The organism is Streptomyces sp. NBC_00016 (assembly GCF_045040885.1).
GTDB lineage: Bacteria > Actinomycetota > Actinomycetes > Streptomycetales > Streptomycetaceae > Streptomyces > Streptomyces coriariae.
On the sequence record NZ_CP108304.1, the window covers coordinates 7,838,125 to 7,894,995 of the forward strand.

Genomic DNA, 56,871 nt, shown 5'->3' on the forward strand with positions numbered 1-56,871 from the left:
CCGACAACCCCGAGGTCGGCAAGTGGCTGAAGAACTTCCGCATGACCGAGTCCCAGCTCACCGGTCTGGAGGCGCGGATCCAGAAGGCCGGCAAGGGCAAGGAGCAGGACGCGGTCCGGACCTGGCTGAAGGAGAATCCAGGTCTGGTCGAGAAGTGGGTACCGGTCGCCGATTCGGGGCAGGAAAGCCGGGCGGCCCGGTGACCTGACAGCACCGCGACCGCCTGACGAGGGGCGGGCACCGACGTACGGCCTCCGGGCCCGCGTCGGGGCCCGCCCCTCGTGTCGTTCCCGCACGTTCCCCGCCGCTCCCGCTCCCGCTCCCGCTCCCATCCGCCCCGCCGCGCCCCGCCGTGCCCCGCCGCGGCGCTGGTCCGGCCCCGTCCGCCCGTCGCCCCGCCACAGCAAGAATCCGGCCAAGTACGGAGAGCTACGCCCATGCCCGAGCCGAGGCTCCGCGACGCCGGGGACGAGCGGGAACATGCGCGGCCGTTCGCGCATTGAACCGGACAACCGGTGAGCGGGTCCGTGCCTGGCGTGTCCGGGGTCCGATCGGCTGGCGCGAACTGTGAGGTCCGGTGTCACGCCAGGTGTCCTCGATGTGACGGGCGCATGAAACGGTTTGCCGAACATGCGTAGGGTGCAGACAACTCCTCGGAGGGCGTAGAGGACGTCATGGCAGCGACGAGCTAAGGAGGGAGCCGGAGCGATGGGCGACCACAAAGAACAGCCACTGCGAGTGGGCGCGGCCGTGCGGCGCCGACGCCGGTCCCTGGAGCTCACCCTCGCCGTCGTGGCCGAGCGCAGCGGCCTGTCGGTCCCGTTCCTCAGCCAGATCGAGAACGAGCGCGCGCGGCCCAGCACCAGCTCCCTGGAGAAGGTCGCCGACGCCCTGCGCACCACGGCCGTCGAGCTCCTCGCCGCCGCCGACCCCGCGTGCAGCGTGGACGTCGTGCGCGCCGAGGTGACCGAGCCGGGTCCGGGGCCCGAGCCGGAGCCGCGCTCCCGTTCCCTGGTGCGCGGTCACCATCAGATGCACGCCTCGGAGTTCACCGGCGACCATGACGCGGGCCGCGAGTTCCAGTACCGCAACGACCAGTTGATGTACGTGGCCGACGGCGCCGTGGAGATCGAGGCGGAGGGCCGCGCCTACCGCCTCGGCCGGGGCGACACCCTGTACCTCACCGGTGGCGTCCGTCACCGCTGGCGGGCGACCGTGCCGGACACCCGGGTGGTCGTCGTCGCCGTGGCGGAGCACATCGAGGCGGTACGGGACCGGGACCGGGGCCGGAAGCGGTAGTGCGGATCGTCTCGCTGGTGCCGTCGCTCACGGAGGCGGTGGCTTCCTCCGTGCCCGGCGCCCTGGTCGGCGCCACCGACTGGTGCACTCACCCGGCGGACCTGGACGTCGTCCGGATCGGCGGAACCAAGAACCCCCGGGTCGACCGGATCGTCGCTCTCGCCCCCGACCTGGTGATCGCCAACGAGGAGGAGAACCGGGAACCGGACCTGGCCGACCTGCGCGCGGCCGGCCTCGACGTCCTGGTGACCGCGATCCGCGACCTCCCGCAGGCCTTCGGTGAGCTGGCGCGGGTGCTCCGGGCGTGCGGGGCGCCCTCGCGGCCCAGGTGGCTCGACGAGGCGGAGGAGGCGTGGGCGGCGCCGCTGCCGTCCAGCCACCGCCGGACGGCCGTCGTACCGATCTGGCGCCGCCCGTGGATGGTCCTGGGCCGCGACACCTTCGCCGGGGACGTGCTGGCCCGCCTGGGCGTCGACCAGCTCTACGCCGGGCACGCCGAACGCTATCCGCGGATCCCGGTCGAGGAGCTGCTCGCCGCCGCACCGGACCTGGTCGTGCTGCCCGACGAGCCCTACCGCTTCACCGCGGACGACGGCCCGGAGGCCTTCCCCGGTCTGCCCTGCGCGCTGCTCAGCGGACGGCACCTGACGTGGTACGGCCCGTCACTCGCCGAGGCGCCGAAGGTGCTGGGCGAGGCGCTGCGAGCAGCACATCCACGGATGTAGCTTCTGGGCATGGCCGAGGACCTGGTACAGCGAGCGCACTGGGGCAACTTGGAAGGGCAGAACTGGGCCGGACTGGCCCGGCTGTCCACGGAAGAGATCGAGGGCGAGGCCCTCGACGACGGCGCACGGGAATCGACGCGCTTCGTGCCGATGACCAGCAGGGACATCAAGAGCACGGAGGAGCAGGAGAAAGACGGCCGTCAGTTCATCGAGAGCCGAGGCGGCCGGTACATCCACACCTACCTGGAGCCGGACACCTCGGCTTGGAAGCGCCGGCGCGTGCGCCTGCCCGATGGGACCACGGGTTACCGCGTAGTGAGGCCGGTATTCGAAGGCGCGCTGGAGGATCTCAAGCAGGGCACCGCGCCGAACGGGGAACGCATCGACGGACTGATCGTCTATGACATCGATCGCCTCACGCGCGACCCCCGGCACCTCGAAGACGCGATCGAGACCGTCGAGCACTACCGCCGACCGATCATCGACATCACGGGCACCCTGGATCTGCTCACCGACAACGGCCGAGCCATGGCCCGAGTAGTCGTCGCCATGGCCAACAAGCAGTCGGCTGACACGGCCCGGCGACTGAAACGCAACCACAAGGCGCGGCGAGACCTGGGCATACCAGTGGGCGGTACGCGCCCATTCGGGTGGCAGGAGGACAAGCGCACGCTCAATCCGACCGAGGCAGACCTGATCCGAAAGGCAGCTCGGCGGCTCATCGAGGGTGCGACGTGGTACGCGATCATCGCCGACTGGAATCGCAAGGGCATCACCACGTCCCGAGGCAATGCCTGGACACAGAGCGTACTCAGGGAATCCATGCGGAATCCGCGCCTGTGTGGCTACCGGCCTTACACGGTGGTCGAGTTCGATCCCGACACAGGTCGCGAGCTCAAGAACATGACCATCTCGCGTGACAGCAGAGGCGATCCTGTTATCGGTCAGTGGCAACCGATCTTGACGGTTGCCGAGTGGGAGGCGCTGGTCGCGATCATCGGTGAAGGGCCCGTGCGCGGTTCAGGATTCAATACCCGCAAGTACCTGGGGACCGGGACGCTGCGCTGCGGCAAGGAGGGCTGCGGAGCGCTTCTCCGCCCGTGCAAGGCCTCACCGAGCCTGGGCAAGCCGGAGGGGTACTTCTACTACGGCTGTCATGCGAAGAGCACGGGGCGAGGCTGTGGGGGCGTGAAGATTCCCGGCCCGGAGACGGACGCGTTGATCGCGAAATTGGTGATCGCGAAGTACGAGGAGGAAGCCGCTGCGCGGAATGCGGTTGCGGTCCCTAAGGCATGGCCGGGCGAGGACGAGCTGAGGAACGTTCGGGAAGACATCGACGACCTGAAGCAGGCTCGCAGGGCACGCAAGATCAGCGCTGAACGGTACTACGCGGATCTTGCAGAGTACGAGTCGGACGAGCGTCGGTTGGCGAAGGACCGAAACGCGTGGAATCGCAGGATCCTGGCAGCCCAGGGAGAGCCCGTGGACGTGGCGAAGGAGTGGTACCGCGACGGTGTCACCCTGGCTGAGCGCCGCTCCTATGTGGAACAGACGCTGACTGCGCTTGTCGTTCTCCAGGTGGGCAGAGGGCGCAGGGTCCCTGTACGGGATCGCCTGGTCCCTGTGTGGGCCGAGAAGTAGCAGCGAGACCGGGCTGAGCCCGTCACTTCGTACGGCGCGGGTGACGGGCCTTGCCGCATGTGGACACATCGAGCCCCAAGGAAGCGTTCATCCTCCGCCACTTGGCATCCGACCACTGGGGAGCCCTTCTTGCGTGCGTCCGAGCCCAGACCATGTCGTGATCTTCTGCTTCGTCACTCGGATGCGGCACTCACCCGCCCCCTCTCGGAGGCCCGCACTTCCGATGTGACTTCGCGGTTTACGGCAAGGTCTTCAGCGACCGCGGCGGCCAGGAGTGCCGCGCCCGGCGTATGGCCGGAGCCGACGTAGCGCCACTGAGCATCTGTGACCGTGCCAGCCACGGTGTCGTGGCCGCGGTGTTCGGCACGGTCGGCGCGCAGGGCGGCGTATGTCGTCGAGTAGGCGCGCGACTTGGTGAGGACATGGCCCCGGTAGCCGAGTGTGTGAGCCCAGGCCCGCAGATGCAGGGGTGCGAACTCGGGGAGACCGCCGAGGCGCCAGCACATCCGCATGAGTGCCCGAACGTGGTCGGAGACGCGGGCAGCGTCGATGTCCTCCCATCTCGTGAGCCGGTAGTCGGTGCCGGCCCCTGTCTCGCCCGCTCCTTTGGTGACGTACTTGGCGACGTACGCAGCTACGGCATCGTCGTCCGGTCCGTCGCCATCGGTGCGAAGCGGTCGGGCATCGAGCTGGACGCCCCAGCGGAGGGCGAGTTCGCCGACGGCGGGACTGTGAGGAGTACGGATCACGACCCGGCTTGCGGAGGCACGTACTGAGTCGGCGAGTCCGTTGCTTGTGCCCCAGGCCGGGACTTCGTCGTCGGGTCCGGCCGGGCCGTCGAGGCGGACGACCGCGTGGACGTGGACGGCGGCGCGTTTCTGGTATTCGGCAACGCGGGCGAAGGACAGCCGGGCGTGCTGGGGGAAGCGCGACTGTGTGATGCCGGCCGAGGAGGCGAGGTGACGTCGGACGCCGATGACGAAGCGGTCCCACAGCTTGGAGGCGTGTGCGTGCCAGAGGACGTGGCCGGTGTAGTCGTAGCAGTCGGGGCAGAGCGGTTCGCCGACAGCCGGGTCATCCTGGGCATGGATCAGGCCGCAGCCGAGGGGCCGCCCGTGTTCGCATGCGCCGCCGTCTCGGCGGGGGCGGCACCGTTCGCCAGCACGGTGGACCGAACCGAAGGACGGGGCGGTCAGGGTGATGAAGAGCCGGGGGCTGTGGCGCACGGTGGCAGGGATGTTCTGGCCGCCGAGGAGACCCGCGCGGATGAGGTGGTAGGTGTCGCCGGCATGGAGGCGGGAGCAGGGCGGGCAGATGGTGGCGCGTCGGTTGCGGCAGCGGATGAGGAGGCGTTCGCCGGGTTCGTTGCGGGTGTCGTAGTGGTGGAGGATCTCACCGGTTTCCCCGTCCAGGGTGGTGGTGGAGCCGGAGAGGTGGACGGGGTGGGAGCAGCCACCGGTTGCGGCGATCTGCTCCAGCCAGCGGGGGAATCGGGGGTCTTGGGCGATGCGTAGGGCGTCTCGGTCGGTTTCGGGGAGCTGACGCAGGCGCGCCGCGCGGTCGAGTGCGGCGCGCCTGTGAGCCGGGGTGTAGTGCGGGGTGATGGTGGTGACCTTCCGGGGTGGGCCGCCGAAGCAGCCGGGACGGTTGTGGGTGGTGCGCCCTGGGGCATGGGGATCACTCCCTTGGGTGGGTCGTGGGTGGGGGCGAGATTCAGCGGATGGTGCCGGTTCCTCGGCAGACGCGGCAGCGTCGGATGCGTCCGGTCCAGGTTTTTCGGGCTCCGTCGCCCTTGCAGTGCGGGCACCTCACGCGAGGCATAGGCATGACTGGGGTGTCCTTTCTGCTCAGGTGTGGGAGAAGCCGCTGATGAACCAGGTGACGAGTCCGTGGATGGTGAAGACCACGGGGGTCTGGCCGAGGTAGACGCCGAAGAGGCCGACGCAGACCGCTTCCCAGGCGCGGACGTCGCGGGAGCGGACGAGGAGGACGGTGATGATCCCGAAGATCACCGCGAACGTGAACGCCGTGCCTTCGCTGATCACTTGGACTCTCCTTCCAGTGCGACAAGCGCGCGGGTGACGGGGGGCAGTTCCGGGGTTATCGCGCTGTACCTTCGGGCCGTGGCCACGGCCTCATCCGTCGGAGTGAGGTGGGATCGGGCACGGCTCCACCCGCCGTCCGGCCCGGTGCAGACGGCCACCCCGCGCTCTTCCGGCGTAATCCCCTGTGCGACAGCGACCGCATCCTTGTTGAGGTCGCCGAGGGTCATTTCGGCGGTGCCGGGGTCGTTGACCCGGTGGCAGATGCGGCCGCCGAGCTGGGCGCGCAGTGCGGTGACGCCGGGGCCGAGGTCGGATCCGACGCGTTGGCCGGCCACCACCAGGTGAATGCCGAGGGCGGCTCCGAGCTGGGCCAGCCGCAGCAGGAGAGTGGAGCACTGTTCGGCCTCCGCCCTGCTCTCGCGGGTGCCGTCGGACAGATACAGCTCTGCGATCTCGTCGACCAGGACCACGACCGGGACCGGGCGGAGCTTGTCCGGGAGCTCCCAAATGGAACGGACCCCGGCCGACCGGCACGCGCTCATCCGGTCCTGCATGTCGACCACCAAGGCCGAGAGGACCGCGACCGCTTCCCGTCGGCAGGTGGCCAGCGCGCTGAGCCGTCCGGCGAACAGGCCGAGTTCCATGCCGCCCTTGCAGTCGACGCCGACCAGGGCGACGCGCTGTGTGGCGAGTTGGGTGATGAGTCGGGCCAGCAGCGTGGACTTGCCCGAGCGAGTGGCCCCGGTGATCAGCCAGTGCGGCACCAGGCGCAGGTTCATCACCCATGCCCCGCCGGTCTCCAGTGCGCCGATGAGAGCGGAAAGGAGTTCGGCCGGGGCGGTGGCTAAGCCGGGCCGCTGAAGCGGGTCGGTGGCCATGGCGCTCAGGAGCACGATGCCGCGTTCGGGCGAGGTGACCCGCACCGCGTGGACCTTCCACGCGTGGACGAAGGCGTCCGTCGCCTTCAGATAGGTCGCCGGGGTCTGCCCCGCGTGCAGCCGCACCACCATCGTCAGCCCCATGGGGGTGACGCGGGGGAAGGAGCAGCGCGGAGCCACCGGCCGCACCGGGTCGCCCTTGACCATCAGGTGACCGACGAGGGTGCGGGCCGGGAGCCGCGACACCGCGAGGTCGTTCAGGACGGCGATCCGCCGCCAGGTGAACACCGCCCGCCACGCGGTGACGGGGTAGCCGACGAGGTACCAGTGCCAGGCCGGGCGGTGCCGGCGCACCAGGTCGCCGACGACGAGCATCCAGGCCACGACGGCGAGGGCGAAGGCGAGCACGATCGGTCCCATCACGCGTCACCGCCCTTGCCGTGCGGGGCAGTCGTGCGGACGGGGGTGACGGCATCAGCGCGGAAGCTGACACCGTGGCGGTCACCCATCGCCCACATGAACGCCACCAGGCCGGTGACCTTCACGATCTGGCCTTCCTCGATCCCTGTCGGCTCGCCACTGACGGCGATCTCGATGACGGAGATCCGCCGCCGGTCCTGCCGCACGGTCACGGCCACGGTGTAGACGGGGTTGCCGTCCCGGTCCTTCTTCACCTCCTGGGTCTCGGTGTTGCTGATCTTCGCTTCCGGAGCGATGGCGCACCGCAGTACGCCCAGTCGCATCGTGTCCACGGGAATGGACTGCATGTCTTCGGCCTCCCTGGCCAATCGGACGCCCGCCATATGCGGACGTCACTTGTCCTTACGAGTGATGAGTTTGGAGTGCTGTACGGCGAGTGCGCAATTACTTATGCTGACGAGTGACGCCGCGCGTGCGACGTGCCTATGACCCCGACCCGTCGGAGATGCCCAGATGTCGGAGATCCAGCGCCCCGGAGCCCTCTACCAACAGGTTGCCGCCGCCATCCGCGAAGCGATCCTGTCCGGCGAGTACGAACCCGGCGCCCCACTTCCCTCGGAAGCCCAGCTCATGGAGCGCTACCAGGTCTCCCGCCCGACCGTCCGCAACGCGGTCGCCGCCCTGCGCTCGGAAGGGCTGATCGACGTCCGCCACGGCAAAGGCAGCTTCGTACGCGCCGACCGCGGACCCACCGCCGAGATCTCCCGCTCCGTCGGCAGGACGTCGGCCGGACACTTCACGCTGCACGGCGTAGCCGCCTGGCAGCAGACCGAAGAGCCCACCACCTACCGCACCCACGCCACCGAAACCACCGCCCACCAGCTGGAACTCAAGGCGGAAGACGCACTGTTCGGCTGTGACCGACTGCTCGCCGACCCCGCAACCGGGACGCGCGCGATGCACCGCACACTGATCCCCTTCACCACCGCCGACGCCGTACCCGCGCTCGCCGAGGCACCGGATACCGAGCCCGCGAGCGTGTACACGCTGCTGACGAAGGCCGGACACAAGCTGTGGTGGTCCGAGACCGTACGCGCCCGCATGCCGCTGCCCGACGAACGCACCGCCCTGCGACTGCCCGACGCGACCCCGGTCCTGCACGTCTCCCGCGTGACCTGCGGCACCGACGACCAGGCCCTGATCCTCGAGGAACTCCGCATCCCAGCCGACCGCGCCGAACTCACCTACCGGATCACCGCTGACAAAGAACCCACCCGACGCACCAAGGCGTGACCGCGAACGGTAATCGGTCGAAACAGTCTTCACTTCCTCAAGGGCGCGCCTGCGGCGCGCCGGGCCGCCCGGCCGCCCCGGCCGGGCGTGCGGCGTGACCGCCGGTCCCGGCCGAGCGCCGGACGCCCCACACCGCAGCCAGCCCGAGCAGTCGATGCGCCGACCGGCCGTCGAGGGCCGGGGTGTGGGTGGCTGGGGGTCGCCGGCCTCCGAGACTTTAGGCAGCCACCATGGGGCGAGCCTCGAAGAACAGGGGGCCCATCGGGCACAACACCGGGCAGGTCCAGTACCTGCCCGATTCGCCGGGCGAGCGTAAGGCCCCCTGTTCACTCGCCCCATGGCAGCTCCCGCCCAAAGTCTCTCCACCCGCCGACGTGCCCACGCACACCGCCCACCAGCGGAAACACCCCTCACCGCGCATCACCGGCACCATCGGCGAGCGCCTCCAGGAGCTGGGCGAGCCGCACGGCGGCACCAGGCAAGCCCACCAGGCGCACAACCCCGTGCCCGTCGTCGTTCGTCGCAGCTACGGCCCGTAACTCGCACGGCTCGAACTCGGCCGCGAGAAGTGCCAAGTTCAGTTGATCGGCGGCCTCACGCGCGACACTCCAGCCCGCCATGTAGTCGACACCCCGCACCCACAGACCGGATCCCGCGCCCGCTGCGTTGTCGATCCCGTCACTCAGCCAGCCCTCACCCGAGGCACTCACGTGTCCCACCTCTGCCCTAAATCAGATAACGGATCGTCAACTCTCTTTGGCCCAGGGCAGATGCACAGCACGAAGGCCCCGGTACCATCGGCACCGGGGATCTTCGTGTTCCCCAACCGGGCCACCCTTCGCTTTCCAGGGCTGATGGGGTGGCCCGGTCTTGGTATGAGGTTGTGAAGCGTGACCCCCAGGCGCTGAGTGGGGACTCAGCGAACCGACCCAGGAGCCACGCCCCGTTCGCCGGATGAGTTACCTTCCGGCACCGGCCGCCGCGCACTCGTGCGAGAGCGAACAGCGCAACGACAGCCGGAGATCATCAAGACGGCCGGGCACGGGTGCCTGCGTCGAGGTCGAGGCGGCACCACACGGTCTTGCCGCCCCGGTCTTCCGGTGTCCACCACACCGCCGCTGCCAAGCGCTGGACGATGAGCAGCCCACGGCCGCTGTCCGGCAGGACCGCTTCCGACAGCTCTTCCATCAGCCCCGGCCAGAACGTGTCACCAAGCGGCAGCAGCGGCGGTGACGAGTCCTCATCCGCAACCCCGATGAACAGCCACTTCGGCCACACCTTGAAGTGCACGTCGACACGACGGGAACCGCCGGGACGTGTCAGGGAGCGTTCCGGCACGACATGGTTCACGACGTTCCCAACCAGCTCTGAAACGATCAGCCGGGCATCGTCCACCACCTCGCTGGCGCCCACGCCCCGGAGGAATTCGGCCGTATGGTCACGCGCAACGCGTGCCGCGTTGCCGCAGTCCGCGAAGAGAGTCAGCGACAGGTAGTGGCCGCCGGACGAGGGATCCGGCGCGGTGAACCAGTGGGCGTGCGCATCCAGTTCACCGGCTAAGTGCGCATGTGATTGCGCTCTTCTGGCGTCCATGAACGGGTCCCGTCTCAGGTCACGTCAACCGAGGATCTCTCGGCAGGGTGATGAGGGTGCACCCATCAACCCACCTGCCGCTCCCCCCTCTTGGGGACCCCCCTCACCGGTACACTCGGAATCCGGACGTGAGTGCAGATCGAGAGAGCCGATCTGACGAAGGGCGTCAGGTCAATCACGATGGGGAAGTGAGATGACCGAGGCAGCACCAACACCGGCAGCTCTGCCGCCGCACGTGCTTGAGCGCGCGGACGTGCGGTCAGCGATCGCCAACCACGACTTCGGCGAGGTCTTCAGACTCGCCAGGCTCCACGGCCACATCAGCTACGCCAAGATCTCCGAAGCCGTCGGCTACAAGCGCGAACACATCGGCAAGATGGCCCGCCCGGAGACCGACGGCACGGGCGTCCGCCCACGGATCACGCAGCACTACAAGATCCTCGAAGTCGTCGACGGCCTGCGCATCCCTGGCCACCTCGCAGGACTCGCGCCGCGCCCATGGGAGTTGGAGCGACCGGCGACGACAACCAAGTCCGACGACCCCAGCGCCCTGATTGCACAGGGCGGAGCCGGCCTGTGGGACATCGCCGAGATGCTGAGGCGCACGGAGATGTCCAGCATCAACAGCGCCGCCCTGGAGTCGATCGAACAAGGCATCGACCAATTGGCCCGCGCGTATCCGTACGCCGATGCCGACGACCTCCACGAGCGCACCCGCAACGGACTCCAGTACGTCACCAAGCAACTCGAAGGCCGGACGACCCTCCGCCAGCACCGGGAACTACTCGTCGACACCGGATGGCTGTTCCTGCTGAACGCGTGCGTCCAGTACGACCGAGGCCAGCGCGAGGCCGCGAACCTCAGCAAAGCCGCCGCACTCCGCATTGGCCAAGAGGCCGGCCACGGCGAGATCATGGCGTGGGCATGGGAGATCGAGGCGTGGTTCGCCCTCACACAGAGCCGTTGGCAAGACATGCTCGAAGCCGTCGAGGCCGGCCACGTCGCCGACCAGACCCACTCCGTCGGCGTGCAGCTCTACGCCCACAAGGCCCGCGCCGCCGCCCGCATGGGAGACAGCCGCCTGGTCCGAGACTCTCTCGACGCCGGCCGCGCCCGCCTGGACCGCCTACCGCGCCCGGACCACCCCGAACATCACTTCATCATCGACCCCGGCAAGTGGGACTTCTACGAGATGGACGCCTACCGTCTCCTCGGAGACGACGAACGCGCCGCAGCCCACGCCCGCTCAGTAATCCGCATCAGCACCGGCCCCAATGGCACGGAGATCTCACCCATGCGTGCAGCAGAAGCCCGACTGACCCTCGGAGTTGCCGCCGCACGTACTGGTGACGTAGAGGAAGCCATCGGCATGGGTATCACAGCTCTCGAAGCAGACAGGAAGTCTCTCCCGTCGCTGCTTTTAGTCGCTGACGAGCTGGACAAGGAACTTCGCTCCCGGTACCCGCGGGAAGCGTCCACGCGTGATTTCCATGAGCGGGTTATGTCCGTCGAGCGGGGTGCAGCCAAGACCGAGCTTCCGTTCTGATTGCCACTTTCCGCACCCCTTTCGCCTTGAACTCTATTGGTCCGTCTTAAAGGTGGCTCAGCTGCGTCAGTGTCGTCAGCCCCGCAGCTCGGTAAAGCATTCGACGAATTGAGCTGTAAATCGCGAAGCCAGCTAGCTCGGCCCGGCTGAAGACCGACTCCATTCAGCGGATCCAGCAACTTGCTCCTCCACTGGTTGGTCCAGTTGCTGTTGCCGACGTCGCTGCTCATTCCGGAATACTTCGACTCTCTCAACGAGACGCGCGAGGGCCTCCTGACGGCTCAGTCCCGAGTATTCTGCAATACCCAAGGTCATCGCATTAACCTCTTGCTCAATCAGATCAGCGGTCTGCTGAAGATAGAAACTTCGCTCACGAAACTTAAAATACCCCATAAATCCCGCAGCAAGTCCCACTGCGAGACTGAAACCAACCGTAAACCATTGATAAACCGTCATGGGACCCGCCTGCAGCGCAGCAACGGTTGTTGTGCAAAGGGATCCCACAATAATCACCGACTGAAGCCTGTTGTGGGTTTTTCGATACTTATCACTCTCCTCTTGATATTGTGAGATATGAGCAGATATATCCGCCTTATAGAGACTCTGACTAACGTGACTGGCAACAGCGTTGCCCGCCTCCGTCCAACGCAGATCATCCCGAATTCGCTCAAGGCTGGCTTCAGCCTCCTCAAGCGAGGGGAGCCCCCGGCGCCGAACCCACTTCTTGATGCTTAGAGCAGTTCCACCGAAGGCCGCCACAAGGACGCCGAAGACCAGGTCAAACTTCGCCACTATTGAATTGCCCCATGCAGCCGCCGAAGCTAGGCCAGCAGCGAGGACAGCGAACGCCACCACTCCCGAACAAAACCGGAACCACCGGTTTACCCGACGACGTGTACGCAGTATCGCCTCCGCTTCGGCGGCCTGGCGCTTGAGAGATCTGGCTAGTCGTCTCCCGACACCACTCTCTTCCTCCGTCATGCCCCTCCTCCACTCCTACACAGCCGATCTCGAGTGCCCCACTAATCCGGAAGCCGAAGTTCCGCTTCTGGATCGTGCGCACCCGACCGTACGTTACCTACGAGCAGCCGCACAGACCTTGACTCACTGCGAGCTGATAGCAAATTGCTGGCCTCCCCCCCCAGACGCTTGAGCGCCGCGCCTCGCTCAGCTCTCAGTCTTGAGTTCGCCCGAAGCTCTGTCGTGCGCAACAAAGGCCACTAGACTAACGGTTTCTGACAGGGGGTGAGTCGCCACGGTGCAACCTGGGCTCAACCCGACTCACGCAGTCCAGGAGGCCGAGATGGTCTATACCGCAGAGATCAGCCGTACCAATCCCGCTTGCATCATCTTCTTGGTGGACCGCTCTAGATCCATGGCGAGCGCGATCGGCGGCGACATCCCGCAACCGAAATCAGAAGTCGTCGCGGACGCCATCAATCGCCTTCTTTACGAGTTGACAATTAAGTGTGCCAAAGAATCGGGAGTTCGCGACTACTTTGAGGTTGCGGTCATCGGATACGGCCAGTCTGTAGGATCCGCGTTCAGCGGTAAACTCGCAGATCGCGATCTCGTCCCCCTTTCTCAGATCGCAGACAATCCGGCAAGGGTGGACCAACGCATCAAGAGAGTGCCCGACGGCGCAGGTGGTCTCGTAGACAGCGCTGCCAGCTTTCCGGTTTGGCTGGAGCCAGTGGCGGACGGGGGTACACCAATGAACCGAGCACTTCAGTATGCGAATAGTCTGGTTGCTAGCTGGGTTGAAGGACATCCGGGAGGCTTCCCTCCAATTGTACTTAACCTCACGGACGGTGAGTCAACAGACGGCGATCCAGCCGACTCCGGTACGGCAATTTGCACTCACACGACCGCAGACGGTGCGGCCCTTCTTTTTAACCTCCATGTATCTGCTGCCGGCGGTCAACCCGTAACATTTCCTCAATCTGACGCCGCGCTGCCCGACTCGCACTCCCGCCTGTTGTTCGCGATGTCGAGTCAACTTCCCGGCCACATGCGTTCTTATGCGACATCGTTGGGCCACCGAGTGAGCGATGAAACTCGCGGATTTGTCTACAATGCAGACATTAGTGCCGTGGTTCAGTTCCTCGATATCGGCACACGCTCCACGGACCTGCGGTGACCTATTCCATTACAGTTAAAGCCGTAGTGATACCTAAACAGGGAAACAGCGAGAGCGAGTGTGAGGACTCCTGCCGCGTAATTCCGAAGAGTTCTCTCAGTAAGAAGTGCTTCGGGCCAGTAGTGGCGGTTATTTCCGACGGCGCATCGGAAAGTATGTTTGCGCAGGCATGGTCGACCATGATCACCCGACGGGTTGCCCACCGAGCCTATTTCGTTCCTGAAATTCTAACGGGCCCCGGCCCCAGTTTTCGTCACTTCATGAACCAACTCGCGGGCCACTGGGAACGGTGGCTTGCCCGTTACATTGATCAGCGTGTTACTGATGGCCGCCCGCTGAAATGGTATGAGGAGGCGAAACTAGCGTCTGGGGCATTCGCCACACTTCTAGCCGTACGCCTTGAGTACGGCCATTCTCAGCCGGTATACGAGGGAAAGGAAGATGGCTCCTGGCATGCGGCCGCTCTGGGAGACTCCTGCATATTCCAAATACGAGGGAACGAGATTATATCCCTTTTCCCCGTCGAGTCGTCAGCCGACTTCGGTAATACGCCAAGTCTCTTGGGAAGCAATGCCAATCGGGAACTTGTTTGCCGACGCACAGCTTTCCTGGATGGCTCTTTCAAGCACGGCGATGAATTCTTTCTCATGACAGATTCCATTGCAGCCTGGTTCCTATCCACTGTTGAGAAAACTCATCCGAGCGAGCTGAAAGGGATTCTGGATCAATTAAGAGGATTCAGCCGTACCGAAAATAGGTCGGCATTCGAGTCGTGGTTGTCTTCTTTGATAGCAAGCGGTACCTTGCGAAACGACGACGTAACCTTTATGCATATCCGCACTTCGGGGTGAACGGGTGACAGACTTTCGTGACGAAGCGGTGGAGGAACAAGGAATTCGTAGACTTCCGACCGGAGCTCAGTACTCCACCGCCCTTCAGGACACACGACTTTGCTTCCATCATGATGATCTCAGGAACTCCAAACCCACACTGAATGTAATTGGCATGCCGAAGCCTGTGTCTGGGAGCTCGGCCACCGTCTTTTCACTAATTGGCGCTGATGGCCAACGACGTACAGCGATCAAGTGCTTCACAAGGCATGTGACTGATCAAGAACGCAGGTACCAAACGATCAGTGAACACCTTGCCCAGGTCGACACCGGGTCCCTTTCGCAGCCGTGGAAAATGAATTTTGAGTATATACCTGATGGGATTCTAGTCGAAGGTGTCCGCTATCCGATTCTGAAGATGGATTGGGTCGATGGAGTTCACCTATCACAATGGATGAGCACTCACCATCAAGACCAGACGGCGGTGGCAGAGATAGCTCGCAAGTTTGCAGAACTTGTAAGTGATCTCAACCGTAACGGTATAGCTCACGGTGATCTTCAGCACGGGAATCTGCTAGTTGCTGAAGATCGCACGTTGCGGTTGGTCGACTATGACGGCTTGTTTGTGCCAGCACTGGCTGGCCAACCAGGCAACGAAATCGGGCATCGAAACTACCAGTCTCCACATCGGACTCTCGGTAATTTCGGTCCCGCTATGGACAATTTCTCGGCATGGGTAATCTACGCTTCGCTTATCGCTGTGGCTGCGGATCCTGCGCTGTGGCCGCAGTTGCACGACGCCGACGGCGAGTATTTGATCCTGTCCGAAGATGACTTCTCAGATCCGGCTAGCTCGGCGCACTTTCCTGGACTCTTGCGTCATTCCAGCCCTACAATCAGCACTGCTATGAACCAGCTGAGGTTGCTCTGCGAAAAGCCTTTTGAAGAAATATCAAAGCTTGATTTGAATCTATTTTGCACTGACGCAGCAGTGGCGCGAAACGACCTGTCCAATGACACTGTGGAGCTTGCTAGTAAAACGCAGTCGGGTCGGCCATCGTGGCTCGACGGTCACCTTTCAACTAACACCATCAGGCAGGATTTTTCTGTCGAATCGTTTCGAGGCCGGCATCGACACGAGTTCCTTCTTGCTTCACTCGGAGTGCTCACCGTCACTGCTCCACTGATCGCAGGAACTACTAAGTTCGTTGATTCTGGTGCCGTCATTCTTGGCGTATCTTTCATGTTGTGCCTCTTCTTTGCCCTAGCTGCTATTTCCCGAGTAAAGCGTGGCGAACTAGATGCTCTCCGTAATAAGCAACAAAGTTTGGATCAGCTCCTTGTGCTGACCAAAGAGGCTTCAGCCAATTACGCGACGGCTCACAAGGAACGCACTCTAATCATAGAAGATGAAGAAGGAAGGATCGAAAATAATAAGGACCAGAATCAAGATCTGACGCGCCAGCTTCATCGGAAGTACGCGCGCATCGAATCAGCTAGAATTTTGGCAGCAGAAGCGCTAGAACAGGAGTTGCGCAGCCTGCGGGCGGAGAAGGATGGCGTTCTCTCCGAAAAGTTGCTCCCCCTTCAAGAACCCTGGATTGGGAAGAGGTTGCCTTCTTTCCTTCTTTCTGACGCCAATCTGTCTGGATTCACCTCGAAGAACATTTCTTCACTTGCGGCGCTTAACCTTCTTACTGCGGCAGACATTTCTGGAGTAAAACGAATCAAAGGAGGATCAGATGCCTTGCTGATAACAGGTGATGGAAGGACCCTGAAAGTAGCTGGAATCGGGCCAGCGAAGGCAGGCGCTCTGTACGTGTGGCGCCAGCAATGCGAAGAGACGGCTCGAGCATCGTGCCCGATACGCTTGTCCGCGGAGGAAGAAGCAGAAATTGATAGAACTTTCGAGTCCCGATTCGAGTCAATCGCGACTCGAAAGTCGGCAGTCGACCAGGAGGCAGCGCAGAAGCGAAGCGCGGCTAGGCAGGATCTCGCGACCATTCGTACACGCCTAGCAGATATGCACCAGGATGAATTAGAAGATCTTAGGGGGCGAAAAAGAGAGCTGGATGGTCGGATTGCCAGTATTCGCGCAAGCTCGACGGACCTGCATTATTTGAGTCAATCAAGAGACTTGCTGGCGATGGGAGCACGAAGGCTCTCATATTGGCGTTACCTTCGCTTTCTATATATCAGAGATTAGTGAGAGGTATCAATGATCGATGTACCACAGACGCACAAGGATGCCGTTGCCAAGGCGATCGCGGCTCTGGGTGGTATTTGGGATACGCAGCGAACCGTGACTACCTTGCGCGACTCCGGACATGAGCCAACCGACCAGCGGGCCGCAGAAAAGGAAGCGCGGCGCGTTCTCCGCCAACTTGCGTTGAAAGGCTCGTTGGTGAAGATCGATCCGGTCCGGGCCATCTACAGATCAGCCGTCTAGTGCGGGGTGGAGGCGCTGGGCGAACTACTGTCGCTCCACGAGGGCAGAAGCCTGACCCGAACCAGACCACGACAAGGTCTGTGAACGCGGCTTGACATGGATCACCAAACCGCGTTCACAAGCCTCAGGAACGCGCGCCTGCCCTCTGGCCTCCACCGAACCTCGAATGCTTTGAGGAACAAGCCGTGGCCCTCCAGCAAAGATGGGTGAAGTCTGGAGGTGCGAGCGAGAAGTTACTTTCGCTGAGGCGCTGCGAGCAGCTCACCGCTGAGCAGCCCGCGGACGGTGTGCGTGGCGGCGACGGCCCACGCGGTGACGAGGACGACGTACAGCGCGCAGGCGAGCACGTCGTAGGCGACCAGCCCGGTGTGCCGGGCCAGCGCCGCCGCTCCGGTCACGCAGGTGCCGACCGGGAAGGTGAACGCCCACCAGGTCATCGCGAAACCCATCCCGTGCCGGCGGGCCCGCACCACATGCGCGGTGGCCAGACACAGCCAGAGCAGCGCGAACCCCATGACGGGCACCCCGTACAGCACGGCGAGCACGGCGAAACCACGGCTGTCCGGGCCGGGCAGCACCCCCGGAGCGGCCTCCGCGAACTTTCCGACGGCGGTGGTGGACTGCCCGAGCGGGCCCAGGACGAGGAACAGGGTCGGGGTGAGGACGAGAGGCAGCGGCCCGCCGGTCACCAGCCGCGCGAACACGACCGGCAGCATGACGAGCGTGGCGAGCAGACTCAGGCCGAACAGCGCGAAGCACGCCAGGAGCAGTGTCTGCCGCGGCTGCCCGGCCGGCAGATACGGCACCAGCAGCGGCCCGAGCGCGGCGGACACCATGGGCGCGACGAGCGGCAGCAGCCACACGGGCGTGGCCTGGCACGCCCGTACCCGATGACGTACGGCCATCAGGTACGGGACGGCGACGGCGGCTGTGAGCGCGACGGCCGTCCCGACGGTGAACAGCACGGCGTCCAGGGCGACCGCGGCCCGGACGCCGATCCAGTCCCGGCCGACGGTGAGGGCGCCGCCCCCGACGGCCAGCAGCGCCATCGCCAGGCAGCCGTAGAACGGCGCCGTCGCCGGATCCAGCAGATGGGCGCGGGCCTGGTCGCGGTGATGGCGCCAGTGCAGGGCGCGGGCGCCGAGCAGGGCTGCCAGCAGGACGAGGGCGAGGGCCCAGCAGGCGGTGAGGAGCGGCCGCAGCCCCGGCGGCCGGACGGGGAGCGCGGCTCCCGCCGTGGCGAGGATCGCGGTCCCCATGACCGTGGCGTACCAGTTCGGTCCGAGGTGACGGACGGCGCCGGCGGGCACACGGGGGAGGGCGTACAGGGGCTGGGCGGCGGTGACCATGCCTCCACGGTCGCCCGGCCGTCCTCCCACGACCAGGGAGTACGGCTCTATGGGGACATACGCTGGGCTTATGGGGAGTGTCGAGGAACAGCCCGCGGACGGCGGAACGGGTTCGATCGCGCACCGCGTCCCGGACCTGGGCGCGCTGGAGCTGCTGCTGGCGGTGGCACGGCTGGGCAGCCTGGGCGCGGCCGCGCGGGAGCTCGGCATCACTCAGCCGGCCGCGAGCAGCCGGATCCGTTCCATGGAACGCCAGTTGGGCGTGGCCCTGGTGGACCGCTCGCCGCGCGGCTCCCGGCTCACGGACACCGGCGCGCTGGTGACGGACTGGGCGGGGCGGGTCGTCGAGGCGGCCCGGGCGTTCGACGCCGGGGCGCAGGCGCTGCGGGTCCGCCGGGACTCGCGGCTGCGGGTGGCGGCGAGCATGACGATCGCCGAGTACCTGTTGCCCGGCTGGCTGCTCGCGCTGCGCGCCGGGCGGCCGGACACGGCGGTGTCGCTGCTCGCGGGCAACTCGGCGGCCGTCGCCGAGCGGCTGCTCTCCGGGGAGGCGGACCTCGGCTTCGTGGAGGGCCTCACGGTGCCGCCCGGCCTGGACTCGGCCGTGATAGCCCACGACCATCTGATCGTCGTGGTCGCGCCCGCCCACCCGTGGGCCCGCAGGCGGCGGCCGCTGCCCGCGGCCGAGCTGGCCTCGACGCCGCTGATCCTGCGCGAGAAGGGCTCGGGGACCCGGCAGGTGCTCGACACGGCGCTGGGCGGTCTGGCCCGGCCGCTGATCGAGCTCTCCTCGACGACCGCGGTCAAGGCGGCGGCGGTCAGTGGGGCGGGGCCGGCGGTGCTGAGCGAGCTGGCGGTCGGGGAGGAGCTGGGGCTGCGGCGGCTGGTGAAGGTGCCGGTGGAGGGGGTTGCGCTGGCGCGTGATCTGCGGGCGGTGTGGCCCACGGGGCATCGGCCCGCGGGGCCGGCCCGGGAGCTGTTGTCGTTGACACGGGGGTAGGTTCTCCCGCCCCCCGCCTCCGCCCCTTCCCTTCCCGACCCTGGGGGCGGTGCCCCCAGACCCCCCTTCGGCCCCGAAAGGGCCTCGTCCTCAAACGCCGGACGGGCTGGGGTGCGCCGCTGTCGGTTGCGCCGCTGTCACCAAGGCGTGCATGACCCGTACGTCCTCGGCCATCTCCGGGTGCCACTGGACGCCCAGCACCCAGGTCGCGGACGGTAGTTCGATGGCCTCCACGGTGCCGTCCGTCGCGTACGCCGACGGAATCAGGTCCGTGCCGAGACGGTCCACGGCCTGGTGGTGGTAGGCCGGTACGGAGGTCTCCTCCTCGACGGCCGCGGCGTACCGCGTGCCGGGGACCGGCTTGACCGGGTGGCGGCCGAAGGCGCCGACGACCTCGGCGTGTCCTTCGATGTGCTGGGTGAGGGTGCCGCCGAGCGCGACGTTCAGCAGCTGCATGCCCCGGCAGATGCCGAGCAGCGGGAGGTCCGCCGCCAGCGCCGCCTCGATCAGGGCCAGCTCCCAGGCGTCCCGCTCCCGCGCCGGCGGCCCGGTGCGGGGGTCCGGCTCGGCGCCGTAGCGGACCGGTTCGACATCGGGGCCGCCCGCGATCACCAGGCCGTCGAGGCGGGCCACGGTCGCCGCCGCGTGCTCGGGAGCGTCCGGCGGCAGCATCGCGGCCAGTCCGCCGGCCCGCTGCACCAGCCGCGGGTAGCCGACGGGCAGCAGCGCGGCGTCCAGCGCCCACACGCCCCAGCGCGCCGCGGACTCCAGATACGTGCTGACGCCGATCAGGGGCCGTGAACCGTCCGTCATGTGCCCTCCCGCTCCCGCAATGGATCGCCGCAATGGATCGTATGCATACCTTTTCACGTCAGGAAGCCCCTGAGCAGGGCGGCCGTCCCCGCGCAGTGCTCCCGCATCATCTCCCGCGCCCCGTCCGCGTCCCCGTCCAGCACCGCCTCCACCAGCGCGAGGTGCTGCCGCTGCGAGTGCTCCAGATTGCGCACCAGGAGCGGGATGCAGTCGAGCAGGTCGTTCACCGTGGCCCGGACCGCCGCGTACCGCGCGGTCAGCGAGGGCGAGCCGCACAGCTCGGCCAGGGTGAGGTGGAGCATCGTGTCCAGGCGGCGGTAGTCGGCCAGCGGTGCGTCCGCCGTGCGGGCCAGCGCCTCGCGCAGGCGCTCCGCCTGCTCGTCCGTCAGTCCGTGCGTCGCGCACAGGCCCGCCGCGCCCACCTCGAGCACCTCACGGAAGCGCAGCACGTCCTCGATGTCGACCTCCGCGATCCGCCGCCGCAGCTCGTCCTCGCCGCCGGCGTCCGTACGCGGCAGCACGAACGTTCCGCCGTAGCGGCCCCGGCGGGACTCGACCAGGCCCTGGTCCTGGAGGACCTTCAGCACCTCGCGCAGCGTCACCCGGCTGATCCCGAGCCGCTCTGCCAGGTCCCGCTCGGCCGGCAGCCGTTCGCCGCCCGGCACCAGGCCCAGCCGTACCACCTGGAGAATCTGCTCCAGCGCCTCCTCGAAGCCGTTCCCGGCCCGCACCGGCCGCAGTACCGGCGTCAACCGGTCGTCCGGTCCGCCGTCAGCGTCCACCGACATCTGGCCGTGCCCCCTTCCCAAGCAATGGTTCTCCGCAATACCTTATGGCTCCCGGCCCGCCCGAAGAAGACGGGGGAGCCGGGGAAGCCGAAGGAGGCCCTTCCCGTGGCAGACCGCACACCCCCGCTCGGCGTCGAGGAGCTGCACGCCCACGTCGCGAGCGGTGAGATCGACACTGTCGTCCTGGCCTTCCCCGACATGCAAGGGCGTCTCCAGGGCAAGCGGTTCGCCGCCCAGTTCTTCCTCGACGAGGTCCTCCAGCACGGCACCGAGGGCTGCAACTACCTCCTCGCCGTCGACACGGACATGAACACCGTCGACGGGTACGCCATGTCCTCCTGGGAGAGCGGCTACGGCGACTTCGCCATGCGCCCCGACCTGTCGACGCTGCGCCGCGTGCCGTGGAACGCCGGTACCGCGCTGCTCATCGCCGACCTGGCCTGGAACGACGGCTCGCCCGTGGTCGCCGCGCCGCGCCAGATCCTGCGCCGCCAGCTGGAGCGCCTCGCCGGGCACGGTTTCACCGCCCAGGTCGGCACCGAGCTGGAGTTCATCGTCTTCAAGGACAGCTACGAGGCCGCCTGGGACGCGAACTACCGCGGACTCACCCCGGTCAACCAGTACAACGTCGACTACTCGGTGCTCGGCACCGGCCGGGTCGAGCCACTGCTGCGCCGCATCCGCAACGAGATGGCCGGCGCCGGACTCACCGTCGAGTCCGCCAAGGGCGAGTGCAACCCCGGCCAGCACGAGATCGCCTTCCGCTACGACGAGGCCCTGGTCACCTGCGACCAGCACGCGATCTACAAGACCGGCGCCAAGGAGATCGCCGCCCAGGAGGGCGTCTCGCTGACCTTCATGGCCAAGTTCAACGAGCGCGAGGGCAACTCCTGCCACATCCACCTCTCGCTCACCGACGCCGACGGCACCAACGTCATGGCCGGCGACGGGGAAGGAGGGATGTCCGACGTCATGCGGCACTTCCTCGCCGGACAGCTCGCCGCCCTGCGCGACTTCTCCCTCCTCTACGCCCCGAACATCAACTCCTACAAGCGGTTCCAGCCGGGCTCCTTCGCCCCGACCGCCGTCGCCTGGGGATACGACAACCGCACCTGCTCCCTCCGCGTCGTCGGCCACGGCCGCTCGATGCGCTTCGAGAACCGGCTGCCCGGCGGCGACGTCAACCCGCATCTCGCGGTCGCGGGCCTTGTCGCGGCGGGCCTGTACGGCATCGAACAGAAGCTGGAGCTGCCCGAGGCCTGTCCCGGCAACGCCTACACCGCCGAGTACGCCCACGTCCCGACCACCCTGCGCGAAGCCGCCGAGATCTGGGCGGACAGCCCGATCGCGCTGGCCGCGTTCGGCGAGGAGGTCGTCGCGCACTACCGCAACATGGCACGCGTCGAGCTGGAGGCCTTCGACGCGGCGGTCACCGACTGGGAGCTGCGCCGCTCCTTCGAACGTCTCTGACGCACCCACCCGCGCACCCGCCCGCGAAAGGCCCTTCCTTGTCCGATGCGCAGTCGCTTCCGCACGAGCTGATCGTTCTCAACCCGGCCACCGAGGAGATCGTCGCCACTGTCCCGGCCGCGGACGCGGCCGACGTGGACCGCGCCGTCGCCCGCGCCGGCGCCGCCCAGAAGGCCTGGGCCGCGGCCGCCCCGGCCGACCGGGCCCGGCTGCTGCGCCGCTTCGCCGACGTCGTCGACGCACACGTCGAGGAACTGGCGCTCCTCGAGGTCCGCGAGGCCGGCCACCTCCTCGGGAACGCCCGCTGGGAGGCCGGCAACGCCCGCGACCTGCTCCTGTACGCGGCCGGCGGCGTCGAGCGGCTCCTGGGCCGCCAGATCCCCGTACCCGGCGGCTGGAACATCACCTTCCAGGAGCCGCTCGGCGTGGTCGGGGTAATCGCCCCCTGGAACTTCCCGATGCCCATCGCCGCCTGGGGCTCCTTCCCGGCCCTCGCGGCAGGCAACGCCGTCGTCCTCAAGCCCGCCGAGACCACCCCGCTCACCGCCCTGCGCCTGGCCGAACTGGCCCTGGAGGCGGGCCTGCCGGAGCACCTCTTCCAGGTACTGCCCGGCCACGGAGCCGTCGCCGGCCGCGCGCTCGTCGACCACCCGGGCGTGGCGAAGATCGTGTTCACGGGCTCCACCCGCACCGGCCGCGAGGTCATGGAACGCTGCGCCCGGCAGGTCAAGCCGGTCACCCTGGAACTCGGCGGCAAGAGCCCCAACATCGTCTTCGCGGACGCCGACCTGAAGGCCGCGGTCGATCCCTTCTCCTTCCTCGACAACTCCGGCCAGGACTGCTGCGCCCGCACCCGTGTCCTCGTCCAGGAATCGGTCTACGACGAGGTGGCCAACCACCTGGCGCGGGAACTGGCCGCCGTGACGGTCGGCGACCCGGCCGACGAGAAGACCCGGATGGGCCCGCTGATCTCCCGGCAACAGGTGGACCGCGTACGGTCGTTCGTCCCGGACGACGCCGAGGCACTGCGCGGCACCGCCCCCGACGGCCCCGGCTTCTGGTTCCCGCCGACCGTCCTCACCGGCGCCGCACCCGACTCGCCCGCCGCCCGCGAGGAGATCTTCGGCCCCGTCGCCGTACTGCTCCCCTTCACCGACGAGGCGGACGCGATCCGGCTCGCCGACGACACCCCCTACGGCCTCTCCGGCTCCATCTGGACCCGGGACGTCGGCCGGGCGCTGCGCGTCTCCCAGGCGGTCCGGGCCGGCAACCTGTCCGTCAACTCCCACTCCAGCGTCCGCTACTGGACCCCGTTCGGCGGCTACAAGCAGTCCGGCGTCGGCCGTGAACTGGGTCCGGACGCCCTGACCGCCTTCACCGAAACCAAGAACGTCTTCATCAGCACGGAGGGCCCCGCACAGTGACCGCATCGCCTGACGAGATCATCTGCCGCCGTCTGGTCGGCCGCACCGCAGTCATCACCGGAGCCGGCAGCGGCATCGGCCTCGCCACCGCGCGCCGGCTCGCCTCGGAGGGCGCGCACGTCGTCTGCGGCGATGTCGACGAGACCCGCGGCAAGGCGGCCGCCGAGGAGGTCGGCGGGACCTTCGTGAAGGTCGACGTCACCGACCCCGAGCAGGTCGAGGCACTGTTCAAGGCCGCCTACGACACCTACGGCAGCGTCGACATCGCCTTCAACAACGCCGGCATCTCCCCGCCCGACGACGACTCCATCCTGGAGACCGGCCTCGAGGCCTGGAAGCGCGTCCAGGAGGTCAACCTGACCTCCGTCTACCTGTGCTGCAAGGCCGCGCTCCCCTACATGCGGCGCCAGGGCAGGGGCTCCATCATCAACACGGCGTCCTTCGTGGCCCGGATGGGCGCCGCCACCTCGCAGATCTCGTACACGGCGTCCAAGGGCGGCGTCCTCGCCATGTCCCGTGAGCTGGGCGTGCAGTTCGCCCGGGAGGGCATCCGCGTGAACGCCCTGTGCCCGGGGCCGGTCAACACCCCGCTGCTCCAGGAGCTGTTCGCCACGGACCCGGAGCGGGCCGCCCGCCGGCTGGTCCACATCCCCGTCGGCCGGTTCGCCGAGGCCGAGGAGATCGCCGCCGCCGTCGCCTTCCTGGCCAGCGACGACTCCTCCTTCGTCAACGCCTCCGACTTCCTGGTGGACGGCGGGATCTCCGGGGCCTACGTGACCCCGCTCTAGGACGCCCCACGGCCGGCCGCCTACAGGAAGGTCTGCCCCTCACCCCGGTAGGTCGGCACGGTCGCCGTCACCGCGTCCCCCTCGACGAGGTGCAGCACGTCGAACCGCTCGCACAGCTCACCGGCCTTCGCGTGCCGGAACCACACCTTGTCGCCGATCAGCAGATCGTCGGCGGGCGAGCCGAGCAGCGGCGTCTGCACCTCGCCCGGGCCCTCCTGGGGGTCGTACCGCAGCCCTTCCGGCAGGTACGGCACGGGCAGCCGGTCGGGCCCCGCGGCACCGGACGCGGGATACCCGCCGCCGAGCACGGTGACGATCCCCACCCCCGGCCGCCGGACGACGGGCTGGGCGAACAGGGCCGCCGGACGGCCGCTGAAGGACGTGTAGTTGTCGAACAGACGCGGCACGTACAGCCCCGACCCGGCCGCGATCTCGGTGACCGCGTCCTCGGCGGCGGTGTGCTGCACACTGCCGGTGCCGCCGCCGTTGACGTACTCCAGATCCGGTACGACGGCCCGCACCGCGCGCACGACCGCGGCGCGGCGCTCGGCGAGCTCGCGCCGGGCGGTGGCCTGCATCAGCCGGATGGCCCGGGACCGGAAGGGCCGCCCGGCGACGGCGTCGCCGACCCCGGCGATGTGCCCCTCGTAGGCCATGATCCCCACGACCTTGAAACCGGGCCGCCGGGCGACCGCCCGCGCCACGTCGGCGACCTGGGCGGGGGAGTGCAGCGGCGAGCGCAGCGCGCCGACCCGGACCCGGCCGCCGAGGAACTTCAGCGCGGTGTCCAACTCCAGGCAGACCCGGATGACTTCGCGCCCTTCGCCGCGCGCGCCGTCGATGAGGTCGAGCTGGGAGACGTCGTCGACCATGACGGTGACGGCGGCGGCGAGCTTGGGGTCGGCGGCCAGTTCGGCGAAGGCGGTGCGGTCGGCCGACGGGTAGGCGAGGAGGATGTCGTCGAACCCGGACCGGGCCAGCCACAGGGACTCGGCGAGGGTGAACGACATGATGCCGGCGAAGCCGTCCTTCGCCAGGACGCGTTCCAGCAGCGTCCGGCAGCGTACGGACTTGCTGGCGACACGGATCGGCTTGCCGCCGGCCCGGCGGACCAGATCCTCGGCGTTGGCGTCGAAGGCGTCCAGGTCCACGAGGGCGAGAGGTGCGTCGAGATGGGCGGTGGCCCGGTCGTAACGGGCCCGGTCGGCGGCGCGCGCAGTCATGAACGAAGCCTGCCAGACAGGATTACCGCAGGGTAGGGGGACGTTCCGGGCAGAAGCCCCGGGCGTCGCGGACTGGTTCCCGTTCGCCCGGCGACAAGCCGTAGAGTGACGCGCACGCACGGAGGACGGCTCCGGCCGGGCAACCGTGTCGGGATGCCGGTCCGCCCGTGCGGGTATGCGTGCCCAGGGCGGACTGTCGCGTCCGCGCCGGGCCGCCCGGGCACGAGACCGACCGCCCGCGTACCAGAACGACGGCCCGGGGACGAGGAAACGGGGGGTGCATGAGTACGGAAGCACGCCGCGCCTCGGTCCCCCCGCGTCCGGACGTGCCGCCCCACCCCGGTGTCCCGCCCCGGCCCGCCACCCCGCCCCGCCCGGCCGAGCCCCCGACGGCCCCGACGGACCGGGAGAGCGGCGGCCAGGCAGCCGCCGAGCCGCCGCGACGCGACCCCGCGCGCCGGGCCCCCGCCGCCGAGCCGCAGGAGCCCGCCGCGCCGCCCCGGACGCCGACCGGCCGACCGCGGCAGCAGGCTGAGCGGGAGTCCACGCACGGTGCGCATCCCGGCCCGGCCGGAGCGAAGGCGACCGCCCAGGGCGAGCCCACCTCCGGGGACGGCTTCCCCGCCCCGGGGGACGGCTTCCCCGCCCCGGGGGACGGCTTCCCCGCCTCGGGGGACGGCTTCCCTTCCTCCGGGGACGGTTTCCCGTCTGCCGGGGGCCGCTTTCCTTCGGCGGGCACGGATTCCTCCCCTTCCCGCACCGCCCCCCGCTTCACCGACCTGCGGGCCCAGCACACGGACGCCATGACCCCGCCCCCGCCGCCCGCGTCGGCCCGTTTCCCGGACATCCCGCCGCAGCCGGCCCGCCCCGCCCCGGCCCCACGACGCGACGACGCCGGGACGCCCCCGCGAGCCGAAGAACGCCCGGCCGCCCCCCACGCCCCCCGCCCGGCCCCGCCCCACGACTTCCGCCGCGCCCCCCGGCCCACCAGGCCGGCCACCCGCCCCGCCTCCTCGGAGGACTCGCGTCCCGCAGGCCCGGGCGGCGCCGCCCCGCGCGCCGGTACGGCTGCTCCCCGTTCCGCCGACGGGGAGACCACCCGCCCGCCCGGCCCCGACGGCTCACCTCTCTCCGGCACCTCCGGCGCCCGTCCCGCCGGTGACGGTCTCCCGCGTCCCGCCGGCTCCGAGGGCTCCCTTCCCGGCGGTACCGCCACTCCCGCGGGCACGCGTCGCGCCGACTCGGACAGCTCCCGTCCCGCAGGCCAGAACGGCTCCCGTCCCGCCGATCCGGGCAGCTCACGCCCCGCAGGCCAGAACGGCTCCCGTCCCGCCGACTCGAACGGCTCCCGTCCCGCCGACTCGGGTGACCTCTTCTCCGCGGGCTCGGGTGCGTACCCCAGTGGCTCGGGCAGCTCCCGGCCTGCCGCCGCGGGCGACTTCTTCTCCGCCGGCGCGGGCACCCGCCCCGTCGTTCCGCCGCCGCCCTCCCGGCCCGCCGGCCCGCCGCCCTCCCGGCCCGCGGGCTCGACGGGTGACCCCTCGTCCGCGGCCGGTTCCGCGGCCGCGTCCGACAGCGCCTGGTCGCCGTTGCCCCGGAGTTGGGTGCCCGCGCCCGGGCGGAGTCGGCGGGAGACGGAGGCGGAGGGCGCCGGGGGCGGTCTGCGCGGTGACTCCCAGGCGGGCCAGGCGGGCCCGGCGGTGACGGACGACGGGCCGGCCTGGAGCCCCGGGGCGGCCGTGCGGCAGCCCGGGTTCGCCGTGCCGCCCGTTCCTGTCGCGCCTCCCGCGCCTCCCGCGCCCAAGGCTCCGCAGCGGACCGATGGCGGCCCGGGGGCGGCGAGCGGCCCCGATCCGTCCCTGTCCTGGAGCGCTCCCATGGCCCCGGGCGGCACCCTCGGTGCCACGCGGCCCGTGGTGACCTTCGCGCGCCCCGAGGGGTACAGGGACATGTCCGGGATCTTCGGCCGGCGGGGACGCCTTGTCGCGGCCGCCGTCTGTGTCGTCCTCGGCATGGGGCTCATCGGCGGTGCGGTCACCGGCAGTTGGCTGGTCGGGGACTCGGCGGACGCCGCCGAGCGCAGTACCTACACCACCGCCGGCGGTCTGTGGCACAACGTGCCGGTCGATCAGCTGTTCCCGCCCACGGTCGACGGCCAGGGCGCCGGTCCCGGCGGCGCCGACCGCACCTGGACGCGCATCGCCGTCGCCCCGGACGGCGACTGCGCCGACGCCTTCGACCCGCTGCTGCTCAAGACCCTCGCCCCGGTCGGCTGCCAGCGGCTCCTGCGGGCCACCTACACCGATGCCACCCAGAGCTATGTGACCACCGTCGGTCTGCTGTTCACCACGGCAGACGCGGCCGCCATGCGTGCGCTCGACACCCGCTTCACCAAGGAGAAGCTGGCGGATCGGGCCGATCTGATGCCCCGGCCGTACGCCGTGAAGGGCACTGTCGCCGCCGCCTTCGGCGACAAGCAGCGCGCGGCGTGGACGGTCTCCGTCCTCACCGACGCGCCGGTCGTCGTCTACGCCGTCTCCGGCTGGGCCGACGGCCGCGTGGTCGACACCCCGCAGTCCGCCCCGGCGGCCACCGCGGCGGGCGCCACCACGGCCCCCGCCCAGGCGGGCCTCGGCAACGAGGCCCAGGGCCTCGCCGACCGCATCGAGCGCGGCCTGCGCAAGACCGCCGTCACGCCCTCGGAGCAGCCCTCATGAGCACCCGTCCGAGCCGTACGACCCGCAGGGCCGGGCTCCTGTGCTGTCTCCTCGCCGCCACCGTCGCCCTCGTGCCGCCCTCCACCGCCTACGCCGACGGCATCCGTGCCAAGCAGTGGGCCCTGGAGGCCCTGCACACCCAGGAGGCCTGGCAGACCACCAAGGGCGCGGGCATCACCGTCGCCGTCCTGGACACCGGCGTGGAGGCCGACCACCCCGACCTCACCGGCAACGTGCTCACCGGCAAGGACATGGTCGGCTTCGGAGCCGGTCCCGGTGACCGCGCGTGGGCCCGCCACGGCACCGCGATGGCCGGCATCATCGCCGGTCACGGCCATGGCAGCGGCAACGCCGACGGCGTGCTGGGCGTCGCCCCGGAGGCGAAGATCCTGCCCGTCCGCGTAATCCTGGAGGACGGCGACCCGCAGCGCACCAAGGCCCGCAACACCCGGGGCAACGCCCTCGCCGAGGGCATCCGCTGGGCCGCCGACCAGGGTGCCGACGTCATCAACCTCTCCCTCGGCGACGACTCCGCCTCCGCCCACCCCGAGCCCGCCGAGGACGAGGCCGTCCAGTACGCGCTGAAGAAGGGCTCGGTCGTCGTCGCCTCGGCCGGCAACGGCGGCGAGAAGGGCGACCACATCTCCTACCCGGCCGCCTATCCGGGCGTCATCGCCGCGACGGCCGTCGACCGCTACGGCACCCGCGCCTCCTTCTCCACCCGCCGCTGGTACGCCACGGTCAGCGCGCCCGGCGTCGACGTCGTCATCGCCGACCCGGACCACAAGTACTACGAGGGCTGGGGGACCAGCGCCGCATCCGCCTTCGTCTCGGGTGCCGTGGCGCTCATCAAGGGCGCCCGGCCCGGGCTCACGCCGGCCCAGATCAAGAAGCTCCTGGAGGACACCGCCCGCAACGCCCCCACCGGCGGGCGCGACGACTCCCGCGGCTTCGGGTTCATCGACCCGGCCGCCGCGATCACGGCCGCCGCCGACCTCAAGCCGGAGGGCCTGCAATCGGCGGCCTACGGCGAGCAGTACTTCGGCTCCGGCCCGGACAAGCCGAAGGCGGACGACGACACGGCGGACTGGGCGGGCCTGCTCGCGGGCGGTGCCGGGGGAGTGCTGCTGGTGGCGGCGGTCGTCCTGTGGCGCGGCCGCCGCGAGCGCGACCGGCCCGGGGCCTACGAGACGCTCCAGCCGTGACGAGGCTCGCCGGCTAGTCGTCGGCGGACGGCGAGGCCGACGCGGAGCCCGACGCGGAGCCCGACGCCGAAGCGCCACCGTCCCGCAGCGCCGACACCGCCGTCCGCGCCACCTGCTCGACCAGCGAGATCCCGGCCGTCTGCGTCGCGTTGCCGTTCGACAGCACGGCCACCAGACAGTCGTGGCCGTCGACGGTCACCCGGCCGATGCTGTTGATGTCCCACAGTCCGGTCGTGCTGCGCGCCAGCCAGCCGTTCTTCAGCGCCCACGAGGACCCGTCGGCCGCTGCCGAGACTCCCCAGCGCTGGTCGACGGCTATCTGCCCCATCAGGCCCCGGAGATACGTCCGCGACGCCTCGCTCAGCTCCGAGTCGTCCCCGAAGACCTGCTGGAGCAGGGTGAGCTGATCGGCGGCCGTGGTCTGCGTCAGCCCCCACAGCATGTCGTCGCCGCCCGCGGTGTCCGTCAGTCCGAACCGCTCGTTCGCGGCGTCGAGCCCCTGCGCCTTCCCGATGATCCGCCACAGCGCCGACGCCGAGTCGTTGTCACTGTTCTCGATCATCGCGGTGGCGTACGTCTTCTCGGCCGAGGTGAGACGGCGGTCCGCGTCCTGTGCCTGGAGCAGCAGCGTCGCCAGGATGTCCACCTTGACGATGCTCGCCGTGTCGAAGGCGCTCTCGCCGTACGTGGCGTCGTCACCGGAGTCGAGGTCGAGCACGGCCACGGACACGGCCGCGTCGCCCGGCACGGTCACCGACTTCATCGCGGACGCCAGCAGCGCGTCGTGATCCACCTCGGGCGCCGCCACCGTCTCCACCGACACCTTTCCGCTCCTCGGAACGGACGCCGACGGCGTCGCGGAGGACGACGATACGGCCGAGGTACCCGAGTGCGCCTGTGCCTTCACATAAACGGTCCCGCCCGCCGTCGCCCCGAGGACGGCGACCGTGGCGAGCGCGGTGCACAGGAGCGGACGGCGCCGGGAGGATCGAGCGCGGCGGTTGCGACGTGCTCTGGAGGACTCCATGACCGTCGATGCTCGGGGCGGCGACTGTGCGCACCGTTAGACGGAGGTTAGAGGCACGTCAGGGATCTCTGAGAATCCGGTGAAAGGCGTCACCGCCGTGTTTCGGGCCCCGCACAAGCGCAGCATCATCCCCCCGATAGGGTCGACGACCGTGGCGAACAAGAACATTCCCGACTCCGGCTTCTCCGACGACGACGGCTCCGCCGACCCCCGGCTGAGCGCGGCGCTCGCCGCCTGGGCCGAGGACCGCACCGCCGTGGGCCCGGTCCTGGCGGCCCTCAAGGGCGCCCGGCTCCTGGTGCCCGTGGTGGCCGTGCTGGGCGAGGTGGAGGAGGACGAGAACGGACTGCGCCGCGAGAAGACCAGCGACATGGCCGTGCCCACGCTGAAGGCGGGCGGTCGCACCGCGCTGCCCGCGTTCACGTCCACGGACTCGCTCGCCCGCTGGGACCCCGAGGCCCGCCCGGTCGCCGTACCGCTGCACCAGGCGCTCCAGGCGGCCGCCCACGAGAAGGCGGACACGGTCGTCCTCGACCTGGCAGGACCGGTGGCCTTCGAACTGACCGGGCCGGCGCTGCTGGCGCTCGCCGAGGGCCGTACGTCGACCGACCCGCTCGCCGATCCGGCGGTGCGGGCGGCGGTACGGGCCGCGGTCGCCGCCGAACCGGAGGTCCTCAGCGCCCACCTCGGGCCGGGGCAGGCGGACGGCACCCTCGCCCTCGTCCTCGACCCGGCCGCCGTCCCCGCCGAGGCGGCCCGGGCGGTGGCCGGGCGGCTCGCCGCCGACGAAACACTGAGGGCCCGCCTGGTGCGCGGCCTCGACCTGGCACTGCTGCCGGCCGGGACGACGCCTCCGGGCGAGCCCCTGTACGTGAAGAGCTGAACCGGCGGTTGCGCCGGCCCGGCAAAAGAAGCGGAGAAGCGGAAGAAGCGGAGAAGCGGGCTCAGCCGTAGATCGGGCCCGTGTACTTCTCGCCCGGGCCCTGGCCCGGCTCGTCCGGGACGATCGACGCCTCGCGGAACGCCAGCTGGAGCGACTTCAGACCGTCGCGCAGCGGCGCCGCGTGGAAGGAGCTGATCTCGGTCGCGCTTCCGTCCAGCAGGCCGGCGAGGGCGTGGATCAGCTTGCGGGCCTCGTCGAGGTCCTTGTACTTGTCGCCCTCCTCGGTGAGCCCCAGCTTCACGGCGGCGGCGCTCATCAGGTTGACGGCGACCGTCACGATCACCTCGACGGCGGGGACCTCGGCGATGTCGCGGGTCATCTCGTCGAAGTCGGGGGCGCCGGGGGTCTCGGCGGAGCCGGCGGGGGAGGAGTCACTCATGCCCCACACGATAGGCGCAGGCCGACCCGGTCCCCGTACCGAGGCTCGATTGGCCGTTCCTGGCGCAGACTGCTAATCTCGTGTAACGACCGGTCGGACACGCGTGCCCCTCAGCAGGCGGGCCCGGCCCACAAGTGGAGGCTCCGAACTCCCACCCGACTGTCCTCACGGACGGCGGGTCACCCCGGTCAGGCGGCCACCATCGTTCCGTACGGACGATGGAGTCGCCCGGTAGCGCGCCCCGCGTTCACGCGGCGGTGCTCCGGTAGTGCTTGGAGCCCCGCATGTGATCGTTCGGGGCATTTTTTGTGCTTCGGCGTGGTTACAGGACTAACAACCAAGACGTTACGCGGCCGTTCGCCAGACTGCCGTGTGGTGCTATCTAGGAGGATCCATCAGCGCCGAGCCCCGCATCAACGACCGGATTCGCGTTCCAGAGGTGCGACTTGTCGGTCCCAGTGGCGAGCAGGTGGGCATCGTCCCGCTGGCCAAGGCACTGGAGCTTGCCCAGGAGTACGACCTGGACCTGGTCGAGGTCGCGGCGACAGCCCGCCCCCCGGTCTGCAAGCTCATGGACTACGGGAAGTTCAAGTACGAGTCGGCCATGAAGGCCCGTGAGGCGCGCAAGAACCAGGCGCACACGGTCATCAAGGAGATGAAGCTCCGGCCGAAGATCGACCCGCACGACTATGACACCAAGAAGGGTCACGTCGTTCGGTTCCTCAAGCAGGGCGACAAGGTCAAGATCACGATCATGTTCCGCGGTCGTGAGCAGTCCCGGCCCGAGCTGGGCTACCGACTGCTCCAGCGTCTCGCGGAGGACGTCCAGGACCTCGGGTTCATCGAGTCGAACCCGAAGCAGGACGGCCGAAACATGATCATGGTTCTCGGTCCGCACAAGAAGAAGACCGAGGCGATGGCCGAGGCCCGTCAGGCGCAGGAGGCCCGCAAGGCCGAGGCGAAGGCCAACCCGGGTCGTTCGCAGAACGCCGCGGATGCCGACGCCGTCAACGCCGAGGGCGACGTCGAGTCCGACGTCGTGAACGCCGAGGCCGACGCCGAGGCCCCTGCCGAGGCTTCCGCCGAGGCGTGATCCGCGGGACGCGAGTCCCAAGGACGTAACCGATACAAGCGACGTTCCACCGTGCCCGGTTTCACGACCGGGCACCGGAACGCCACCGACGAGGAGATAACGGCGCTATGCCGAAGAACAAGACGCACAGCGGTGCCAGCAAGCGCTTCAAGATCACCGGCTCCGGCAAGGTGCTCCGTGAGCGCGCCGGCAAGCGCCACCTGCTCGAGCACAAGTCGTCCCGCGTGACGCGTCGCCTCACCGGCAACGCCGAGATGGCCCCGGGCGACGCCGCGAAGATCAAGAAGCTTCTCGGCAAGTGACGTCGGGCGCGTGACGCGCGCCTGATCTCAGACCGGGACCCAATCGATTCCGGGTCGTGTGAGTCCAACCACGACCCCGCTACAAGGAGTTAAACAAGTGGCACGCGTCAAGCGGGCAGTCAACGCCCACAAGAAGCGCCGGGCGATCCTCGAGGCGGCCTCCGGCTACCGCGGTCAGCGTTCGCGCCTGTACCGCAAGGCCAAGGAGCAGGTCACCCACTCGCTGGTCTACAACTACAACGACCGCAAGAAGCGCAAGGGCGACTTCCGTCGGCTGTGGATCCAGCGCATCAACGCGGCTGCCCGCGCCAACGGCATCACGTACAACCGCTTCATCCAGGGTCTGAACGCCGCGAACATCGAGGTCGACCGCAAGATCCTCGCCGAGCTGGCCGTGAACGACGCCACCGCGTTCGCCGCGCTGGTCGAGGTCGCGCAGAAGGCCCTCCCCGCGGACGTGAACGCGCCCAAGGCCGCGTGACGCCGCGCCGGCGTTGAGCCGACGTGACTTGAGGACCCGCAGGCTTCAGCAGCCTGCGGGTCCTGTTGTGTCCGTACCCGAGTGACTGGTGAAAGCGAACCGCCCATGCTCCCCGCCACCCCCGAGCCGATCTCCCCCCGCTCCCCCCGGGTCTCCGCCGCCCGGCGGCTCGCCAAGCGGAACTTCCGGGGCAAGGAACGGCTGTTTCTCGCGGAGGGGCCGCAGGCCGTGCGGGAGGCGGCCGCGCACCGGGCCGGCGGCGACGCGACCCTCGTGGAGCTGTTCGCCACCGTCGAGGCCGCGGAGCGGTACGCCGACATCATCGGCGAGGCCCGCGCCGTCGGCGCCCGGGTGCACCTCGCCGACGAACAGGTCATCGAGGACATCTCCACCACCGTCACCCCGCAGGGGCTGGTCGGGATCTGCCGGTTCCTGGACACGCCCTTCGAGGAGATCCTCGCCGCCCGGCCGAAGCTGGTCGCCGTACTGGCCCATGTGCGCGACCCCGGCAACGCCGGCACCGTCCTGCGGTGCGCGGACGCCGCGGGCGCCGACGCCGTCGTACTGACCGACGCCTCCGTGGACCTCTACAACCCCAAGGCCGTCCGCGCCTCCGTGGGCTCCCTCTTCCACCTCCCCGTGGCGGTCGGGGTCCCCGTCGAACAGGCCGTGGCCGGGCTGAAGGACGCCGGGGTGCGGATCCTCGCCGCCGACGGCGCAGGGGACGACGACCTCGACGACGAGCTGGACAAGCGGACGATGGGCGGGCCCACGGCGTGGGTGTTCGGGAACGAGGCCTGGGGGCTCCCCGAGGAGACCCGGGACCTCGCGGACGCCGTCGTGCGGGTTCCGATCCACGGGAAGGCCGAGAGCCTGAACCTCGCGACCGCCGCCGCCGTATGTCTCTATGCATCGGCCCGTGCACAGCGCGCCTCCGGAGGGTGCCGCTCCGTCACCGAGAGCTAGTAGGGTGACCAGCTCGGGGGCCCCTCAGTCGTCTGAGAGGTGGGGTACGGGGAATGAGCGTCGGCATGAGCGGTACACGGGATGCGCAGGCCGTTCCCGACGCCCGCGAACCCCGGCCGGCCGGTGACCTCGCCGGTCTCGGCATCGACCCCGACGACCTGCCCGACGGGCTCGTGGTCGCCGACGAACACGGGCACGTCGTCTGTTTCAACGCCGCCGCCCAGCGGATCACCGCCGTCCCCGCCGAGGACGCCCTCGGCCGGCGGCTCGAGACGGCGCTGCCGCTGGAGGACCTCGAGGGCCGCCGCTGGTGGCAGCTGACCGACCCCTACGGCGGCCTCGCCATCCGGGTCGGACAGCCCGAGCGCAACCTGCTGCTGCCGGGGGGCCGCGAGGTGCTCGTCACCGTGCGGTACGTCCGCGGCGAACCCACCGGACCGGTCCGCCGGGTCGTCGTCTCGATCCGCGACACCGAGGCCCGCCGCCGCACCGAGCGCAGTCACGCCGAGCTGATCGCCACCGTCGCCCACGAGCTGCGCTCGCCCCTGACCTCGGTCAAGGGCTTCACCGCCACCCTGCTCGCCAAGTGGTCGAGGTTCACCGACGACCAGAAACGGCTGATGCTGGAGACCGTCGACGCCGACGCGGACCGGGTCACCCGCCTCATCGCCGAGCTGCTCGACATCTCGCGCATCGACTCGGGACGGCTGGAGGTGCGCCGTCAGCCCGTCGACATGGGCGCGGCCGTGGGCCGGCACATCCAGGCCTACGTCGCCGCCGGACAGCCCGCCGACCGGTTCCTGCTGCGTCTCGAGCAGCCGTTGCCCGCCCTGTGGGCCGACCCCGACAAGGTCGACCAGGTGCTCAGCAATCTCATCGAAAATGCGGTGCGCCACGGCGAGGGAACCGTCACGATCGATGTCACGCCCGCCGCGTCCCCCCGTGAGGGAGAGGACACCGGCACGTCGGTCACCGTGAGCGACGAGGGCGCAGGCATCCCGGAGGAGTCCATGAACCGCGTCTTCACCCGCTTCTGGCGGGGCAGCAAGCGCGGCGGCACGGGCCTCGGGCTGTACATCGTCAAGGGCATCGTGGAAGCCCACGGCGGCATCATCACGGTCGGCCGCGCTCCCGGCGGCGGCGCCGAGTTCCGATTTACGTTGCCCGTGAGCATCCCGGCATATCTCACCTGAGAACCGGCCGGGCAGCCCGCGGGCGCATCCGTATACCTCCACCCCGTTAGACTCGGCCTTTGGCACCCTTGTGTCCCATGGACGGCCCTCTGACCTCTGCGTGAGTCGGTGACGGGGACCTTCAGCCAGCCAACCGGAAGCACGGGAAGAGATGTCGGCACCGAATAAGTCGTACGACCCAGTAGAGGTCGAGGCCTTGAAACCGGAAGAGATCGAGCGCATGCGGGACGGGGCGCTCGCCGCCTTCGCCGCCGCGGACTCCCTCGACGCGCTCCAGGAGGCCAAGGTCGCGCACACCGGCGGCACCTCCCCGCTGGCCCTGGCCAACCGCGAGATCGGCGCTCTGCCGCCGCACGCCAAGGCGGCCGCCGGCAAGCTGGTCGGCCAGGCCCGGGGCGCCGTGAACAAGGCCCTCGCCGCCCGCCAGGAGGAGCTCGAGGCCGAGCGTGACCAGCGCGTGCTGGTCGAGGAGGCGGTGGACGTCACACTGCCGTACGACCGCGAGCCGGCCGGCGCCCGCCACCCGCTCACCACGCTGTCGGAGCGCATCGAGGACGTCTTCGTGGCCATGGGCTACGAGGTCGCCGAGGGCCCGCAGGTCGAGGCCGAGTGGTTCAACTTCGACGCGCTCAACATCGGCCCGGACCACCCGGCCCGCGGCGAGGCCGACACGTTCTTCGTGCAGGGCCCGCAGGGCGGCACCGAGTCCGGTGTCGTGCTGCGCACCCACACCTCGCCGGTCCAGATCCGCTCGCTGCTCGGCCGTGAGCTGCCGGTGTACGTGATCTGCCCCGGCCGCGTGTACCGCACCGACGAGCTGGACGCGACGCACACCCCGGTCTTCCACCAGGTCGAGCTGCTGGCCGTGGACGAGGGCCTGACCATGGCCGACCTCAAGGGCACCCTGGACCACATGGTCCAGTCGCTGTTCGGCGAGGGCATGAAGACCCGGCTGCGGCCGAACTTCTTCCCCTTCACCGAGCCGTCCGCCGAGATGGACATGGTGTGCTACGTCTGCCGCGGCGAGTCCGTCGGCAACCCCGACCGCCCCTGCCGCACCTGTTCCAGCGAGGGCTGGATCGAGCTCGGCGGCTGCGGCATGGTCAACCCCAAGGTGCTGGCCGCCTGCGGCGTCGACCCCGAGAAGTACAGCGGGTTCGCCTTCGGGTTCGGCATCGAGCGGATGCTGATGTTCCGCCACAACGTCGAAGACATGCGAGACATGGTCGAGGGTGACGTCCGGTTCACCCGGCCGTTCGGGATGGAGATCTGATGCGGGTCCCGCTTTCCTGGCTGCGGGAGTACGTCGACCTGCCGGCCACCGAGACCGGCCGTGACGTGCAGGCCAAGCTCGTGTCGGCGGGCCTCGAGGTGGAGACCGTCGAGCCGCTCGGCGCCGACCTCAAGGGCCCCCTCGTCGTGGGCCGGGTGCTCACCATCGAGGAGCTCGAAGGCTTCAAGAAGCCGATCCGCTTCTGCACCGTCGACGTCGGCACCGCCAACGGCACCGGTGAGCCCCAGGAGATCGTCTGCGGCGCTCGCAACTTCGCCGTCGGCGACAAGGTCGTCGTGGTCCTCCCGGGCGCCGTCCTGCCCGGCAACTTCGCGATCGCCGCGCGCAAGACGTACGGCAGGACCTCGCACGGCATGATCTGCTCCGGCGACGAGCTGGGCATGGGCGACGACGGCAGCCACGGCATCATCGTGCTGCCGCCGGAGACCGAGGTCGGCAAGGACGCCGTCGAGCTGCTCGAACTGGTCGACGAGGTCCTGGACATCGCCGTCACCGCCAACCGCGGCGACTGCCTGTCCATCCGCGGTGTCGCCCGCGAGGTCGCCATCGCCTACGGTCTGCCGCTGCGCGACCCGGCGCTGATCGACGTACCGGCACCGAACGCCTTCGGCTACCCGGTGCAGGTCTCCGAGCCGATGGGCTGCGACCGCTTCACCGCCCGCACCGTCACCGGTCTGAGCCCCGAGGCGCGCTCCCCGATCTGGCTGACGCGCCGGCTCCAGAAGGTCGGCATGCGCCCGATCTCGCTCGCCGTCGACATCACCAACTACGTGATGATGGAGATCGGCCAGCCGCTGCACGCCTACGACCGTTCGCTGGTCCAGGGCGCCATCGGCGTGCGCCGGGCCGGGGAGGGCGAGCGGATCGTCACCCTCGACGGGGCGACGCGCGAGCTGCACGCCGAGGACCTGGTGATCACCGACGACCGCGGTCCCATCGGCCTCGCGGGTGTCATGGGCGGCGCCAACACCGAGATCGCCGACCACGAGGCCGCCGAGAACGGGGGCGCCTCGACGACCGACGTGGTCATCGAGGCCGCCCACTTCGACGCGGTGTCGATCGCGCGTACGGCCCGCCGGCACAAGCTGTCCTCCGAGGCGTCCCGGCGCTTCGAGCGCGGTGTCGACCCGCAGGCCGCGGCGGCCGCCGCACAGCGCACGGTCGACCTGCTGGTCCTGCTCGCGGGCGGTACGGCCGACGCGGGCGTCACGGAGATCATCGCCCCCTCCGGCCCGCACACGATCAGCGTCCCGGCGAACCACCCGGACAAGGTCGCGGGCGTGGAGTACGGCCGGGAGACGGTCGTCCGCCGTCTCCAGGAGATCGGCTGCGACGTGTACGGGCAGGACGAGCTGATCGTCACCGTCCCGTCCTGGCGGCCCGACCTCGCCGAGGTCAACGACCTGGCGGAGGAGGTCATCCGGCTGGAGGGCTACGAGAACCTGCCCTCCACGCTGCCCAAGCCGACCTCCGGCCGTGGTCTCACCCACCGCCAGCGCCTGCACCGCCGCGTCGGCCGCGCCCTGGCCGGCTCCGGCTATGTCGAGGCGCCGAACTACCCGTTCATCGGCGAGCAGGTCTTCGACCAGCTCGGCCTGGACGCCGACGACCCGGCCCGCCGTGTCGTCCGGCTGACGAACCCGCTCAACGACGAGGAGCCCGCGCTCCGCACGTCGCTGCTGCCGGGCCTGCTGGCCGCCCTGCGCCGCAACGACGGCCGGGGCTCGCACGACCTGGCGCTGTTCGAGACCGGGCTGGTGTTCCTCCCGCAGGAGGAGCAGCGCGTCGCCGGGCACCTGCCCGTCGACCGCCGCCCCACCGAAGAGGAGATCGCGTCCCTGGACGCCGTGCTGCCCGCGCAGCCGCGCCATGTCGCCGTCGTTCTCGCGGGCGCCCGCGAGCAGGCCGGCTGGTGGGGCAAGGGCCGCCCGGCGGACTGGGCCGACGCCGTCGAGGCGGCGCGTGCCGTCGCCCGTGAGGCGGGGGCCGAACTTCTCGTCCGCAGTGGCCAGTACGGGCCGTGGCACCCGGGCCGGTGCGCCGAGCTGCTGGTCGTCGTCGACGGTGCCGAGCGCGTCGTGGGCCATGCCGGTGAGCTGCACCCGCGGGTGCTGAAGGCCCTGGGGCTGCCCTCGCGCACCTCCGCCATGGAGCTGGATCTGGACGTGCTGGAGCAGGTCGGCGACGACACGCCCCAGGCGCCGCGCATCTCGACGTTCCCGGTGGCCACGCAGGACGTCGCCCTCGTCGTCGACAGGTTCGTCCCGCACGCCGAGGTCGAGGCCGCGCTGCGCGAAGGCGCGGGTGAACTGCTGGAGGGGATCCGGCTGTTCGACGTGTACGAGAACGCGGAGCAGCTCGGTGAGGGGCGGAAGTCGCTCGCGTACGCGTTGCGCTTCCGTGCGGGCGACCGGACGCTGACCGTCGACGAGGCGTCGGCCGCGAGGGACGCGGCGGTTGCCCTGGCGGGCGAGCGTACGGGAGCGGTCCTGCGGGGCTGATGCCGGGCGCCGGCCGCGGGCCCGTCGTGGCTGGTCGCGCAGTTCCCCACCCCCCCTCGGGGTGCGGGGAACTGCGCGACCAGCACCCCGGCCTCACCTCTCTTCGGTTACCTCACTCCTTCGGGTGAGATCTCCCGTTGATCTGGTTTTCCGGGCCATGACCTCGACAGAATCGGACCGGCCTTTCGGGGCCGGTCCGATCTGCGTTGTCGGGGCCTGGACGGGGGACCAACGACATGTTCGGCATCAGGCGGCCGTTGCGCCGGGCCCTCTCGCTGGGGCTGCCCACGGCCTGGGGCGCCCTGGCGATCACCTACAAGCTGTCCTGTCCGCTGGCCCGACAGGACGGGCTGCTGGCCAGGATCGTCACCAGTGCCGTCTTCTTCGCCGTCGGCACCGGGCTGATACTCCACATGCGGCAGGCCCTGGTGCGCGAGCTGAAGCAGGCGCGGCGGGTCGCCGGGGCCGCGCAGAGCGTGGTGCTGCGCCCGCCGCCGCCGCGCGTCGACGGGCTGAACGTGGCGGCCGCCCAGCTCTCCGCGGACCGGGGCGCGAGCGTGGGCGGGGACCTGTACGAGGTGATCGCCACCGAGCACGGTGTGCGGGTCGTGATGGGCGACGTCCGCGGGCACGGGCTTCCCGCGCTCGGTACCGTCGCCGCCCTCCTCGGCAGCTTCCGCGAGGCGGCCCACGACGAACACGACCTCGGCCGCGTCCTGCGCCGCCTGGAACGTGCCCTGGAGCGGCACTTGCGCGAACGGGCCCGCGACACTCCCGACGCCACGGTCGCGGAGGAGTTCGTCACCGTGCTGGTGCTCGAGATCCGGGAGGACGGCGAGCTGCACGTTCTGAACTGCGGACATCCCTGGCCGTATCTGCTGAGCGGCACGAGCGTGCGGGCGTTGGCGCGGGCGGATCCGCTGCCGCCCCTGGGCCCGTTCCCGCTGCCGGTCGACCTCTCGCCCATGCCCTGCGGTCGGTTGCTCCGGGGCGAGTCCGTGGTCCTGTTCACGGACGGCGCCGAGGACGCGAGGGACACCCGGGGCAGGTTCTTCTCCTTGTCGGGGACGCTGGAGAAGGCGGTGCGGGACCTTCCCGTCACGGCCCAGCAGATCGTGCGCGCGGTGCTGACGGCACTTCTCCGTCACACGGCGGCCGGACCGACCGACGACATCGCCGTACTGGTGCTTCAGAACGGGCGGCTTCCCGCACCCGCCTCAGGGGCGCGGGGAACTGCGCACCCCGCCACGACACACCCGCAGCCGACGACGCACCGATAGTCCCCGCCCGACCCGCGGAGCGAATCGCCGGGCCGTCGCTTTGTGAGGGGGAGCCGACGGCCCGGCGAACCTCTTGCGAGGCATTTCAGTCAACCGACCGTAAACGCTCCGCGACAGCGCGCGCACCCTGCGGATGCGCGTACTCCGTTCACACCCCGTGTGAGGGCGGAGCCACTACTCTGACGGCACCGAGGCACCCGGGGGGCACCCATGCAGCCCAACACTCTGCTCGACGCGATCCTGGACGAGGCGGGCGTCTCGCACGCGGGCCTCGCCGCCCACGTCAACCAGGCCGGACGGGCCCGCGGACTCGCCCTGCGGTACGAGCACACGGCGGTGGCCCGCTGGCTGAAGGGTCAGCGGCCGCGGGGCCAGGTGCCCGACCTGATCTGCGAGGTGCTCGCGGGGCGGCTGCACCGGCCGGTCACCCTCGACGACATCGGCCTCGGCGTGCCGGGCGGACCGGCCGGCCCGCACGGCACCTCGCTCTCCGGCTTCGTCGAGCGGGCCACCGCCCTGTGGCGCTCCGACGAGCAGCAACGCCCGCACCTCCTGGGGGCGCCCGCGGTCACCGGCACGCCGGCCGTGATGCCGGTGTGGGAATGGGAGAACCCGCCGGAGGACGTCGACGTCTCCCGGGGCGGCCGGCATCGTGTCACCTCGGCCGACATCGAGATGCTGCGGGCCGCTCGCGCCCACTACGAGCAGATGTACCGCAAGGCGGGGGGCATCGCGACCCGCAGCCGTATCGTCGGCTTCCTCAACGCGGAGACGGCGCCCCTGCTGCGCGGCAGCTACACCGACGAGACGGGCCGTCAACTGCACCGGGCCACCGGCGGGTTGGTCGCGGTCGCCGGGATCTGCGCGTACGACTCGGACGCGCACGGCCTGGCGCAGCGCTACTTCCACCAGGCGCTGCGGCTGGCAAAGGCCAGTGGGGACCGGGGACTCGGGGCGTACGTCATCGCCCTCCTCGTCAACCAGTCGCTGTTCATGCGGGAGTACCGGCAGGCCGTCGCCTTCGCGGAGGCGGCGCTGCGGGCGGCGGGCCGGCACATCACGCCGGCCCTCGCCTCCGACCTGTACGCGATGCAGGCCAAGGCGTACGCCCACCTCGGCGACGGTACGAGCGCCCTGTCGTGCATCCGGCGTGCCGAAACCGCCGCCGATCACATCCGGCGCGGACACGAGCCCGACGAGACCGGCTATGTCCAACCGGGCCTGGTCAACGTCCAGGTGGCGGAGGCGCTGCTCAGCCTCGGCGACCTCGCCGCCGCTGCCGAGCACGCCGCGGCCGCCGTCGACACCCCGGCGCACGACCGGGGACGGGTGCACCGGCTCGCCATGCTCAGCACGATCGAACTGCGCCAGGGCAACGCCGACAAGGCGGTGGTCACCGCGGTGCAGATGGCCGAACAGGCCCGGGGCATGGAGTCCCAGCGCCTGCGCGACAGGCTCCGGGCGGTGCGCGAACATCTGGTGCGCAGCGACTGCGCGGGCACGGCCGAGGCCGCCGAACTCATCGACGGGGCACTGCGCGTACCGCTGTAGGCGGGGCGCAGCGGGGTATCCGACCACCGACACCGACAGCGACACCGACACGACACCTACACAGTCGTCCACACCGGCGGCTACGCCGACGCTGCACCGTTCCTGCTGCGATATTGCCACTCACTCGACGGAAGGTGGCAGAACCGTGCAGTGGACGAAACAGAACGAACAAACTGTGTATGAAAACCGCTGGTTCAGCGTCAACCTGGCAGATGTGGAGCTGCCCGACGGCCGGCACCTCGACCACTTCCTCATACGGCTGAGGCCGGTCGCGGTCGCGACGGTCGTGAACCGGGCCAACGAGGTTCTCCTGTTGTGGCGCCACCGCTTCATCACCGACAGCTGGGGCTGGGAGCTCGCGGCGGGAGTCGTCGAGGACGGCGAGGACATCGTCCGCGCGGCCGCCAGGGAACTCGAGGAGGAGACCGGCTGGCGGCCGGGGCCGCTGCGCCACCTGATGAGCGTGGAGCCGTCCAACGGGCTCACCGACGCCGTCCATCACATCTACTGGTCGGAGCACGGTGAGTACGTGGGACACCCGGTGGACGACTTCGAGTCGGACCGCCGGGAATGGGTCCCCCTCAAGGTCGTTCCCGATCTGGTCGCCCGGGGGGAGGTCCCGGCCGCCAACATGGTGGCCGCGTTGATGCTGCTGCACCACCTCAGGCTCGCCGAGGGCTAGCCGCGGGGCGGGCCGTGGACCCGCCGTGGACCGGCCGTGGATCCGCCGAGGTTCAGTGGGCCAGCGCCTGCCAGACCGTCGCGACCAGTGCCCCCAGGGCCGTGAGCGCCGCGAGCGAGGGCAGCGGCCAGCGTGCGTGTTCCAGCGAGATCATGCGGGTGTGCAGCTCGTCCAGTTCCTTGGCGGTCTGCTCCGTGCGGTGGGACAGCAGGGCCAGCCCGCCCTCGACGCGGGCGTAGGCCACATCGAGCCGGCGACGTAACTCTGCGAGTTCTCCATGAACCACGGGATGTTCGGGGTCGGCGGTCACGTGGCCGCTCCTTTCCGTAGTCGTCTCACATCCCTTGCATGCGCATGATGAGTGAACTCGCCCGGTGGGCCGACGGGGAGAGTGTGCGCCGGGCATATGCGGACCCGTGGCGCACACGGCGTGTGAATGCCGCGGGCCCGGCACTCCGAGGAGCGCCGGGCCCGCGGGAAACGCGGTGGGTGATCAGTAGGTGTAGAAGCCCGAGCCGGTCTTGCGGCCCAGCCGGCCCGCGTCGACCATGCGCTGGAGCAGCGGGGGAGCGGCGTACAGCGGCTCCTTGTACTCGTCGTACATGCTCTGCGCCACCGAGGCGACGGTGTCCAGGCCGATCAGGTCGGACAGCTTCAGCGGACCCATCGGGTGGGCGCAGCCCATCTCCATGCCGTTGTCGATGTCCTCGCGGCTGGCGATGCCCGTCTCGAACATCCGGATCGCGGAGAGCAGGTAGGGGATCAGCAGCGCGTTGACGACGAAGCCGGACCGGTCCTGGGCGCGGATCGCGTGCTTGCCCAGCACCTTCTCGGCGAACAGCTGGGCCCGGCTGAGCGTGCCCTCCGAGGTGGTCAGCGCCGGGATCAGCTCGACGAGCTGCTGCACCGGGGCCGGGTTGAAGAAGTGGATGCCGACGACGTGGTCGGGCCGCGAGGTGGCGACCGCCAGCTTCACCAGCGGAATGGAGGAGGTGTTGGAGGCGAGGATCGCGTCCGGACGGGTCACGACCTGGTCGAGGACCTGGAAGATCTCCGTCTTGACCTGCTCGTTCTCGACCACGGCCTCGATGACCAGGTCACGGTCGGCGAACTCGCCGAGATCGGTGGTGAAGCTGAGGCGGGCGAGGGTGGCGTCCCGCTCCTCCTCGGAGATCTTGCCGCGCTCGGCGGCCTTGGCCAGGGAGTTCAACAGCCGGGTACGGCCGATCTCCAGGGCTTCGCCGGTCGTCTCGGCGACCTTGACGTCGAGACCGGCGCGGGCGCAGACCTCTGCGATGCCCGCTCCCATCTGGCCGCAGCCCACCACTCCGACCCGTGAGAGATCTCCCGCTGGGGTGCCCGTCACATCAGTCCCTTTCGCCGCGCTGACTCAGATGGCCGGGGCAGGTCTGCCGGGTCTCGGCCGCCCTGCTCCGATCGTGCACGTTACTAGCAAGTATCGATGATCGATCGCCGGGGTGGAGGCATGCTGGACCGCGAAACGATCCGTGACCGAGCGGATCCGCAGAGTGTGTGGGGATGTGTGCGATGGGTCGACTGACCCGGCGGGCGTTCGCGCTGGCAGCGCTGTCGGCGTTCACCACGACGGGCGCGGCGGCCGCTCCCGCGAGGGAACGGCGGGCGGCGACCGAGATGCGGGGGATGTGGCTGGCGACCGTCAGCAACCGGGACTGGCCCTCCCGCCCCGGCCTGACCGCCGCCGCCCAGCGTGCCGAACTGATCGCCATGCTCGACCTGGCGGTGAGCCGGCGGCTCAACACGGTGATCTTCCAGGTGCGGCCCACGGCGGACGCGCTGTGGCCCTCCCCCTACGAACCGTGGTCCCAGGTGCTCACCGGCACCCAGGGCAGGTCGCCGGGCTGGGACCCGCTGGGCACGGCCGTCACGGAGGCGCATGCGCGGGGCCTGCAGCTGCACGCCTGGTTCAACCCCTACCGGGTCGCGACCCATGACGACCCCTCGAGGCTCGTCGCCTCCCACCCCGCGCGCCGGCACCCGCAGTGGGTGGTCTCCTTCGGCGGGAAGCTCTACTACAACCCGGGCCTGCCCGAGGTCCGCGCCTTCGTCCAGGACGCGATCCTCGACGCAGTGAAGAAGTACCCCCTGGACGCCGTGCACTTCGACGACTACTTCTATCCGTACCCGGTGGCCGGCCAGGCCTTCGACGACGGGGCCGCGTACGACACCTACGGCGGCGCCTTCCCCAGCCGGGCGGCCTGGCGGCGCGACAACGTCGACAAGCTGGTGCTGGAGACGGCCACCCGGATCAAGGCGGTACGCCCCGCCACCCAGTTCGGGATCAGCCCCTTCGGGGTGTGGCGCAACGCCTCCACCGACTCACGCGGCTCGGACACCCGGGCGCTCCAGTCGTACGACGACATCCACGCGGACACCCGCAAGTGGGTGCGGGAGGGCTGGATCGACTACATCGTCCCGCAGCTGTACTGGAACATCGGGCTCTCGGTCGCCGACTACGCCAAGCTCGTGCCCTGGTGGGCGCAGGTGGCGAAGGGCAGCCGCACCCGGCTCTATCTCGGCGAGGCCCTGTACCGGGCGGGCGACCCGGCCCAGCCAGCGGCCTGGCAGGACCCGGCCGAGCTGTCGGACCACCTCGACCTGGCCGCCGCCCACCCACAGGTGCGCGGGCATGTCTTCTTCGCCGCCAAGGACGTGCGGACGGACCGGATCGGGGCGATGGCGCGGGTGGTCGCCGACCACTACCGGCAGCCGGCGGAGCCCCCGCGCTGATCTACCGCTGTTCCTCGGCAGTCCTGTGACGGATCTCGGTGTCGGGGCCGGGCGAGCACACGCCCACATGCCCGTCCGTGAAGCGGACGCGGTACGGGGGATTTCCTCCCTGGCCCATGACTTCGACGATCTCGCCGACCTTGTCGTGCTGGCCGACCACCCTGCCGTGCTGGACGAACTGGTCGCCCTTGGTTGCGCGCATCTGCGGGGCCTCCTCACCGGGTGCGACGGTACGTCTGCCGTGGCTAACCGCGCGCCCGCTGCGTGACGGCGATGCACACGAGCACGGCGGCGGCCGTCAGCGGAGCGGCGGGCGTGAGGTGCTCGCCCAGCAGCAGCACCGACCACACCAGTGTGAGCAGGGGCTGCGCCAACTGCAACTGGCTGGCCTTCGGAATGCCGATGAGCGCCATGCCCCGGTACCAGACGACCAGGCCGACGAACTGCGAGCCCGCCGCGACCCACAGCAGCCCGGCCACGCTGTGCGCGGTCAGGTGGACGGGCTCATGGGACAGGGCGAGCGCGGCGCCGGACACCGTGAGCGGCAGGCAGAACACCAGCGCCCAGCCGATGACCTGCCAGCCCGGCATGACCCGGGCCAGCCGGCCGCCCTCGGTGTAGCCAGCCGCGCACACCAGCAGCGCCCCGAACAGATACAGATCGGCGGTGGTCAGGGCCCCGCCGCTCTGCTGCACGGTGAACGCCACCACCGCGGCGGCACCCGCCAGCGCGGCCGCCCAGAAGGTGCGGGAGGGGCGGGTCCCCATGCGCAGGGCGGACAGCAGCGCGGTCGTCAGCGGCAGCAGGCCGACCACGACGGCGGCGTGCGCGGTGGTGGACGTCCGCAGCGCGAGCGTGGTGAGCAGCGGGAAGCCGACGACGACCCCGGCGGCCACGACGGCGAGTCCCGCCCAGTGCCGCCGGGCGGGGAGCGGCACGCGGAGGGCCAGCAGACACCCGCCCGCGATCAGCGCGGCCAGCACGCTGCGCACGGCGACCAGGGACCAGGGGCCGAACCCCTCCAGGCCCCAGGCGGTCGCGGGGAACGTCAGGGAGAAGGCGACGACACCGAGGGCGGCCAGCAGAGTACCGAGGCCGCTCGCCTGTGGAGCGCCGACGGGCGTTCCCGCGGGCGTGTCGGCCGGGGCGTCGGCCCGGGTGCCGGACGTGGTGGCGGCCCGGGTGCTGACCGCTATCGCGGGCCGGTCAGTAGCGCTACTCTGTGTCTTCATGCAAGAGCGTAGCAGTGTGGGTGAGCTGGCAGATCAGCTGCGTCGGGAGTTCGACCGCTACTCTCCCGGTGGAAAGCTCCCGTCGAGCCGGGCCCTGGTCGAGCGGTTCAGGGTGAGCCCGGTGACCGTCTCGCGGGCACTGGCGCAGCTGGCCGCCGAGGGGCTGGTGGTCACCCGGCCCGGTGCGGGCGCCTACCGGGCCCGGCCGGCGCGGGCGAGCGCCGCCCCCGCGGGCGACACCTCCTGGCAGGAGGTCGCGCTGAGCGCGGACGGCGCCGCCGACCTCGTCCCGCGCTCGGTGGACGCCTCCGGCGTCACCGTCTCGCTCGCCGCGCCGCCGCCCGGCGTGATCGAGTTCAACGGCGGCTATCTGCATCCCTCGCTCCAGCCGGAGCGGGCGATGGCCGCGGCCCTGGCCCGGGCCGGGCGGCGGCCGGGCGCATGGGGCAGGCCGCCCATGGAGGGGCTGCCCGAACTGCGCGAGTGGTTCGCGCGGACCATCGGCGGCTCCATCACCGCAGCCGAGGTGCTGGTCAGCGCAGGTGGCCAGACATCGCTCACCACCGCCCTGCGTGCCCTCGCCCCGCCCGGGGCCCCGGTGCTCGTCGAGTCGCCCACCTACCCGGGCATGCTCGCGATCGCCAGGGCGGCGGGACTGCGCCCCGTACCGGTCCCGGTCGACCCGGACGGGGTCAGGCCCGAGCTGCTCGCCGACGCGTTCCGGGCGACCGGCGCCCGGGTGTTCGTCTGCCAGCCGCTGTTCCAGAACCCGACCGGCGCCGTCCTCGCCCCCGACCGGCGCGCGCAGGTGCTGCGTATCGCGCGGGAGGCCGGCGCGTTCGTCGTCGAGGACGACTTCGTGCGGCGGCTCGCGCACGAGGACGCCGGGCAGCTGCCGCGGCCGCTCGCCGCCGACGACCCCGACGGCGTCGTCGTGCACGTCGGCTCGCTGACCAAGGCGACCTCGCCGAGCTTCCGGGTCAGCGCGCTGGCCGCCCGCGGTCCGGTCCTGGAACGCCTGCGCGCCATTCAGGTCGTCGACACCTTCTTCGTGCCCCGCCCGCTCCAGGAAGCGGCCCTCGAACTCGTCGGCTCGCCCGCCTGGCCACGTCATCTGCGCACTGTGGCCACCGAGTTGCGGGTCAGGCGGGACGCGATGACCGCCGCGCTGCGGCTGCGGCTGCCCGAACTGGCCCTTCCGCACATCCCGTCCGGCGGCTACCACCTGTGGCTGCGGCTGCCCGAGGGCACCCGGGGAGAGAGTGCGTTCACGGCCGCAGCCCTGCGCGCGGGGGTCGCCCTCACTCCCGGCCGCCCCTACTTCAGCGCCGAACCCCCGGCCGCCCATGTGCGGTTGAGCTTCGCGGCCGTCGCCGGGACGGAGGAGATCGCGGAGGGGGTGCGGCGGCTGCGGGCGGCGTGCGACGAGGTGTTCGCCGGAAAGCGTTCGACATGATGAACGCCGTCCTGTGAGGATCCCGCCATGAATGCCACGAACGCCGTTCCGGCCCTCGCCGAGGGCTACGAGATCTCCGCCGACTCCGCCCGCATCGATGTCGCGCGTGTGCACCACTGGCTGTCCACGGACGCGTACTGGGCGCTCGGACGCGAGCGGGAGAGGCAGGAGCGGGCGATCGCCGGTTCGCTGAACTTCGGCGTCTACGACACCGCGTCGGGGGAGCAGGTCGCCTACGCGCGGGTCGTGACCGACCTCGCGGAGTTCGCGTGGCTGTGCGACGTGTACGTGGACCCGGCGGCGCGCGGCAAGGGTCTCGGGACGGCTCTCGTCGCCGCCGTCCGCGACCACCTGCGGGCGCACGGGCTGCGCCGCATCCTGCTCGCCACGCACGACGCGCACGGGGTCTACCGGCAGGTCGGCTTCGAGGCGCTGGAGAAGCCGGACCAATGGATGGCGCTGATCTTCGCAAAGCCCGGACCGGCGTGACGGGGCCGGCAGGAGCAGGCCGGCAGGAGCCGATCGGCGGGCCCGGGTCGGCGGGACGGGGACGACGCGATCGGGACATCGTGTAGGGGGCACTGTTTTCTGGGGACTTGTCCGGCAGGTCCTGACCCATCGGTAAGTTTTCTTCCAGTCGTCGGCCGACAGCTCTTGACCTGCGCAGTTACGCGGCTCACCATCACCGCATGCCACTTCGGGTCACGTTCGTCGCCGCCGCTCGCAGCTCCGCGCTGCTCGCGGAACGCTTCGAGGACGACCGGCCGCTGGACCAGGACGGCTGGGCCGAGGTGTTGCAGGTGGCCGACGCTCTGCTGCCGCTGGCGGCCGCCGAGCTGCGCTACTGCTCACCGACCCCGCGCAGCCGCGCCACCGGGGACGCGCTCGGCTACGCCCCGCTGGTGCAGCTCGCCCTGCGGGACTGCGACATGGGCCGCTGGCGAGGCTTCACGCTGGGCGAGGCGATGGCCCGCGAGCCGGAGGCCGTGGACGCCTGGCTCGCCGATCCGCTCGCCACCCCGCACGGCGGCGAGTCGCTGTTCGCGTTCATCACCAGGGTCGCCGGCTGGCTCGACACCCGGCCGGTGGGCGACGGCGGCCGGATCGTCGCCGTGGCCGAGCCGAGCGTGATCCGCGCGGCCCTGGTGTACGCGTTGAAGGCGCCGCCCGCGACGTACTGGAACATCGATGTGCGTCCGCTGTCGACGACCACCGTCACCGGCCGGGCCGGCCGCTGGAACCTCCGCCTCGAAGGGGCCTCGGCTCAGGCCACTCGCGCGTAGTCGGTGGTGAGCGACAGGTCCTTGGCGGGGCCCGCCACGCGCCAGACCGTCCGCCAGTGGTCCGCGTCCCGGACGGTGAACTCGCCCCGGTAGAGGTCGGCGGAGCAGGGGTGGTCGGCGATGTGCCGTCCGGTCGTCAGGTCCAGGTCGTGGAAGGGTCGGCCGTCGGCGAACCGCACGTCCGCCGTGCCGGGCGTCGGCCCCGGCAGAAAACGCAGGGTGCGCTCGGCGGGCCGGGGGACCCCGAGCCAGACGAACGTGCCGGACTCCCGGTGCAGCAGCCCGCCCTCGTCCCCGGCCTCGCCCCCGCCCTCGTCCAGTGCGCTGAACACCGTGACCCCGTCGAAGCGGCCCTCGGCGCCGCTCGCCCGGTCCCGTACCGACCGGGTGACCCGCCAGCTTCCCCGCAGGTAGGCCAGGGCGTCCGGCACTGGCCGGAACTCGTCCATGCGTTCCTCGCTTCCGACACTTTCGCTGCTGCACGCCCCATTGACGCGTCCTGGCACCCTCCCTATCTTGCCGTTCGAAGTGCTGATCACCGTCTGATATTTCGAACAACTCGCCTTATCGAGCCGCGGAGTATTCATGCCACGCAGCACCACCCGCACCCGCTGGAGACTGGGCCTCACCGCCACCGCCCTCCTGACGGCCACCGCCCTCGTCCCCGTGCCGGCGCACGCCGAGGCCGTGACCGACTACGCCATCACCGTCGACCCCACCGCCAAGGGCGCGAAGATCGACGACACGATGTACGGCGTCTTCTTCGAGGACATCAACCGGGCGGCCGACGGCGGTCTGTACGCCGAACTCGTGCAGAACCGGTCCTTCGAGTACTCCACCGTCGACAACCGGTCGTACACGCCGCTGACCTCCTGGACGGTCGACGGCACCGCGCAGGTCCTGGACGACGCCGGCCGGCTCAACGACCGCAACCGCAACTACCTCTCCCTGGGCGCCGGTTCCTCCGTGACCAACGCCGGCTACAACACCGGCGTCCGGGTCGAGCAGGGCAAGAAGTACGACTTCTCGGTGTGGGCCCGCGCCGAGAGCGGCAGCACGCTCACCGTGAGCCTTCAGGACGCCGACGGCGCGCTGGCCACCGCCCGCAAGGTCGCCGTGCGCGGTGGCGGCTGGGTCCAGTACCGGGCGGCCTTCACCGCCACCCGCACCAGCAGTGACGGCCGCCTGTCGGTCGCCTCCTCGGCCGCGGCCGCTCTCGACATGGTGTCCCTGTTCCCCCGTGACACGTACCGGAACGAGCCCAACGGCCTGCGCAAGGACCTCGCCGAGAAGATCGCCGCGCTCGACCCGGGGTTCGTGCGCTTCCCCGGCGGCTGTCTGGTCAACACCGGCTCCATGCAGGACTACAGCGAGGCCTCCGGCTGGCAGCGCGCCCGCTCCTATCAGTGGAAGGACACCGTCGGCCCCGTCGAGGAGCGCGCCACCAACTCCAACTTCTGGGGCTACAACCAGAGTTACGGCCTCGGCTACTACGAGTACTTCCGCTTCGCCGAGGACATCGGCGCGATGCCGCTGCCCGTCGTGCCGGCCCTGGTGACCGGCTGCGGCCAGAACAAGGCCGTCGTCGACGACGCGCTGCTGAAGCGCCACATCCAGGACACCCTGGACCTCATCGAGTTCGCCAACGGCCCGGTCACCTCCACCTGGGGCAAGAAGCGCGCCCGGATGGGCCACCCCGAGCCCTTCCGTCTCACCCACCTCGAGGTCGGCAACGAGGAGAACCTGCCCGCCGAGTTCTTCGCCCGCTTCGAGCAGTTCCGCACCGCGATCGAGGCGAAGTACCCCGACATCACGGTCATCTCCAACTCCGGTCCCGACGACGCGGGTTCGACCTTCGACACGGCCTGGCAGCTGAACCGGGACGCGGACGTCGCGATGGTCGACGAGCACTACTACAACAGCCCGCAGTGGTTCCTGCAGAACAACGACCGCTACGACACCTACGACCGCAGCGGCCCCAAGGTGTTCCTGGGCGAGTACGCCTCCTGGGGCAACGCCTTCAAGAACGGACTGGCCGAGGCGGCCTTCATGACCGGCCTCGAGCGCAACGCGGACGTCGTCAAGCTCGCCTCCTACGCGCCGCTGTTCGCGAACGAGGACTATGTGCAGTGGAGCCCGGACATGGTGTGGTTCAACAACCACGCCTCCTGGAACTCGGCCAACTATGAGGTCCAGAAGCTGTTCATGACGAACGTCGGTGACCGGGTGGTGCCGTCGACGGCCACCGGGACCCCGTCCCTCCAGGGCCCCATCACCGGCGCCGTCGGACTGTCGACCTGGGCCACCGGCGCGGCGTACGACGACGTGCGGGTGACCGACGCGGACGGCGACACGCTGCTGAGCGACGACTTCTCCGGCGACGCCTCGAAGTGGACGCACACGGGCGGCGGCAGCTGGTCGCTCCAGGACGGGCAGTACGTACAGACCGACACCGCCGCCGAGAACACCATGGTCTCGGCCGGTGACGCCGGCTGGCACGACTACGACCTGCACGTGAAGGCCACCAAGACGTCCGGCAAGGAGGGCTTCCTGGTCGCCTTCGGCGTCAAGGACACCGGCAACTACTACTGGTGGAACCTCGGCGGCTGGAACAACACCCAGTCCGCCGTCGAGCAGGCCGTGGACGGCGGCAAGTCGACGCTGGTCTCCAAGGCCGGGTCCGTCGAGACGGGCCGCGCCTACGACATCGACGTCAAGGTGCGGGGCCGCCAGGTCACCCTCTACCTCGACGGCCAGGAGTGGGGCAGCTTCACCGACGACAAGCCGGCCGAGCCGTTCCGGCAGGTCGTCACCCGGGACAAGAAGACCGGCGATCTGATCGTCAAGGTCGTCAACGCCCAGTCCACGGACGCCCGTACGGCGATCGACCTCGGTGGGGCCAAGGTCGCGTCCAAGGCGAAGGTGACCACGCTGGCCGCCGCGCCGGACGCGGTCAACACGGAGGCCGCGACCGCGGTCGCACCGGTGACCTCCACCTTCACCGGGGTGGCGGGCGAGTTCAGCTACACCTTCCCGGCCAACTCGATCACCTTCCTGCGGATCAGGCAGCGGTAGCGGAGCCCGGCGGGCGCGGGCGACGCAGGCCCGCACCCGCCGGATCTCCCGTGCCGCTCAGGCGTCCTTGCGGCGCCGGAACCAGCCGCGCCTGGGCGGCGGCAGGTGGGGCAGCGACTGCGGGGCGCCCGGCCCGCCGAACGGCGGCAGGGCCTTGAAACGGTCGTCGAAGGTGATCGTGGGCGTGATCCGCTGCAGGGCGGCGCGCACGAGGGTGAGCGGATGGTCGGGAAACCGGGCGTCCCACTGCTCGTGGTCGCCGACGTGGTACGGCAGACCGCCCGGCTGTCCGTCCGCGTAGGGGTGGGGCCGGAAGTACTCGGCCGGACCCACCTGCGCCATGATCATGGCCTCCCGCATCCCGGTCGTGGCGCCCTCGGCGGCCTGCACCTTCACGACCGCGCTGGACCCCGCCCTCGGCACGGTCCAGGAGCCGAGGAACGCCTGCCCGGGCCGGCTGCCCAGCGGCATCTTGACCAGCTGGCGCACCGCAGGGACGCCGTCCACGGAGCCGGGCACCGCCTCGATCAGCCCGCCACCGGCCCCGGCCACGAGCTGCGCGAGCCCTGCCCCGAGCCGTTGCGGCTCGTGCAGCGCGGCGGGCAGGTCCGGGATCAGCGGGAAGAAGTGGACCGACAGGACGAGCCCCGCCTCGTCGGTCCACACCCCCGGCTCACGCTCGGTGAAGCCGGTCAGGTCCAGGCTGGTTATCGGTGTCATGGCGATCACCGGGTCGAGGTTACGCAGCCCCGCGGCCTGGGCAAAGATCGCTCCGGGCCCTGCCCCCGCATGGATTGCATAAACGTGCAGCGAAACGTATAGTCATGCCATCCAGGAGGAGGAGTCATGGTGGTACGTGCGGCGGTGGCCGGAGCGAGCGGGTACGCGGGCGGAGAGCTGCTGCGCCTGCTCCTCACGCACCCCGAGGTCGAGATCGGCGCCCTGACCGGCAATTCCAACGCGGGCCAGCGGCTGGGCGCGCTCCAGCCGCACCTGCTGCCGCTGGCCGACCGCGTCCTGAAGGAGACCACCCCCGAGGTCCTCGCCGGACACGATGTCGTCTTCCTCGCCCTGCCGCACGGCCAGTCCGCCGCCGTCGCCGAGCAGCTCGGCCCTGAGGTGCTCGTCGTCGACATGGGCGCCGACTTCCGGCTGACGGACGCGGGCGACTGGGAGCGGTTCTACGGCTCCGCGCACGCCGGGACCTGGCCCTACGGCCTGCCCGAACTGCCCGGCGGCCGCGCGGCGCTCACCGGGTCCAGGCGCATCGCGGTCCCGGGCTGCTATCCCACGGCCGTCTCGCTCGCGCTCTTCCCGGCGTACGCGGCGGGCCTCGCCGAGCAGGAGGCCGTGATCGTCGCCGCCTCCGGCACCTCGGGCGCCGGCAAGTCGCCCAAGACGCACCTGCTGGGATCCGAGGTCATGGGCTCCGTCTCGCCGTACGGCGTCGGCGGCGTCCACCGGCACACACCCGAGATGATCCAGAACCTGAGCGCGGCGGCCGGGGAGCCGGTCTCCGTCTCCTTCACGCCCACCCTCGTGCCGATGTCCCGCGGCATCCTCGCCACGTGCAGCGCCAAGGCGAGGCCCGGCGTCACCGCCGACTCCGTCCGCGCCGCCTACGAGAAGGCCTTCGCCGACGAGCCGTTCGTGCACCTGCTCCCCGAGGGGCAGTGGCCCGCCACGGCGTCCGTCCACGGTTCCAACGCCGTTCAGGTGCAGGTCGCGTACGACGCGGCCGTGGGCCGGATCATCGCCATCAGCGCCATCGACAACCTGACCAAGGGCACCGCGGGCGGCGCCCTCCAGAGCATGAACATCGCCCTCGGGCTCGACGAGACCACCGGGCTTTCCACGATCGGAGTCGCACCGTGAGCGTCACGGCAGCCAAGGGATTCACGGCGGCGGGCATCGCCGCCGGGATCAAGCAGAACGGCAACCCGGACCTGGCCCTCGTGGTCAACGACGGGCCCCGCCGCGCGGCCGCCGGCGTCTTCACCTCCAACCGTGTGAAGGCCGCGCCGGTGCTGTGGTCCGAGCAGGTCCTCAAGAGCGGCCAGGTGTCCGCCGTGATCCTCAACTCCGGCGGCGCCAACGCCTGCACGGGGCCGAAGGGCTTCCAGGACACGCACGCGACCGCCGAGAAGGTCGCCGAGGTGCTGGGTCTGGGCGCGGGCGAGGTCGCCGTCGCCTCCACCGGACTCATCGGCGTCCTGCTCCCGATGGACAAGCTGCTGCCGGGGGTCGAGACCGCCGTCGGCCAACTCTCCGAACACGGTGGCGAGAAGGCCGCCATCGCCATCAAGACCACCGACACCGTCCACAAGACGTCCGTCGTCACGCAGGCCGGCTGGACCGTCGGCGGCATGGCCAAGGGCGCGGGCATGCTCGCCCCGGGCCTCGCCACCATGCTGGTCCTCCTCACCACCGACGCCGACCTCGACAGCGAGACCCTGGACAAGGCGCTGCGCGCCGCCACCAAGGTCACCTTCGACCGGGTCGACTCCGACGGCTGTATGTCGACCAACGACACCGTGCTGCTGCTCGCCTCCGGCGCCTCCGAAGTCACCCCGGGATACGAGGAGTTCGCCGCCGCCGTACGGACCGTCTGCGACGACCTCGGCCAGCAGCTGATCCGGGACGCCGAGGGCGCCAGCAAGGACATCAAGGTCGAGGTCGTCAACGCGGCGAGCGAGGACGACGCCGTCGAGGTGGGCCGCTCCATCGCCCGCAACAACCTCCTCAAGTGCGCGATCCACGGCGAGGACCCCAACTGGGGCCGGGTGCTCTCCGCGATCGGCACGACCGGGGCCGTCTTCGAGGCCGACCGGCTCAACGTCGCCATCAACGGCGTCTGGGTCTGCAAGAACGGCGGCGTCGGAGAGGACCGCGAGAAGGTGGACATGCGCTACCGCGAGGTGCACATCGTCGCCGACCTCGCCGCCGGCTCCGAGACGGCCACCATCTGGACCAACGACCTCACCGCCGACTACGTCCACGAGAACAGCGCGTACTCGTCATGAGTACTACGCGTAAGCACACCGCCCTGCCCAAGGCCCAGATCCTCATCGAGGCGCTGCCCTGGCTGACCCGGCACAACGGCAGGACCGTCGTCATCAAGTTCGGCGGCAACGCCATGATCGACGAGGACCTGAAAGCCGCCTTCGCCCAGGACGTCGTCTTCCTGCGGCACGCCGGCCTGCATGTCGTCGTCGTGCACGGCGGCGGCCCGCAGATCAGCGCCGCCCTCGACAAGCACGGCATCGTCAGCGAGTTCAAGGCCGGCCTGCGGGTCACCACCGAGGACGCCATGGACGTCGTACGGATGGTGCTCGCCGGACAGGTCCAGCGCGAGCTGGTCGGGCTGCTGAACCAACACGGGCCGCTCGCCGTCGGGTTGACCGGCGAGGACGCGCACACCATCACCGCCACCAAGCACCAGCCCGAGATCGACGGCGAGTTGGTCGACATCGGGCGGGTCGGCGAGATCACCGCGATCGACACGGGCGCCATCGAGGCGCTGCTCGCCGACGGCCGCATCCCGGTCGTCTCGTCGATCGCCCGCTCCCAGGACGACGGACATGTCTACAACGTCAATGCTGATACGGCGGCTGCGGCACTCGCTGCGGCACTTGGCGCCGAAACCCTCATGGTCCTCACGGACGTCGAGGGCCTCTACGAGGACTGGCCGAACAGCGACGAGGTGATCAGCCGCCTCACCGCTTCCC

Annotated in this window: 54 protein-coding genes (2 of these 54 cut by a window edge); 35 read left to right on the forward strand and 19 right to left on the reverse strand. The window is 70.0% G+C overall.

The window, feature by feature from the left end:
* The 4 genes from OG933_RS34670 to OG933_RS34685 form a co-directional block, all read left to right on the forward strand.
* Positions 1-203: the final stretch of an ABC transporter permease/substrate binding protein gene (locus tag OG933_RS34670; protein WP_405630803.1), read on the forward strand. 1,612 nt of this gene lie to the left of the window's left edge; the window shows 203 of its 1,815 coding nt (coding positions 1,613-1,815); its start codon lies off the left edge, out of view; its stop codon occupies positions 201-203.
* Positions 204-708: 505 nt separating this feature from the next.
* Positions 709-1,299, forward strand: coding sequence for a helix-turn-helix domain-containing protein (locus OG933_RS34675; RefSeq protein WP_020128360.1), 591 nt, complete (start codon positions 709-711; stop codon positions 1,297-1,299).
* Positions 1,299-2,024: a helical backbone metal receptor gene (locus OG933_RS34680; RefSeq protein ID WP_405630805.1), complete on the forward strand. Its 726-nt coding sequence runs from the start codon at positions 1,299-1,301 to the stop codon at positions 2,022-2,024. The genes OG933_RS34675 and OG933_RS34680 overlap by 1 nt, the downstream gene beginning before the upstream one ends.
* 9 nt (positions 2,025-2,033) lie before the next feature.
* Complete coding sequence (locus tag OG933_RS34685) at positions 2,034-3,665, forward strand: recombinase family protein (RefSeq protein WP_405630808.1); 1,632 nt, start codon at positions 2,034-2,036, stop codon at positions 3,663-3,665.
* A 173-nt stretch (positions 3,666-3,838) separates the two neighbouring features.
* Here the strand turns inward: OG933_RS34685 and OG933_RS34690 are convergent, their stop codons facing one another.
* From OG933_RS34690 to OG933_RS34705, 4 genes are all read right to left on the reverse strand, one after another.
* Positions 3,839-5,212, reverse strand: a complete 1,374-nt coding sequence (locus tag OG933_RS34690) for a replication initiator (protein WP_405633590.1) — start codon at positions 5,210-5,212, stop codon at positions 3,839-3,841.
* 300 nt (positions 5,213-5,512) lie between these two features.
* Positions 5,513-5,710 carry a hypothetical protein gene (locus tag OG933_RS34695; protein ID WP_020130201.1) on the reverse strand — a complete coding sequence of 66 codons (198 nt, stop codon included), beginning with the start codon at positions 5,708-5,710 and terminating at the stop codon, positions 5,513-5,515.
* Positions 5,707-7,008: an FtsK/SpoIIIE domain-containing protein gene (locus OG933_RS34700; protein ID WP_405630811.1), complete on the reverse strand. Its 1,302-nt coding sequence runs from the start codon at positions 7,006-7,008 to the stop codon at positions 5,707-5,709. The genes OG933_RS34695 and OG933_RS34700 overlap by 4 nt, the downstream gene beginning before the upstream one ends.
* Positions 7,008-7,355 (reverse strand): hypothetical protein, encoded by a 348-nt coding sequence (locus OG933_RS34705; protein ID WP_405630813.1) that lies wholly within the window; start codon positions 7,353-7,355, stop codon positions 7,008-7,010. The genes OG933_RS34700 and OG933_RS34705 overlap by 1 nt, the downstream gene beginning before the upstream one ends.
* Before the next feature lie 166 nt (positions 7,356-7,521).
* Here OG933_RS34705 and OG933_RS34710 point away from each other — a divergent pair, with 166 nt between their 5' ends.
* Positions 7,522-8,301 carry a GntR family transcriptional regulator gene (locus tag OG933_RS34710; RefSeq protein WP_405630814.1) on the forward strand — a complete coding sequence of 260 codons (780 nt, stop codon included), beginning with the start codon at positions 7,522-7,524 and terminating at the stop codon, positions 8,299-8,301.
* 410 nt (positions 8,302-8,711) lie between these two features.
* On the opposite strand, the gene OG933_RS34715 is transcribed toward OG933_RS34710, so the two are convergent.
* On the reverse strand, positions 8,712-9,011 hold the full coding sequence (locus OG933_RS34715; protein ID WP_405630816.1) for a hypothetical protein: 300 nt from the start codon (positions 9,009-9,011) through the stop codon (positions 8,712-8,714).
* Positions 9,012-9,327: 316 nt separating this feature from the next.
* Entirely contained in the window at positions 9,328-9,894 is a 567-nt protein-coding gene (locus OG933_RS34720) for an ATP-binding protein (RefSeq protein WP_020132298.1), read from the reverse strand.
* Between the two features lie 193 nt (positions 9,895-10,087).
* Between OG933_RS34720 and OG933_RS34725 the strand changes: the two genes are divergently transcribed.
* Entirely contained in the window at positions 10,088-11,440 is a 1,353-nt protein-coding gene (locus tag OG933_RS34725; RefSeq protein WP_405630819.1) for a tetratricopeptide repeat protein, read from the forward strand.
* A 132-nt stretch (positions 11,441-11,572) separates the two neighbouring features.
* On the opposite strand, the gene OG933_RS34730 is transcribed toward OG933_RS34725, so the two are convergent.
* Positions 11,573-12,421 carry a DUF4231 domain-containing protein gene (locus OG933_RS34730; RefSeq protein ID WP_405630821.1) on the reverse strand — a complete coding sequence of 283 codons (849 nt, stop codon included), beginning with the start codon at positions 12,419-12,421 and terminating at the stop codon, positions 11,573-11,575.
* 322 nt (positions 12,422-12,743) lie between these two features.
* Between OG933_RS34730 and OG933_RS34735 the strand changes: the two genes are divergently transcribed.
* The 4 genes from OG933_RS34735 to OG933_RS34750 all read left to right on the forward strand — a co-directional run bounded on the left by OG933_RS34735 (position 12,744) and on the right by OG933_RS34750 (position 16,859).
* On the forward strand, positions 12,744-13,580 hold the full coding sequence (locus OG933_RS34735) for a vWA domain-containing protein (RefSeq protein WP_405630824.1): 837 nt from the start codon (positions 12,744-12,746) through the stop codon (positions 13,578-13,580).
* Positions 13,577-14,431, forward strand: coding sequence for a hypothetical protein (locus OG933_RS34740; protein WP_405630826.1), 855 nt, complete (start codon positions 13,577-13,579; stop codon positions 14,429-14,431). Before OG933_RS34735 ends, OG933_RS34740 begins: the two co-directional genes overlap by 4 nt.
* Before the next feature lie 154 nt (positions 14,432-14,585).
* Complete coding sequence (locus OG933_RS34745; protein WP_405633591.1) at positions 14,586-16,616, forward strand: protein kinase domain-containing protein; 2,031 nt, start codon at positions 14,586-14,588, stop codon at positions 16,614-16,616.
* Positions 16,617-16,628: 12 nt separating this feature from the next.
* Complete coding sequence (locus OG933_RS34750; protein ID WP_405630828.1) at positions 16,629-16,859, forward strand: hypothetical protein; 231 nt, start codon at positions 16,629-16,631, stop codon at positions 16,857-16,859.
* Between the two features lie 233 nt (positions 16,860-17,092).
* Here the strand turns inward: OG933_RS34750 and OG933_RS34755 are convergent, their stop codons facing one another.
* Entirely contained in the window at positions 17,093-18,208 is a 1,116-nt protein-coding gene (locus OG933_RS34755; RefSeq protein WP_405630830.1) for a TDT family transporter, read from the reverse strand.
* A gap of 70 nt (positions 18,209-18,278) precedes the next feature.
* Here OG933_RS34755 and OG933_RS34760 point away from each other — a divergent pair, with 70 nt between their 5' ends.
* Positions 18,279-19,208 (forward strand): LysR family transcriptional regulator, encoded by a 930-nt coding sequence (locus OG933_RS34760; protein WP_020132303.1) that lies wholly within the window; start codon positions 18,279-18,281, stop codon positions 19,206-19,208.
* A gap of 90 nt (positions 19,209-19,298) precedes the next feature.
* Here OG933_RS34760 and OG933_RS34765 read toward each other — a convergent pair whose 3' ends face one another.
* Entirely contained in the window at positions 19,299-20,021 is a 723-nt protein-coding gene (locus OG933_RS34765) for a gamma-glutamyl-gamma-aminobutyrate hydrolase family protein (protein WP_405630833.1), read from the reverse strand.
* A 53-nt stretch (positions 20,022-20,074) separates the two neighbouring features.
* Positions 20,075-20,809, reverse strand: coding sequence for a FadR/GntR family transcriptional regulator (locus OG933_RS34770; protein ID WP_020132305.1), 735 nt, complete (start codon positions 20,807-20,809; stop codon positions 20,075-20,077).
* 105 nt (positions 20,810-20,914) lie between these two features.
* Between OG933_RS34770 and OG933_RS34775 the strand changes: the two genes are divergently transcribed.
* The 3 genes from OG933_RS34775 to OG933_RS34785 are packed head-to-tail and all read left to right on the forward strand — an operon-like array spanning position 20,915 to position 24,491.
* The gene (locus OG933_RS34775) at positions 20,915-22,279 is read left to right on the forward strand and encodes a glutamine synthetase family protein (protein ID WP_362533955.1); all 1,365 of its coding nucleotides are present in this window, start codon (positions 20,915-20,917) and stop codon (positions 22,277-22,279) included.
* 38 nt (positions 22,280-22,317) lie between these two features.
* Positions 22,318-23,703, forward strand: a complete 1,386-nt coding sequence (locus OG933_RS34780; RefSeq protein ID WP_405630835.1) for an aldehyde dehydrogenase family protein — start codon at positions 22,318-22,320, stop codon at positions 23,701-23,703.
* Positions 23,700-24,491 (forward strand): 3-oxoacyl-ACP reductase, encoded by a 792-nt coding sequence (locus OG933_RS34785; RefSeq protein ID WP_020132308.1) that lies wholly within the window; start codon positions 23,700-23,702, stop codon positions 24,489-24,491. The genes OG933_RS34780 and OG933_RS34785 overlap by 4 nt, the downstream gene beginning before the upstream one ends.
* Positions 24,492-24,511: 20 nt before the next feature.
* On the opposite strand, the gene OG933_RS34790 is transcribed toward OG933_RS34785, so the two are convergent.
* Positions 24,512-25,714 carry an amino acid deaminase/aldolase gene (locus OG933_RS34790; RefSeq protein ID WP_020132309.1) on the reverse strand — a complete coding sequence of 401 codons (1,203 nt, stop codon included), beginning with the start codon at positions 25,712-25,714 and terminating at the stop codon, positions 24,512-24,514.
* A 281-nt stretch (positions 25,715-25,995) separates the two neighbouring features.
* Here OG933_RS34790 and OG933_RS34795 point away from each other — a divergent pair, with 281 nt between their 5' ends.
* The gene (locus tag OG933_RS34795; RefSeq protein WP_405630837.1) at positions 25,996-28,431 is read left to right on the forward strand and encodes a hypothetical protein; all 2,436 of its coding nucleotides are present in this window, start codon (positions 25,996-25,998) and stop codon (positions 28,429-28,431) included.
* Entirely contained in the window at positions 28,428-29,636 is a 1,209-nt protein-coding gene (gene mycP / locus OG933_RS34800) for a type VII secretion-associated serine protease mycosin (RefSeq protein WP_405630838.1), read from the forward strand. Before OG933_RS34795 ends, mycP begins: the two co-directional genes overlap by 4 nt.
* A gap of 13 nt (positions 29,637-29,649) precedes the next feature.
* On the opposite strand, the gene OG933_RS34805 is transcribed toward mycP, so the two are convergent.
* Positions 29,650-30,663, reverse strand: coding sequence for a serine hydrolase (locus OG933_RS34805; protein WP_405630841.1), 1,014 nt, complete (start codon positions 30,661-30,663; stop codon positions 29,650-29,652).
* Positions 30,664-30,814: 151 nt separating this feature from the next.
* Between OG933_RS34805 and OG933_RS34810 the strand changes: the two genes are divergently transcribed.
* Entirely contained in the window at positions 30,815-31,546 is a 732-nt protein-coding gene (locus OG933_RS34810; protein WP_362533942.1) for an SseB family protein, read from the forward strand.
* Positions 31,547-31,607: 61 nt separating this feature from the next.
* Here OG933_RS34810 and OG933_RS34815 read toward each other — a convergent pair whose 3' ends face one another.
* On the reverse strand, positions 31,608-31,985 hold the full coding sequence (locus OG933_RS34815) for a DUF1844 domain-containing protein (protein ID WP_057606998.1): 378 nt from the start codon (positions 31,983-31,985) through the stop codon (positions 31,608-31,610).
* 370 nt (positions 31,986-32,355) lie between these two features.
* Between OG933_RS34815 and infC the strand changes: the two genes are divergently transcribed.
* The 10 genes from infC to OG933_RS34865 all read left to right on the forward strand — a co-directional run bounded on the left by infC (position 32,356) and on the right by OG933_RS34865 (position 43,328).
* Positions 32,356-33,078, forward strand: coding sequence for a translation initiation factor IF-3 (gene infC / locus OG933_RS34820; RefSeq protein WP_362533939.1), 723 nt, complete (start codon positions 32,356-32,358; stop codon positions 33,076-33,078).
* Between the two features lie 107 nt (positions 33,079-33,185).
* Entirely contained in the window at positions 33,186-33,380 is a 195-nt protein-coding gene (gene rpmI / locus OG933_RS34825; protein ID WP_006607578.1) for a 50S ribosomal protein L35, read from the forward strand.
* Between the two features lie 97 nt (positions 33,381-33,477).
* Entirely contained in the window at positions 33,478-33,861 is a 384-nt protein-coding gene (gene rplT, locus OG933_RS34830; RefSeq protein ID WP_020132316.1) for a 50S ribosomal protein L20, read from the forward strand.
* A gap of 105 nt (positions 33,862-33,966) precedes the next feature.
* Positions 33,967-34,827, forward strand: a complete 861-nt coding sequence (locus OG933_RS34835; protein ID WP_362271857.1) for an RNA methyltransferase — start codon at positions 33,967-33,969, stop codon at positions 34,825-34,827.
* 53 nt (positions 34,828-34,880) lie between these two features.
* Positions 34,881-36,020 carry an ATP-binding protein gene (locus tag OG933_RS34840; RefSeq protein WP_362533937.1) on the forward strand — a complete coding sequence of 380 codons (1,140 nt, stop codon included), beginning with the start codon at positions 34,881-34,883 and terminating at the stop codon, positions 36,018-36,020.
* A gap of 151 nt (positions 36,021-36,171) precedes the next feature.
* Positions 36,172-37,293 (forward strand): phenylalanine--tRNA ligase subunit alpha, encoded by a 1,122-nt coding sequence (gene pheS, locus OG933_RS34845; protein ID WP_028807257.1) that lies wholly within the window; start codon positions 36,172-36,174, stop codon positions 37,291-37,293.
* Positions 37,293-39,815 (forward strand): phenylalanine--tRNA ligase subunit beta, encoded by a 2,523-nt coding sequence (pheT, locus tag OG933_RS34850; protein ID WP_405630844.1) that lies wholly within the window; start codon positions 37,293-37,295, stop codon positions 39,813-39,815. Before pheS ends, pheT begins: the two co-directional genes overlap by 1 nt.
* 236 nt (positions 39,816-40,051) lie before the next feature.
* Complete coding sequence (locus tag OG933_RS34855) at positions 40,052-41,095, forward strand: PP2C family protein-serine/threonine phosphatase (RefSeq protein WP_362529801.1); 1,044 nt, start codon at positions 40,052-40,054, stop codon at positions 41,093-41,095.
* A 210-nt stretch (positions 41,096-41,305) separates the two neighbouring features.
* A complete protein-coding gene (locus OG933_RS34860) occupies positions 41,306-42,646 on the forward strand; it encodes a transcriptional regulator (RefSeq protein WP_362529803.1) in 1,341 nt (446 codons plus the stop codon).
* Between the two features lie 145 nt (positions 42,647-42,791).
* Positions 42,792-43,328, forward strand: coding sequence for an NUDIX hydrolase (locus OG933_RS34865; RefSeq protein WP_078616030.1), 537 nt, complete (start codon positions 42,792-42,794; stop codon positions 43,326-43,328).
* A 52-nt stretch (positions 43,329-43,380) separates the two neighbouring features.
* Here OG933_RS34865 and OG933_RS34870 read toward each other — a convergent pair whose 3' ends face one another.
* Both OG933_RS34870 and OG933_RS34875 read right to left on the reverse strand, forming a co-directional pair.
* Positions 43,381-43,638, reverse strand: a complete 258-nt coding sequence (locus OG933_RS34870) for a hypothetical protein (RefSeq protein ID WP_028807259.1) — start codon at positions 43,636-43,638, stop codon at positions 43,381-43,383.
* Positions 43,639-43,821: 183 nt separating this feature from the next.
* Positions 43,822-44,694: a 3-hydroxybutyryl-CoA dehydrogenase gene (locus OG933_RS34875; protein WP_362271868.1), complete on the reverse strand. Its 873-nt coding sequence runs from the start codon at positions 44,692-44,694 to the stop codon at positions 43,822-43,824.
* A 182-nt stretch (positions 44,695-44,876) separates the two neighbouring features.
* Here OG933_RS34875 and OG933_RS34880 point away from each other — a divergent pair, with 182 nt between their 5' ends.
* Complete coding sequence (locus tag OG933_RS34880; RefSeq protein WP_362529805.1) at positions 44,877-46,097, forward strand: family 10 glycosylhydrolase; 1,221 nt, start codon at positions 44,877-44,879, stop codon at positions 46,095-46,097.
* 1 nt (position 46,098) lies between these two features.
* On the opposite strand, the gene OG933_RS34885 is transcribed toward OG933_RS34880, so the two are convergent.
* Positions 46,099-46,299, reverse strand: a complete 201-nt coding sequence (locus tag OG933_RS34885) for a DUF1918 domain-containing protein (protein ID WP_020132326.1) — start codon at positions 46,297-46,299, stop codon at positions 46,099-46,101.
* A gap of 43 nt (positions 46,300-46,342) precedes the next feature.
* The gene (locus OG933_RS34890; RefSeq protein WP_405633593.1) at positions 46,343-47,182 is read right to left on the reverse strand and encodes a DMT family transporter; all 840 of its coding nucleotides are present in this window, start codon (positions 47,180-47,182) and stop codon (positions 46,343-46,345) included.
* On the opposite strand from OG933_RS34890, the gene OG933_RS34895 reads away from it, so the two are divergent.
* The 3 genes from OG933_RS34895 (at position 47,064) to OG933_RS34905 (ending at position 50,068) form a co-directional block, all read left to right on the forward strand.
* The gene (locus OG933_RS34895; protein ID WP_405633595.1) at positions 47,064-48,785 is read left to right on the forward strand and encodes a PLP-dependent aminotransferase family protein; all 1,722 of its coding nucleotides are present in this window, start codon (positions 47,064-47,066) and stop codon (positions 48,783-48,785) included. The two genes, OG933_RS34890 and OG933_RS34895, sit on opposite strands and share 119 nt — an antisense overlap.
* A 27-nt stretch (positions 48,786-48,812) precedes the next feature.
* Complete coding sequence (locus OG933_RS34900) at positions 48,813-49,274, forward strand: GNAT family N-acetyltransferase (protein WP_362529813.1); 462 nt, start codon at positions 48,813-48,815, stop codon at positions 49,272-49,274.
* A gap of 200 nt (positions 49,275-49,474) precedes the next feature.
* Positions 49,475-50,068 (forward strand): histidine phosphatase family protein, encoded by a 594-nt coding sequence (locus OG933_RS34905; RefSeq protein ID WP_362529815.1) that lies wholly within the window; start codon positions 49,475-49,477, stop codon positions 50,066-50,068.
* On the opposite strand, the gene OG933_RS34910 is transcribed toward OG933_RS34905, so the two are convergent.
* Entirely contained in the window at positions 50,050-50,517 is a 468-nt protein-coding gene (locus OG933_RS34910; RefSeq protein ID WP_362529818.1) for a DUF6314 family protein, read from the reverse strand. The genes OG933_RS34905 and OG933_RS34910 overlap by 19 nt on opposite strands.
* 136 nt (positions 50,518-50,653) lie before the next feature.
* On the opposite strand from OG933_RS34910, the gene OG933_RS34915 reads away from it, so the two are divergent.
* Positions 50,654-53,143: an alpha-L-arabinofuranosidase C-terminal domain-containing protein gene (locus OG933_RS34915; RefSeq protein ID WP_405630851.1), complete on the forward strand. Its 2,490-nt coding sequence runs from the start codon at positions 50,654-50,656 to the stop codon at positions 53,141-53,143.
* Between the two features lie 57 nt (positions 53,144-53,200).
* Here the strand turns inward: OG933_RS34915 and OG933_RS34920 are convergent, their stop codons facing one another.
* The gene (locus tag OG933_RS34920; RefSeq protein WP_362529823.1) at positions 53,201-53,863 is read right to left on the reverse strand and encodes a hypothetical protein; all 663 of its coding nucleotides are present in this window, start codon (positions 53,861-53,863) and stop codon (positions 53,201-53,203) included.
* Positions 53,864-53,989: 126 nt separating this feature from the next.
* Between OG933_RS34920 and argC the strand changes: the two genes are divergently transcribed.
* The 3 genes in view from argC to argB are tightly spaced (each overlapping or abutting the next) and all read left to right on the forward strand, a layout consistent with a single transcriptional unit that may run on beyond the window.
* The gene (gene argC / locus OG933_RS34925) at positions 53,990-55,018 is read left to right on the forward strand and encodes an N-acetyl-gamma-glutamyl-phosphate reductase (RefSeq protein WP_362529825.1); all 1,029 of its coding nucleotides are present in this window, start codon (positions 53,990-53,992) and stop codon (positions 55,016-55,018) included.
* Positions 55,015-56,166, forward strand: a complete 1,152-nt coding sequence (gene argJ, locus OG933_RS34930; protein WP_405630855.1) for a bifunctional glutamate N-acetyltransferase/amino-acid acetyltransferase ArgJ — start codon at positions 55,015-55,017, stop codon at positions 56,164-56,166. Before argC ends, argJ begins: the two co-directional genes overlap by 4 nt.
* On the forward strand, positions 56,163-56,871 hold the 5' portion of the coding sequence (gene argB / locus OG933_RS34935; protein WP_362529829.1) for an acetylglutamate kinase. 257 nt of this gene lie beyond the right edge of the window; the window shows 709 of its 966 coding nt (coding positions 1-709); the start codon lies at positions 56,163-56,165; the stop codon falls past the right edge of the window. The genes argJ and argB overlap by 4 nt, the downstream gene beginning before the upstream one ends.

Coding starts and splice junctions, on each gene's coding strand:
- mycP (WP_405630838.1), top strand. CDS start 28,428: ATGAGCACCCGTCCGAGCCGTACGACCCGCAGGGCCGGGCTCCTGTGC.
- OG933_RS34675 (WP_020128360.1), top strand. CDS start 709: ATGGGCGACCACAAAGAACAGCCACTGCGAGTGGGCGCGGCCGTGCGG.
- OG933_RS34880 (WP_362529805.1), top strand. CDS start 44,877: ATGGGTCGACTGACCCGGCGGGCGTTCGCGCTGGCAGCGCTGTCGGCG.
- OG933_RS34730 (WP_405630821.1), bottom strand. CDS start 12,421: ATGACGGAGGAAGAGAGTGGTGTCGGGAGACGACTAGCCAGATCTCTC.
- OG933_RS34855 (WP_362529801.1), top strand. CDS start 40,052: ATGTTCGGCATCAGGCGGCCGTTGCGCCGGGCCCTCTCGCTGGGGCTG.
- OG933_RS34745 (WP_405633591.1), top strand. CDS start 14,586: ATGCCGAAGCCTGTGTCTGGGAGCTCGGCCACCGTCTTTTCACTAATT.
- OG933_RS34720 (WP_020132298.1), bottom strand. CDS start 9,894: ATGGACGCCAGAAGAGCGCAATCACATGCGCACTTAGCCGGTGAACTG.
- OG933_RS34770 (WP_020132305.1), bottom strand. CDS start 20,809: ATGTCGGTGGACGCTGACGGCGGACCGGACGACCGGTTGACGCCGGTA.
- OG933_RS34860 (WP_362529803.1), top strand. CDS start 41,306: ATGCAGCCCAACACTCTGCTCGACGCGATCCTGGACGAGGCGGGCGTC.
- OG933_RS34755 (WP_405630830.1), bottom strand. CDS start 18,208: ATGGTCACCGCCGCCCAGCCCCTGTACGCCCTCCCCCGTGTGCCCGCC.
- OG933_RS34750 (WP_405630828.1), top strand. CDS start 16,629: ATGATCGATGTACCACAGACGCACAAGGATGCCGTTGCCAAGGCGATC.
- pheT (WP_405630844.1), top strand. CDS start 37,293: ATGCGGGTCCCGCTTTCCTGGCTGCGGGAGTACGTCGACCTGCCGGCC.
- OG933_RS34760 (WP_020132303.1), top strand. CDS start 18,279: ATGGGGAGTGTCGAGGAACAGCCCGCGGACGGCGGAACGGGTTCGATC.
- OG933_RS34685 (WP_405630808.1), top strand. CDS start 2,034: ATGGCCGAGGACCTGGTACAGCGAGCGCACTGGGGCAACTTGGAAGGG.
- OG933_RS34710 (WP_405630814.1), top strand. CDS start 7,522: ATGTCGGAGATCCAGCGCCCCGGAGCCCTCTACCAACAGGTTGCCGCC.
- OG933_RS34815 (WP_057606998.1), bottom strand. CDS start 31,985: ATGAGTGACTCCTCCCCCGCCGGCTCCGCCGAGACCCCCGGCGCCCCC.
- OG933_RS34910 (WP_362529818.1), bottom strand. CDS start 50,517: ATGGACGAGTTCCGGCCAGTGCCGGACGCCCTGGCCTACCTGCGGGGA.
- OG933_RS34735 (WP_405630824.1), top strand. CDS start 12,744: ATGGTCTATACCGCAGAGATCAGCCGTACCAATCCCGCTTGCATCATC.
- OG933_RS34835 (WP_362271857.1), top strand. CDS start 33,967: ATGCTCCCCGCCACCCCCGAGCCGATCTCCCCCCGCTCCCCCCGGGTC.
- OG933_RS34805 (WP_405630841.1), bottom strand. CDS start 30,663: ATGGAGTCCTCCAGAGCACGTCGCAACCGCCGCGCTCGATCCTCCCGG.
- OG933_RS34840 (WP_362533937.1), top strand. CDS start 34,881: ATGAGCGTCGGCATGAGCGGTACACGGGATGCGCAGGCCGTTCCCGAC.
- pheS (WP_028807257.1), top strand. CDS start 36,172: ATGTCGGCACCGAATAAGTCGTACGACCCAGTAGAGGTCGAGGCCTTG.
- OG933_RS34705 (WP_405630813.1), bottom strand. CDS start 7,355: ATGCAGTCCATTCCCGTGGACACGATGCGACTGGGCGTACTGCGGTGC.
- OG933_RS34795 (WP_405630837.1), top strand. CDS start 25,996: ATGAGTACGGAAGCACGCCGCGCCTCGGTCCCCCCGCGTCCGGACGTG.
- OG933_RS34905 (WP_362529815.1), top strand. CDS start 49,475: ATGCCACTTCGGGTCACGTTCGTCGCCGCCGCTCGCAGCTCCGCGCTG.
- OG933_RS34700 (WP_405630811.1), bottom strand. CDS start 7,008: ATGGGACCGATCGTGCTCGCCTTCGCCCTCGCCGTCGTGGCCTGGATG.
- OG933_RS34920 (WP_362529823.1), bottom strand. CDS start 53,863: ATGACACCGATAACCAGCCTGGACCTGACCGGCTTCACCGAGCGTGAG.
- rpmI (WP_006607578.1), top strand. CDS start 33,186: ATGCCGAAGAACAAGACGCACAGCGGTGCCAGCAAGCGCTTCAAGATC.
- OG933_RS34900 (WP_362529813.1), top strand. CDS start 48,813: ATGAATGCCACGAACGCCGTTCCGGCCCTCGCCGAGGGCTACGAGATC.
- argC (WP_362529825.1), top strand. CDS start 53,990: ATGGTGGTACGTGCGGCGGTGGCCGGAGCGAGCGGGTACGCGGGCGGA.
- OG933_RS34915 (WP_405630851.1), top strand. CDS start 50,654: ATGCCACGCAGCACCACCCGCACCCGCTGGAGACTGGGCCTCACCGCC.
- OG933_RS34725 (WP_405630819.1), top strand. CDS start 10,088: ATGACCGAGGCAGCACCAACACCGGCAGCTCTGCCGCCGCACGTGCTT.
- OG933_RS34885 (WP_020132326.1), bottom strand. CDS start 46,299: ATGCGCGCAACCAAGGGCGACCAGTTCGTCCAGCACGGCAGGGTGGTC.
- OG933_RS34790 (WP_020132309.1), bottom strand. CDS start 25,714: ATGACTGCGCGCGCCGCCGACCGGGCCCGTTACGACCGGGCCACCGCC.
- OG933_RS34765 (WP_405630833.1), bottom strand. CDS start 20,021: ATGACGGACGGTTCACGGCCCCTGATCGGCGTCAGCACGTATCTGGAG.